Origin of the sequence: Pseudomonas triticifolii (assembly GCF_014358015.1) — a bacterium.
GTDB lineage: Bacteria > Pseudomonadota > Gammaproteobacteria > Pseudomonadales > Pseudomonadaceae > Aquipseudomonas > Aquipseudomonas triticifolii.
This window is the reverse complement of the sequence record NZ_JACONV010000008.1, coordinates 56,524-114,194: the sequence shown is the minus strand read 5'-3', so window position 1 is coordinate 114,194 and position 57,671 is coordinate 56,524. Positions and strand designations below refer to the sequence as shown.

Below are 57,671 nucleotides of genomic sequence, written 5' to 3'. Positions count from 1 at the left end.
CCCGGCTGACGCCGGGCTCCGCGCGTTTCGTCCCTGTCTCTGGCACGCGGCTTGTACGCAGAAAACACAAGACTTCGCGAGCAAGCCCGCTCCCACGACTTCTTGTCTGCTGCGAGACCGCGTTGTGTCATCGATAAACAGGCAACCCACGCCGAGTGTTTGTATGTCGCCGCACGTCAGCCAACGCCATTTCATCCCACCGCTACGGCGCGGGACAGGTGGCCCATGCTCGCCGACATGGCCTGCGAAATGTCATCCAGCGCATGCACGCTCTCGGCAAATGGCTCAAACGACAGGTAGCCGGTATAACCGCCACCCAGCAGACGCTCAATCTGAGCAGCGTTGCCGAGAATGTCAGCGTCGCCCACCAGTACCCGATGCCCGTCGCGGATGCTGTTGAGCGGTGCCTCTGCATCTTCGACGCCGGAAATATGCACCAGCCCGGTGAGTTCGGGAAACACTTCGACCTCACCCGCCAGATGGTGATGGAAGGTGTCGTGAACCAGACGAAACACGTCCAGTGCGCCGACGCTTTTAATCGCCTCGACCGCCTGACGTTTGAGACGCAACGAGCACTCCTCAAAACCCAGCGGTTCGACGAAGCCCAGCAGACCGTGTTCACGCAGGATCGGCGCCAGTGCGCCCAATGCCGTACGCAAAGCAGCGGCGCGCTGGGCGGCTGTGCGTGAATCCTCGCGGTCGTTGAGTGGGCACAGGACCAGACCTTCTGCGCCGCACTCACGGGCGTACCGGGAAAGCTTCGTCGCCTGAACGCAGCGCTCGTCGTTCCAGACATCGAACGGGTACAACGCGTTGATCGACAGAACGCGTACGCCCTTGGCAGCGCACTGCTCACGGACAACCTGCGGCGGCGTACCGTCCTCGATCTCGATCCCTTTGAGGTCATTGCGGATCTCGATGGCATCCGTCCCCAGACTCACGGCGAGGTCCAGGAAGTCAGCCAGTGACAGGCGCGGCGCGACCATTCGGTTGAGGGCAAAACGCAGGGGTTGACTCATTATTTTTATTCTCCATGTCCCGATGAAAAAGCTTACTTGGCAGTCGGCATGCTGAATTCAGGGCCCTTGGCGATACTGTCGGGCCAGCGTTGCATGACGCTCTTGTAGCGGCTGTAAAAGCGCAGGCCTTCTTCGCCGTAGGCATGGTGATCGCCAAACAGCGAGCGCTTCCAGCCCCCAAACGAATGCCAGGCCATGGGTACCGGGATGGGCACGTTGATGCCGACCATACCGACCTTGATGGAGCGGGCGAAGGCGCGAGCCACCCCGCCGTCACTGGTGAAGCACGACACGCCGTTGCCAAACTCATGGGCGTTGATCAGCTCGACAGCACTGGCAAAATCCGGCACATGCACGATGCCCAGCACCGGGCCGAAAATCTCCTCCTTATAGATCTGCATGTCTGGCGTGACGTTGTCGAACAGGGTCGCGCCGACAAAGAAACCTTGCTCGGCACCCGGCACCTTGAAATTGCGCCCGTCGACTATCAGCTTCGCGCCTTCCTTGACGCCTTGGGCGATGTAACCTTCCACTTTGGCCTTGTGCACGGCAGTGACCAAAGGCCCCATGTCCGAGTCGGCGTTCATGCCGTTGCCGACCTTGAGCTGATCGATGCGCGGCAACAGCTTTTCGATCAACGCCTGACCGACGTCGCCGACGACTACGGCGATGGAAATCGCCATGCAGCGCTCACCGGCCGAGCCGAATGCCGCACCGATCAACGCATCAGCCGCCTGCTCCAGATCGGCATCGGGCATTACGATCATGTGGTTCTTGGCCCCGCCCAGCGCCTGCACACGCTTGCCATGCGCGGTGCCCTGCTGATGGATGTACTCGGCAATCGGCGTCGAACCGACAAAGGACACGGCTTCGATATCAGGATGTTGCAGCAATGCATCGACAGCGACCTTGTCACCCTGCACGACGTTAAAGACGCCATCGGGCAGACCGGCTTCCTTCAACAGGCGCGCCATCAACAGGCTGGCCGAAGGATCGCGCTCCGAGGGTTTGAGAATGAAGCAGTTGCCGGTGACCAACGCCATGGGAATCATCCACAGCGGCACCATGACCGGGAAGTTGAACGGCGTGACGCCAGCACAGACACCCAGCGGCTGGCGCAGATTCCAGTTGTCGATGCCCCCGCCGATGTTGTCGCTGAAATCGCTCTTGAGCAGGCTTGGCGCACCGCAGGCGAATTCGACAATCTCGATCCCACGTACCACTTCACCGCGCGCGTCGGACAACACTTTGCCGTGCTCACGACAGATGATCTGCGCCAGTTCCTCATGATGACGGTCGAGCAATTCCTTGAACTTGAACATGACCCGCGCACGGCGCAGCGATGATTGATCGGCCCAGGCCGGGAAGGCTGCCTTGGCCGCTGCGACCGCTTCATCGACGGTCTTGAGGCTGGCCAACGCCACACGGGCCTGAACACTGCCCAATGCCGGATTGAAAACGTCGCTGTAGCGCTCGCCATCGCCGTTGTGCAATTGCCCGTTGATGTAGTGGCCGATCACCGGTGACTCGCTCATCTGACTGACTCCAGTAAAAAAGGGGAATTAAAGCTCCAGCAGCCAACTGTGCTGCGGATCGTTATGGAACTGCCACGCGCGGGTCGGACCGGCCATCACGTTGAGGTAGTAGGACTCGTAGCCATAAGGCACGGTGACCGGGTGATAGCCCTTGGGCACGACGACCAGATCGCTGTTTTCCACGGCCATGGCCTGATCGATACTGCGGTCATCGGTGTAGACGCGCTGGAACACGAACCCCTGAGGCGGGTTGACCTGGTGGTAATAGGTTTCTTCGAGAAAGCTCTCGTGAGGCAGATTGTCCAGATCGTGCTTGTGCGGCGGGTAGCTGGAGGAGTGACCCGACGGTGTACGCACCTCCACCACCAGCAGCGAGTGCGCAGCTTCGGTGTCCGGCAGGATGTCGCACACGTAACGCGTGTTGGCATTTTTGCCGCGCACGCTGCGCTTCATGCTGTCGGGGGTGATCAAGCGCGCCGGGACGCGCTTTGTGCTGTCGCCGGGGGCCGCACAGACCGCCAGATGAGCGGGCCCCAGCGCGGTAAAGTGCGCCTGGCTGTGAGGCGGCAGATAGACTGCAAACGGCGATTTCTCCTCGAACACCGAATGTCGGTCGCCAATGTTTTCCCAGTTGAAAGCGCCCTGCCCCGGTGCCTCGCCACTCACGCTGGCGTGGCCGGTGAGTAGCACCACGCACAGTTCATTGTCTGCGGCACTCAGCGGCAAACGTTCCCCGGCTTCAAGGCGGTACGCAGTAAAGCCCACGTACTCGAGCGCGCCTTCTGGCAACGCGACGATGTCTCGACCCTGAGCCTTGCTTTTGATCAACAAATTCATTGTCCAGTCCTCCTTATCGAGCGTCGGCCAGCAGTTGGCGCAGCGTGTCGTAGCCTTTTTTGGCGTAGACATAGCTCGGCGCGACTGCTGGATCCTGTTCGGCCTCGACAACCAGCCAGCCGGTGTAGTCGGCCTGCAACAACACGTTGAGCAACGCCGAAAAATCAATATCACCATCGCCCGGAACCGTAAAAGTGCCGTTGATGATGCAGTCTGGAAAACTCCAGAGGTTGTTGCGCGCCAGTTGCACGACCGGATTGCGCACGTCTTTGAAGTGCACATGACACACACGATCGATGTGCCGACTCAACACCTCCAGCGGCTCGCCACCGCCCATATAGCAATGGCCCGAATCGAACAGCAGCCCGACCTCACTGCCGGTCATTGCCATCAGGCGATCAATGTCCTGTGGCGACTCGATGTACGCGCCCATGTGATGGTGATACGCCAGACGTACGCCATGCGACAGGGTGAAGCGGGCCAGCTCAGTGAGCTTGTCGGCGTATTCGCGCCACGCCTCATCGGTATGAAAACGTGGTCGTTCGACCAGAGGAACACGCTGCCCCTGAATCGAATCGGCCACTTCGCCATACACCAGTACCGAAGCGCCATTCTCGGCGAGCAGTTGCACGTGAGAAGCGATGGCTTCGATCTCTTCGGCTACCGAACGTCGTGCCAGCCGACTGGAATACCAGCCGGACACCAATGCGAGGTCGTAAGGGCGCAAGACATCGCCGACACCCTTGGCGTCCTTCGGAAACTTGCCGTTGAGTTCGAATCCTTCGTAGCCGATGGCCTTGCCTTCGCTCAGTGCGGTACTGAGCGGGGTTTCGCCACCCAGCGCAGGCAGGTCGTCGTTGCTCCAGGAAATCGGGTTGATGCCGATGCGGATAGTGGGTACGGAAACAGGCATGGCTGGACCTTTTTTGTAGTGATCACGGCGTCAGTGACGATTGGCTTCACGCCCGGCTTTCGCGCCAGGACTCGATCAGCCAGTTGAACGTGCCCTGCACTCTGGCAACCAGCGCGGCATCGTCGATCTCACCGGCCATCCAGGCTCGGCTCGGTTCGCGAAAGATCGTCCGACCGACGGCGAATCCCTGGCAGGTACGACTGTTGCGCGCGGCGGCAAACCCTTCGGCCAGATGTTCCACAGGCGCATTCAGCCCCAACAGCACAACGCCGCGGCAATACGGATCACGTTCCTGAATCAACGCGTCCAGTTGCTTCCAGACCTCGGCGGTCTGCGCTTCTATCTTCCACCAGGCAGGATAGATGCCCAGGTTGTACAGGCGCTTGAACGCACGCAGCATGACGTCGGGATACGTCGAAGGATGGTCTTTGGGCGGAATGATTTCCAGCAACAGCTCATGCCCGCTGACCTTGGAGGCATCATAAAGGGCCTTGATCTGCGCTTCCTGCTCAAGGCGCAGCATGGGCTCGTCATCGGGGTGGTATTGCACCAGGCACTTGATGATCTGCTCCTGCGGCCAGTTGATCAGGTTGCTGCCTATCGAACGGCCGTGCTCGAACGCCAGGGGTCTGGAACCCTGAACTTCCACCGGACGGGCCACCCACCATCCGCGACCGGTAGCTGCGTTGAGCGCATCCTGTCCGAACCGTTGATCGGCCAGCAACCCAACATCGCCCTCGATACCCCGGCTGCGCAGATCATGCTCGACCCGCTCTACCGCTTGCACGAACAGCTGCTTGAGCTGACCGATGCTGCTCAGGTCGCGACCGGCCTGCTGCGCGAGCTCGACCAGTTGACCGCGATGATCGAAGGCAAAGATAAACAGTTGCCGCCACTGCCTGCGCGGGGTGCTGACCTGATGCAGACGTTGCAGGCCCACATCCTGATCCGGCCGGGTGACAGGTTCCGGGCTATTGAACAGGTACTCCAGTTCTGCGGGCGTCGGCATGGCCGGAGCACAGGCGTGCCGTGACACGACCAGCCCACCACAGGCGTTTGCCAACTGACAGCAACGCTCGTCGCTCGCATCCTTGAGCCAGCCGCTGAGGAACCCCGACATGAAGGCATCGCCTGCGCCCAGTACGTTGAGCACCTCAACCCGCACACCGGGATAGATCGCGCCATCTTCGAGACGCGCAGGGATCGCACCGTGAATGACCGTGCAGCCTTGCGGACCGAGCTTGACCACCAGCGTGGCAGCAGTCAGCCCGCGTACAATACGCAAGGCGCTGAGCAGATCGGTTGCACCGCCGGCAATCAGAAACTCTTCTTCAGTCCCGACGATCAGGTCGAAACGCGGCAGGATGCGCTGAACATGCTGGCTGACCTTCTGATCGGCGACAAAACGTGTTTCGCCATCGGCTTTGCTCGCCAGCCCCCAGAGCACAGGTCGGTAATCGATATCCAGTACGCGGTGAACCTGATGCTTCTCCGCGTAATCGAGCGCCTGGATGCTGGCCTTGAACACCTGATCAGTGGAAAAGTGTGTGCCGGTAATGAGCAGCGCCTTGCTGGAGGCAATCTGCTGTTCGTCGATGTCCTCGGCGCGCAGGGCCATGTCGGCGCAGTTTTCGCGGTAGAACACCAACGGAAACGTTTCTCGATCCTTCAGACCCAGCAGCACCATGGCGGTGAGACGCTCAGGATCGCGCTTGATGGCGCTGACGTCGCAGCCTTCGCGGGCCAGCGATTCAACCAGAAAACGCCCCATGTGGTCATCGCCCACGCGGCTGAGCATGGCCGACCGCAGGCCAAGCCGGGCGGTACCGAAAGCGATGTTAGCGGACGATCCGCCCAGGTACTTGGCAAAACTCGAAACATCTTCCAACCGGGCGCCTACCTGCTGCGCGTAGAGGTCGACGCCCAGTCGTCCGAGGCAAATCAGATCCAACGGACGCCCGGAGGCAAAGCGTGTCTGGCCCATGGTGGCTCCTGTTATTTTTATCAGCCTGCAGTGCATGCTTCAGGGGCACGACTGCTTTGTGATGCAGCCTAAAACGTCCCGGCGCATCAATCAATATTTATTCTATAATTTTTTTACGTGGAATATTTTTTCCATACCCCTCATGAAGTGCTGGCACAATGGGCTGGCAGGTGCGATATAGTTCGCGATCATGCGACGCGCAGTGCTTATTCTCCGGGCACCCCAATACCCTGTTGCCCTGAAAAGAAAACAGTAAAAGGATTGAACATGAACAACCCCGATCAGCCGTCTCTGCCAGACACGAACGTCGACATGCCACCGACCAGTGCCGATGGATTGCTGCGGCTGATCACCGAGGAATACGACACCCTGCCCCGCCAGCTCAAGCGCATTGCCAGCTATATGAGCCAGCAAAGCGACCGGATCATGGTCGACCGCATCAGCGATATCGCCCGAGAGTGCGAAGTACACCCCTCCGCCATCGTGCGCTTCTCGCAACGCTTCGGCTTCAGCGGTTTCAGTGAAATGCAGGCTTTGTTTCGCGAGGCTTACACGCACAAGACCACGCCAGTGCAGAACTATCAGCAGCGCATTCGCAGCATGATCGCCAACAAGTCACACAAGGCCAGCGGTGCAGACCTGGCTCGAGAGTGCGTGAATGCGACCTTGTCCGGGCTGGAACGCCTGGGCTCGGAGCTGGATGACGAGGAGTTCGAAAAAGCCGTGGACCTGGTGGTCAACGCCGACAACATCTATGTGGTGGGCGTGCGTCGCTCGTTTGCAGTCGCCGATTACCTGGTCTACAACCTGCAGCACACCAACAAGCGTATCCACCTGATTTCAGGACTGGGCGGCAGTTACCGCGAACAGATGCGCAGTGTGCGGGCCAACGATCTGGTAATAGCCATCAGCTTCACACCGTATGGCAAGGAAACCCAGCATTGCCTGCGTATCGCCCAGCACCATCAGGCCAAGACGCTGATCATTACCGACAGCAATCTGTCGCCACTGGCAAAACGCGCCAATTCGGTGTTGCTGGTCAATGAAGGCAGCTCCTTCGCCTTTCGCTCACTCAGCGCAACCCTGTGCCTGTGCCAGGCGCTGTTCATCGCCGTGGCCTACCGTCTGGAGCTGAAAGTGGACGAGATACACGAGCAGGTCGGTTTCGACGATTGATCGGGGAAGCGCCGCGGGAAAGTGAAGTTCGTCTGCACAGCCCTCCACTTCCCCGTCACGCTCAGGATTCGGCCTGATCCCCCATGCGCTGCTGGTTTTTCGCATTCATCTTTTTGGCGCGCTTCTCCAGCACCAGGTAAACCACGACCGCCAGCACCAGCGGTAGCAGGAAGTAGATGGCGCGGTAGCCAATCAACGCGGCCAACAGGCTGCCTTTGGAAAACTGATGCGACAGTAACGTGATGAACACCGTCTCTAGCACGCCAAGCCCCGCCGGAATGTGGGTAATGACACCTGCAATACTGCTGATCAGCAGCACGCCCAGGATCGCGGGATAAAACGCCTTTTCCGGCAATAGCGTGAAAATCACTGCCGCCATCAACGACCAGTTCAGCGCGCCGAGACTGGCTTGCATCAGGGCCTGCTTGAGGGACGGCAGATTGAATTCCTGATCGCGAATCTTCCACGAGCGTCGCCTGGAAAAGCGGCAGGCCAGCAGATAGGCGAAACACACGGCCAACAAACCGAAGCCGATCAGTTGCAGCGTGTCGGTGCCAATCGACCATTCCTTGGGCAGCGACAGAAACCGCATCGAAAACACAAAGCCTGCCAACAGCATGTAGCCGAGCCAGTTGGTGATCAGGCTCAGGCTCAGGATGCGCGTGATGGTCGACACCTCAAGCCCCAACCTCGAATACAGCCGGTAGCGCAATGCAATGCCGCCCACCCACGAACTCAGGTTGAGGTTGAAGGCATAGCAGACGAAGGTCACCGGCACGATCTGCTTAATCGACAGCTTGTGACCTGTGTAATAGCGGGCCAGGATATCGAACCCGCAGTAGGTCAGGTAACTGAGCAGTGCCACGAACGCCGCCATCAACAGTGTGCTGAGTTTGTACGACTGCAGCGCTTGCATGACCTCCTGCCAGTCCAGATTCTTCACCAGCAGAAACAGCAGCACCGGTACCGCGATGAAGAAAAACAGGTTGAACACCCGCTTGGCCCACTTCCACTTATCGCTTTTCTTGTCGCCCTTCGCGCTCTGCGAAGATGCACTGGCTGCCTGAGTCATGATGTTTTCTCCTGATCCAGTTCATGGTGCGCCTGTTGCTGGATCACTTTGGCCTCTGGCACGACATCACCTGCCCGCAAGGGCTTAAGGCGCATGCCATGTACAGGAAACAGGCCGGCAATGGCCGGAAAACGCCGCAGAAAGAAAAAGCTCAACACAATCATCGGCGCACGCCACCACTGGCCGCGCGCAGCGCCCTTCAGACTCATCTGCGTACTGTGTGCCGCTGCAAGCTCCATCAGATGCGTCTGCAGACGATCATTGAGCGAAGGATCACGAATGAACAGATTGGCTTCCAGGTTGAGCGCCAGACTCAAGGGGTCGAGGTTGCTGGAACCCACGGTGGACCAGTCCTGATCGATCAGCGCAACCTTGCCGTGCAAGGCACGCTGTTTGTATTCATGGATGATCACGCCATCACGCAGCAAATAGGTGTAGGTCAGTCGCGAGCAGACCCTGACGAATGGCATGTCTGGCTTGCCTTGCAGGATCAGGGTGACCTTGACGCCGCGCCGCGACGCATTGCGCAGCTCTCGCAGGAAGCGATAACTCGGGAAGAAATAGGCATTGGCCAAGGTAATGCGCTGCTTGGCGCCACGAATGGCTTCCAGGTATCGCTCCTCGATGTCGGTGGTGTGCTCGGCATTGTCGCGCTCGGCCAGCAGCATCCGGGCATTGCCTGCGGGTTCCAGATTCAGGGGGATAGGCGTCAGTTGGCCGCGTACTGCATCGCTGAGCATCTGCACTGCGCTGCGATGAATGTCTTCAATGATCGGGCCACGCACCCGCACAGCGTAATCCTGCTTGGCAGTCAGGCCGGTATCGGTCATGTGATCGACGCTGTAGTTGATACCGCCGATAAAGCCGGTTTCGCCGTCGATCACCACCACCTTGCGGTGCAGACGTCGAAACAGATTGGTGCGCATGCCCATGAACCGTGGACGCGGGTCGAACAGTTGAATCTGCACGCCCGCATCGATCATGGTTCTGACGAACGCAGAACTGAGGTCGGACGTACCGTAGTCATCCACCGTGATGACGACTTTGGCCCCATTATTTGCAGCTTCGATCACAGCCTGTTGCAGGCCGGTGCCGATCCGGTCTTCGAAAATAATGAAGGTCTCGATCAGGACTTCCTTTCGAGCCGTACGGATGCACTCGAACACCCGGGTGAAAAAGTCCTCACCGTTGATCAGCAGCTCTACCGAGTTGCCGTCGCGCCACTGTTGTTTGGTGCGGCCAGTCGTTTTGCTCATAAGGTTACTTCCACCGCCAGCGGTGCATGATCGGAAAGATGAGACCAGGGTCGATTGGAAAGCACCTTGGGCCTGTGGGTGGTGGCGTTGCGTACGTAGATTCGGTCCAGCCTCAGCAATGGCCAACGCGCCGGAAAACTCTTTGCCGGCGCGCCGAAGCGCTCGACGAAAACTTCATGCAATCCAGTGCCCTGCAACAAGGCGTCGGCGCGCTGACGCCAGTCATTGAAATCCCCGGCTACGATCACCGGCGCTTCAGCGGGCAAGCGGTGCATCAGTTCAGCAAGCAGTGTCAGCTGTTTGTGCCGATGACTCTCCCACAGCCCCAGATGCACACAGACCGCGTGCACATGACCCCGATTGGGCACATCGATAACGCAGTGCAGCAAACCGCGCTGCTCTGTTCCATCGATGGAGATGTCGAGATTCTCATGGCTCACGATCGGGTATTTGGAGAGCAGCGCGTTGCCGTGGTCGCCGTCTGGATAAACCGCGTTACGGCCATAGGCAAAATCGCTCCACATGCTGTCGGCCAGAAACTCGTACTGCGAAATGGTCGGCCAGTCTTTCACCGTCCGGGCATGGCTATGATGTTCGCCATGCACTTCCTGCAGGAACACCACATCAGCCGAGACGCTTCGCACCGCTTCGCGCAATTCGGGAAGAATGAAGCGACGGTTGAAGATGCCGAAGCCCATGTGCATGTTCATCGTCAGTACATTCAATGAAAGGCTGGCCGAGACCGGCGCAAGAGGGCCGATGGGCGTATTGGCAGTGGTCAAGAGAGGCTCCCGGGTGAATATTCACCTCATATGAAGCCTCGTGGTGGCACAGGTTCCATTGGTCATGGCAATGCTGCCTTCTTGCCATGAGTGTTCATTCATCGACTGGCCTTGCGCCAACGAAGGCAAGGGATGGACGCCACAAGAAACGCACACGCTACGCGCCTGTAAAAGCAGATTTCGCAGCACCGGGATTGCGCGTATCGTTATTCGAAAAACCTGAAACCCATGCACCGAGCCTGAAAACGTGACGAGGAACTCAACAGTGGATGTACCGTCGTTTCAACGCTACACCCGAAAGGCCCGCTGGTTTCACTGGCTCATGGCCGCTTTGATCGTGCTTGCCTACACACTGATCCTCAGCCGCAGCCAATTCGGAAAGGGATCCGAACTCCGGATGCTGGTCGTGCAGAGTCACTTCTGGGTCGGCATTCTGATTTTGGCGATGGCCTTCTTCCGAGTGGCTGAACGACGCCGTCATCAGCCGCCATCCATAACGCCCCCCCTGGAAGGCGCATTGCGCATTGCCTCAACCCTGACGCATTACGCGCTCTACGCCTTTCTGTTCATCCAGCCGGTACTGGGACTGCTGACCGTCATGGTGGAAAAAGGGGCGCTGCCCATTCCGCTCACTGACCTGCAGATACCCTGGCCTTTTGCGACGTCAGACCATCTCGCCGAAAACTTCGAAGACCTGCACAAGCTGCTGGGTTCGATCTTCTACTACGTCATTGGCCTGCACGTCATCGCTGCTCTCTGGCATCACGTCGTGCGCAAGGACAACACACTCAAACGAATGCTGTGACCGGGGCACCTCAAGGGCCGCTTAATGGCAGCCCTTGAGGTAAGGCTTGATTGAGACTACTGAGCCGACAATACGTGGGCCAGTGCAGCCTTCACCTTGCCCATCCCGTCATGCAGCGCCTGCTCGATCTCGGCCATGGTGATCACCGCCGACGATTTGCCTGCCGCCGGGTTGACCACCAGCGCCAGACAGGCGTAATCCAGTTCCAGTTCACGGGCCAGCGCCGCTTCAGGCATACCCGTCATGCCCACGATGTCACACCCGTCACGCTCCAGACGAATGATCTCTGCCACGGTTTCCAGACGCGGCCCCTGCGTACAGGCGTAGACACCGCGCTCACTGAACTCGCAACCGCCTGCCGCAAGCGCAGCAATCAGACGCGCACGCAGTGCTTCGCTGTAGGGATAGCTGAAATCAATGTGCGTCACCTGCTCAAGGTCGTCGGCGAAAAATGTATGCTGGCGACCGCTGGTGTAGTCGATAAGGTCGTGTGGCACGCAAAAATGTCCGGTGCCCATTGCCGGATGAATGCCACCCACCGCATTCACTGCCAGAATGGCCTCGGCACCGGCCTGCTTCAAGGCCCAGATATTGGCGCGGTAGTTGACCTGATGAGGCGGCAGGCGATGCGGATGACCATGACGCGCCAGGAACATCACTTCACGCCCGGCGTATTCGCCCATGTGGATATCGCCCGACGGCGCACCGTAAGGGGTATTCATAGGCAGCGACTGACGAATGTTCAGCCCTTCGAGCTGAGTCAGACCGGTGCCACCAATAATTGCGTAAACAGTCATTGCTAATCCTTAGTCGATCAATTGGGCGTTGCGCAGTGCCGCAAGCGCGGTCAACCAGCGAGGATGCTGTCGATAGTCAGTACTGGCAACGGCCTTGCCACGCATGCGCGCGATGCGTGCCGAAGGCGTGACCTTCATACGCTGCGCCGCACTGAGTGCCAGCTCTGCGGCCGCACGATCGTTGCACACCAGCCCCATGTCGCAACCGGCAGTCAGTGCCGCTTCGATGCGACTCGCCGCATCACCGACCACATGCGCGCCGGCCATCGACAGGTCATCGCTGAAGATAACGCCATCAAATTTCAGTTCGTCGCGCAGGATGCCCTGCAGCCAGCGTCGCGAAAAACCGGCCGGTTGCGAATCGACCTTCGGATAAATCACGTGAGCGGGCATGACCGCCGCCAGTTGCTGACTCAAGCGCGCGAACGGCACCAGATCATTGGCGCGAATTTGCTCAAGGCTGCGCTCATCGGTCGGGATGGCGACGTGGGAGTCGGCCTCCGCCCAGCCATGCCCCGGAAAATGCTTGCCAGTGGCGGCCATGCCTGCCGCGTTCATGCCGCGAATGAAAGCACCCGCCAGCCGTGCAGCACGCTCCGGATCGCCTTCGAAAGCCCGCGTGCCGACCACCGCGCTGCGCTGGTAATCCAGATCCAGGACCGGGGCGAAACTCAGGTCAAGTCCTACTGCCAGTACCTCGGTCGCCATCAGCCAGCCACAATGCTCGGCAAGTAGCTCGGCGTCAGGTTTGTCGGCGATGGCGCGCATCGCGGGCAGGCGCACGAAACCTTGACGCAACCGCTGGACTCGCCCGCCCTCCTGGTCCACCGCCAGGAGCAGATCAGGTCGAACGGCGCGAATGGCAGCGCTCAGCTCACGAACCTGGCGGGGATGCTCGATGTTTCGAGCGAAGATGATGAGACCGCCCACTTCGGGCTGACGCAGAAACTGACGGTCGTCGCTGGTCAGCCAGGTGCCGGCGACGTCGACCATCAGGGAGCCTTGCAGGCCTGAACTCATAGAAAAAAACCCTTATACACCAGTGCCCAATATCAATGCGGGCATGGTGCTTGATCCTGAAGCCCTGTGCAATGCGAAGGGGCTGGACGATGTTCAGGCCTGGGGGATTCTCAGACCTTGGCAGCGACAGGCGCAGCCGCGGGCGCGCTGCTGGTCTTGTTGCGAGGCTTGAGCTGGGCGGCAATCATTGCAGCGTCGGTCACACCGGTGTCGGCGCGCATGCCAGCCGCCAGGAAAGGCACCATCAAACGCATGACCTGCTCGATCGACGTATTGACGCCGAAATCGGTTTCGGCAATCGCACGCAGCGCCTTGATACCGGACATGCTGAAAGCGGCGGCTCCGAGCATGAAGTGCACGCGCCAGAACAGCTCGATGGGAGGAATACGCGGAGCCGCTTCGTTGACCAGCGTCATATAGCGGCGAAACACCTTGCCGTACATGTCTTCGAGATAACGTCGCAGGTGGCCTTGGCTCTGGCTGAAAGCCAGGCCCAGCAGGCGCATGAAAATGGAGAGGTCATTGCCGCTGCGCGGTTGTACAACCAGTGCCTGCTCAACGAGAATTTCAAGCAGCTCTTCAAGCGAGGGCTTGTGCTCGGGCCTGGCCTGACGGCGCTCCAGTTCACGATCCAGACTGATGCAAAAGGGGCCGAGAAAGCGCGAGAACACCGCCTGGATCAGGGCTTTCTTGGACCCGAAATGGTAGTTCACCGCAGCCAGATTGACGGAGGCCTTGCTGGTGATCAAACGCAATGAGGTTTCAGCAAAACCTTTTTCTGCGAACAACTGCTCCGCAGCGTCAAGAATGCGTTCAACGGTTTCCGACTGTGCCATGGCTCTCTGCCTAACAAACGAACGTTTGAAACATACGTATCAGGCCGCCCTGTTGTCAAGCAAACCCGTTCATTTTATGGCCAGACAGTCACGAATGCAGTCATGAATCGCTGAGTTACGTGCCTTGTTCAGTCTTTCATGGACGGGATCGACAGTCTTCGACAGCGCCGCCGGACGGTAAAAATGAAATGGACGATTGCCAAGCCGCCTTCACTGTATATAATCCCAGTCACTGTATAAAAAGACAGAGCGCTCAACATGATCAAACTGACGCCACGCCAGGCTGAAATCCTGGGCTTCATCAAACGCTGTCTTGAAGACAACGGCTTCCCCCCGACCCGAGCGGAAATCGCTCAGGAACTGGGCTTCAAATCGCCCAATGCCGCTGAAGAGCATCTCAAGGCGCTTGCCCGCAAGGGTGCCATTGAAATGACCCCAGGCGCTTCACGCGGCATTCGTATCCCGGGCTTTGAAGCGAAATCCGACGAAAGCAGCCTGCCGATCATTGGCCGTGTGGCTGCTGGCGCTCCCATTCTGGCGCAACAGCACATCGAAGAATCCTGCAACATCAATCCGACCTTTTTCCACCCAAGTGCCGATTACCTGTTGCGCGTGCATGGCATGAGCATGAAGGACATCGGCATTCTGGACGGCGATCTGCTGGCGGTGCACACCACCCGCGAGGCACGTAACGGCCAGATCGTCGTTGCCCGGATCGGCGACGAAGTCACGGTCAAACGCTTCAAGCGTGAAGGCAGCAAAGTGTGGCTGCTGGCTGAAAACCCGGAGTTCGCACCCATCGAGGTCGACCTCAAGGATCAGGATCTGGTGATCGAAGGTTTGAGCGTCGGCGTCATTCGCCGCTAAGGAGACGTTATGCAGTTCCATCAAGCACCGCATTCGCAACTGCCGCTGTTCGAGGCGTTCATGGCCCAGCCTATCGCCCCGATGCTGAAAGACGTCGTAGAATCGCCCTGGAGCAACGAGCCGGAGCCTTTCAGCGAATTGTCCTTACGTGGTGCCGCCGGGAACTGCCTGAACCTGCTTGCTCCTATTCTTCGCGAATTGAGCCAGGAAGCCGATGCACGCTGGCTGACGCTCATTGCACCACCCTCAAGCCTTACTCAGACATGGCTGCGTGATGCGGGACTGAACCGGGAGCGGATTCTTCTGCTTCAGCCACGCGGCACTCAAAGCGCACTGGAGCTGACTCGCGAAGCGCTGAGGCTGGGCCGTAGTCACACAGTGGTGAGCTGGATCAGTCCACTCGGCACAGCGGCGCGCCAGCAGTTGATCAGTGCAGCGAGGGTCGGGGAAGCGCAAAGCCTGAATATTCGACTGGGCTGAACACCCGGTCGCTGGACGACGCTGCGATCAGTGCAGAATGCGCGGCCCGTCTTCCTTTTCGATCTCGCCTTCTGCCAGGCGACCGGCCATTTGCACGCCTACGCTCAACATGGCCTTGGCAACTTCGACATGCTGCCCCTGCATGAACGCCTTGGCGTCTGCCGAGAAATCCAGCGTAACCAGCGAGCCCTCGTCATCGGCACGGCGCAGCTCGATGCGGCCATCAGGCAGTTCGACAATTTCAAGAAAAGAGGTAGGCATTGGTACAGTTACTCCGCAATAGGCTGGCATTGTAACAGCCTGCCAGCCCATCAATCATTGCTTTTCAGCACTCGCTCAAGCCTTCACGAAAGCGAATGGCCAGACTTTTAAGCTGTTGACGCCAGCTTTCCAGCTCCTCACGCGTCAGCTCCGGCGCTTGCTCGTTATCCAGATTCACCGCCACGATCAGGGGCTGAGTCACGTCGCCTTTGGGTTTCGCAGGAGCGCGTGGCGGCTGGAATAAAGCGTTATACGCAGCCAGCAGCCTGGCCAGCCAGGTCTCGCGATGATGAGCCAGCTCGACCAGCTCAGCCATTTCCGGAATTGCAATGGCGTCCAGTACTTCTTGAGTCAGCAATAGCTCTGCACGAGGCGCGCCCGCCTGAGGCAGACGATAGAAACCGGCAATCTCGTGGCAAAGCCCGAGCAGCGCGCCATACAAATGAAACAGCACGGACTCTCGCTCGGCCTGCTGCAACGCTTGCGCATTAATGACCTGGCCGTTTTCGGCCTTGCCCAGCGCCTCAAGTGCAAGCCCTGCAAAATAGATCTTCTGGTTGGTGCGGGTATAGAGTTCATGAGCCATGGCAACACTCTCCATCACAATCGAATAAGACCAGCTTAGCCTGACCGCATACAGTCAGACCGGCGTCCGACACCCAAGTGCCGGACGCCTGCCCGTCAACGCTTGTCTTCGACCTTCCAGGCGCTGCCATCATAGAACGCGCGCCAGCCGGTAGGCTTGCCTTCGACCTCGGTCTGCACGTACTGCTCCTTGGTCTTGCGGCTGTAACGGATCACCGACGGACGGCCATCCGGGTCCTTCTTCGGCGCTTCGCAGAGGAAGTGATACTTGGGATCAATCTCGTCCTTGTGCGGTGCAATCTCGATGACCAACGGTGCGCGGGTTTCACGGTTTTTCGGGAACTGGCTGGCGGCCAGGAACAGCCCCGAAGCACCGTCACGCAGAATATAGGTGTCATCGACCTTGTCGCACTTGAGTTCCGGCATCTTGACCGGATCCATCTTCGGCGGCGCCGCATCGCCGCTCTTGAGCAGCTTGCGGGTATTCTTGCAGTCAGAATTGGTGCAACCGAAGAACTTGCCGAAACGGCCGGTCTTGAGCTGCATTTCGCTGCCGCACTTATCGCACTCCAGACTCGGACCTTCGTAGCCCTTGATCCGGTAGGTGCCCTTCTCGATCTCGTAACCTGTGCAATCCGGGTTGTTACCGCAGATATGCAGCTTGTGGTTCTCGTCGAGCAGATAAGCGTCCATGGCCGTGCTGCAGATCGGGCAGCGATGCTTGCCACGCAGAACCCTGGACTCCGATTCACCCTCGTCATCTTCGGCAATCTCGTCGCCAGGCGTGAGGTTGACGGTCGCCTTGCAGCGCTCCTTGGGCGGCAGGCTGTAGCCGGAGCAGCCCAGGAACACACCTGTCGAGGCGGTACGGATCTGCATCGGACGCCCGCAGACCTTGCACGGGATATCGGTCATGACCGGCTGATTGGCACGCATGCCGCCGTCAGGCGCTTCGGCCACTTCCAGCTTCTTGCGGAAATCGCCGTAGAACTCGTCCAGCACGTTTTTCCAGTCGCGCTGGCCCTGGGCGACGTCGTCGAGGTTTTCTTCCATGCCGGCGGTAAAGCCGTAGTCCATCAGGTTGGCAAAGCTCTCCGACAGACGTCCTGTGACGATGTCACCCATCTTTTCAGAGTAGAAGCGGCGGTTATGCAGCGCTACATAGCCACGATCCTGGATGGTCGAAATAATCGCCGCGTAAGTCGACGGACGACCGATACCGCGCTTTTCCATTTCCTTGACCAGGCTCGCTTCGGAGTAACGCGCAGGCGGCTTGGTGAAGTGCTGGGTCGGATCGAGCTTGTTAAGCTTCAGGGTTTCACCCTGCGCCATGTCCGGTAGCACGTCATCATCGCCAGGCTTGGCCATCTGCGGCAGTACACGGGTGTAACCGTCAAATTTGAGGATGCGGCCCTTGGCGCGCAGCTCGAAATCGCTCGCTGCAACGCTGACAGTGGTCGACAGGTATTGCGCAGGCGGCATCTGGCAAGCGACGAACTGACGCCAGATCAGCTCATAAAGGCGCTCGGCGTCGCGCTCCATGCCCGAAAGCTTGGAGGGATGCATGTTGACGTCGGAAGGACGAATCGCTTCGTGCGCCTCCTGTGCGCCTTCCTTGCTGCTGTACACGTTCGGCGATTCCGGCAGGTACTTCTTGCCGAACTCGGTTTCGATGTAATCGCGCGCCATGCTTACCGCGTCAGCCGACAGGTTGGTCGAGTCGGTACGCATATAGGTGATATAGCCAGCCTCGTACAAGCGCTGAGCCATCATCATGGTCTTCTTCACACCGAAGCCCAGGCGGTTGCTCGCGGCCTGCTGCAGGGTCGACGTAATAAAGGGCGCGGACGGCTTGCTGCTGGTCGGCTTGTCTTCGCGCTTGACGATGCTGTAGCTGGAAGCCTTTAGCTTTTCCAGTGCCGCCATAGCCTGCGCTTCGTTCAGCGGCTTGAAGGCCTCACCGTTTTCACGGGCGACTTCGAAACGCACGTTGGCGCCTTTGGCAGTGCCCAGGTCAGCGTGGATTTCCCAATACTCTTCGGGATTGAAAGCACGAATCTCGCGCTCACGCTCCACCACCAGTTTCACGGCAACCGACTGCACACGACCTGCCGACAGGCCACGCGCAACCTTCTGCCACAACAATGGAGAGACCATGTAACCGACGACGCGGTCCAGGAAGCGACGCGCCTGCTGGGCGTTGACCCGGGCAATATCCAGCTCGCCGGGCCTGGAGAAAGCCTCTTGAATGGCTTTCTTGGTGATTTCATTGAACACCACGCGTTTGTAGCGGCTGTCATCGCCACCGATGGCTTCGCGCAGGTGCCAGGCAATGGCTTCCCCTTCGCGGTCCAAGTCCGTCGCGAGATAGATGGTGTCAGCATCCTTGGCGAGCTTGCGCAGCTCTTCGATCACCTTCTCCTTGCCGGGAAGGATTTCGTACTTGGCTTTCCAGCCATGCTCCGGATCGACGCCCATGCGCGATACCAGCTGGCGCTGCGCCTTTTCTTTCGGCGTCAGTACCGGGCCCTCGCCAGCGGCGGCCTTGCCACGCTTGGCGGCAGGCTCTTTGGCAGCACTGGCCGAACCGCTGGTGGGCAGGTCTCGGATATGGCCGATACTCGACTTCACCACGTACTGGTTGCCCAAATACTTGTTGATGGTCTTGGCCTTAGCCGGGGATTCCACGATGACCAGCGATTTGCCCATGGATCAGAAAATTCCTGAATACTAGATGAAAGACAATGACGAGCTTGTAAAGGCCACGCTATATATAGTGGCTACAAGGTGAGGTCAAGCACAGCCTGTTGTGAATTGCCGAGTCACGATCCGGAAAACAGGCTTGGTTCCGCGTGGACCAAAGCAAAGCGCGGGACTTGCTCGCCGTCAACCTCGACGACCTCCAGAAACATTTCCAGAGGACGAACCCACATGCCGAAATCGCCGTAGAGCGCCTGGTAGAACACCACGTCCTCTTCGGTTTCGGAATGCTTCGCCACGCTGAAAACGCGATATTGCGGCCCTTTGTAATGGCGATAGAGCCCTGGTTGCAGTTGCATGTGCAGCCCTCGTGAAACAGGTTCAAAACAGAAAAAAAAGCCAAAACATTCGGCAAAAAACTGCTTTTTCAAAAATACAAAAGCCGGGGCATCAAGCCCCGGCTTGCATCACGCCAGGCAATCAGACGCGTTCGAAGACGGTCGCGATGCCCTGACCCAGTCCGATGCACATGGTGGAAACCCCAAGGTTGCCGCCATTCTGCTTCATGACATTGAGCAAGGTGCCGGAGATACGCGCACCGGAACATCCAAATGGATGGCCCAGAGCGATGGCGCCGCCATGCAGGTTAACCTTCTCGTTCATCTTGTCGAGCACTTTCAAATCTTTCAACACTGGCAAGGCCTGTGCAGCGAAAGCTTCGTTGAGCTCGAAGAAGTCGATATCCGAGATACTCAAGCCGGCACGCTTGAGTGCTTTCTGAGTAGCAGGTACCGGGCCATAGCCCATGATTGCGGGGTCTACGCCGGCAACAGCCATGGAACGGATCACTGCCATCGGTTGAATGCCGAGGTCTTTGGCACGCTGCGCGGACATCACGATCATGCACGAAGCGCCGTCGGTAATTTGCGAAGACGTGCCCGCCGTCACAGTACCGCCCTTGGGATTGAACGCCGGCTTGAGCGCCGCCAGACTTTCCAGGGTGGTATCGGGACGAATGGTTTCATCGTAGTCGAAGACCTTGAGGAAGCCGTTTTCGTCATATCCCTGCATAGGGATGATCTCGTCCTTGAACTTGCCTTCCAGCGTCGCCTTATGAGCCAGTTGGTGAGAGCGCAGGCCGAAAGCATCCTGTTGCTCGCGGGTGATACCGTGCATCTTGCCCAGCATTTCGGCAGTCAGGCCCATCATGCCCGATGCCTTGGCGGCGTACAGCGACATGTGCGGGTTCGGATCAACGCCGTGCATCATGCTGACATGGCCCATGTGCTCAACACCACCGATCACGAACACATCACCGTTACCGGTCATGATCGCCTGGGCAGCGGTATGCAGCGCGCTCATGGAAGAACCGCACAGGCGGCTCACGGTCTGCGCAGCGGAAGTATGCGGAATCTGGGTCAGCAACGACGCCATGCGGGCGATGTTCCAGCCCTGCTCCAGGGTCTGGTTGACGCAACCCCAGATCACGTCTTCGACTTCGGCCGGATCAATCTTGCTGTTTCGCTCCAGCAATTTGCTGATCAGGTGCGCGGACATGTCTTCAGCACGCGTGTTGCGATGCATGCCGCCCTTGGAACGGCCCATCGGGGTGCGACCGAAGTCGACAATCACGACGTCTCTTGGATTCAAGCTCATATGTTCATTCCTCAGAAAGGCGCTTAACCGAAGAAGCTCTGGCCGTTCTTGGCCATCTCACGCAGCTTCGCGGTCGGTTGATACAAGGCACCCAGCTCGGCATATTGGTCAGCGAGGGCAACGAATTCGGCAACACCGATCGAGTCGATGTAACGCAGCGCACCACCACGGAATGGAGGGAAACCAATACCGTAGATCAGGCCCATATCGGCCTCAGCGGCGGTTTCAACGATACCGTCTTCCAGGCAGCGTACGGTTTCCATGCATAGCGGGATCATCATCCAGTTGATGATGTCTTCGTCGGTCACTTCACGCTGCTCGAAAACGATTGGTTTGAGCACGTCCAGCACGGCCGGATCGTTGACCTTTTTCGGCTTGCCCTTCTTGTCCATCTCGTAGGCGTAGAAGCCTTTGCCGTTCTTCTGACCCAGACGCTTGGCTTCGTACAGCACGTCGACAGCCGAACGGCGATCGTCTTTCATGCGGTCCGGGAAGCCTTCTGCCATGACGTCACGACCATGGTGGCCGGTGTCGATACCGACCACGTCCATCAGGTAGGCAGGGCCCATTGGCCAGCCGAACTTCTCCATCACCTTGTCGATGCGCACGAAGTCGACGCCCGCGCTGACCAGCTTGGCAAAACCGCCGAAGTACGGGAACAGTACGCGGTTAACCAGAAAGCCAGGGCAGTCGTTGACCACGATCGGGTTCTTGCCCATCTTCTTGGCGTAAGCGACGGTAGTCGCCACGGCCTCTTCGCTGGACTTCTCACCGCGAATCACTTCCACCAGCGGCATCATGTGCACCGGATTGAAGAAGTGCATGCCCACGAAGTTTTCCGGGCGCTTGAGCGCCTGAGCCAGCAGACTGATGGAGATAGTCGAAGTGTTGGAGGCCAGGATGGTGTGTTCGCCCACCTGCGCTTCGACTTCGGCCAGCACCGACTGCTTGACCTTGGGGTTCTCGACCACGGCTTCGACGACCAGATCGACATTACCGAAGTCACCGTAGGACAGCGTAGGACGAATCGCGTTAAGCGCTTCGGCCATCTTCGCAGGCGTCAGACGGCCTTTCTCGACGCGGTTGCCCAACAGTTTGGACGCTTCGTTCAGGCCCAATTGAATGGCCTCCTCACGAATGTCCTTCATCAGGATCGGCGTACCCTTGACCGCTGACTGGTAAGCGATGCCGCCGCCCATGATGCCGGCACCGAGCACGGCGGCCTGCTTCACGTCCTTGGCGACTTCGTCGTAGCCCTTGGCTTTCTTTTTCAGCTCCTGATCGTTCAGGAACAGGCCGATCAGACTCTGCGCAGCAGAAGTCTTGGCCATTTTGACGAAACCGGCAGCCTCAATTTCCAGCGCCTTGTCACGACCGAAGTTCGCGGCTTTCTGGATGGTCTTGATCGCTTCGACCGGTGCCGGGTAGTTAGGACCGGCCTGACCGGCAACAAAACCCTTGGCCGTTTCAAACGCCATCATCTGCTCGATGGCGTTGAGTTTGAGCTTGTCCAGTTTAGGCTGACGTTTGGCTTTGAAATCGAACTCGCCGGAGATGGCGCGCTTGATCAGGTCTAGCGCTGCGGCCTGAAGCTTTTCAGGCGCGACAACGGCATCCACAGCGCCCACTTTCAGGGCATCTTCAGCCGCGTTTTCCTTGCCGGATGCAATCCACTCGATGGCGTTGTCGGCACCGATAATACGAGGCAGACGAACCGTACCACCGAAGCCCGGGTACAGACCCAGCTTGACTTCCGGCAGGCCGATCTTCGCACTGCTCGACATGACGCGGTAATCGGCCGCCAGACACATCTCCAGACCGCCGCCCAGCGCAATGCCGTTGATGGCGACGACTGTCGGCACGCCAAGGTCTTCGAAATCGCTGAAGATCCGGTTGGCTTCCAGGTTGCCGGCGACCAGTTCGGCTTCGGGCAACTTGAAGTTGTCGACAAACTCGGTGATGTCAGCGCCGACGATGAATGCGTCTTTGCCGCTGGTGACGATCACACCTTTAACCGACGCGTCAGCCTTGAGGGCATCCACTGCCTGACGCAGCTCGTTGAGGGTGAGGCGGTTGAACTTGTTGACGGACTCACCCTTGAGGTCGAAATTCAATTCGACGATGCCACTTTCAAGAGCCTTAACCGTGATGGCTTTACCTTCGTAAATCATCAACTGATCTCCACAATATGGAAGCTGAACAATACTCGCTGAACATTAACGTTCAGCGAGACTACGACGTCGCCGTCGATGAACACGCCAAATCACACGTACATCCGCTGCGACGCGGTAGCCAGGATTCTGTCAGAGCCGTCTGACGAACAAACGCTCATTTCATACGCCCGTTTGATTTGGGTACGCACACCATCAGGCAAAAGCGGATAATTGTCAATTCGCCAAAACGTCAATAAAAACGGCCGATTGCAAAAGGCACAAGCGATTCCTGACCGGCCAACTGATGTTTGATTTGCCATCATTCAAGGAATTGATAACGCGCAGATCAGGCTAAAGCCTGCAGATTCTGCACCGTTGAGGCTCATTTGCGGGAAGTGTCGAGAAAAACGCGACAAAAGAGAGCAGAAGGTCTACAGTCAGCGCACTGCGCCACAAGAGGCCTGCGATGCAATTGATGGCGGGTGCGCAGCGGTGATAACCGGCATTCAGCGATCTGGGTGCCGGCATACCAGGAATTATCGGCCTGCCTGGCCAACCCCGGCCCGATGTTGTTATCGGGCTTTTTATTGCCTGCGATTCAGCCAGGGCTCAGGCGAGCGCCTTGAGCACTGCATTAATACGCTGCAACACTTCTGCTTCGCCGCGTTCCGACCAGTACACCGCAATCATCTGTGCATCCGCCTCGACCTTGAAGACATCAGCCGGCAGCGTGCTGAAGTGGGCGAGCAAAGCGGCGTCCTCACAAGGCTCACGCCAGCGGTTGACCCAGGTCCCTGGCTCACGCTGCCAGTACACCCAGACATCCGGTTTCGAGCTTCGGCGTGGACGGTGGTATTGCGCACACGGGCTGGGAGGCTCCTTGGCGAGCCAGTGCGGCCACTCCTGAGGAGCCAGTTGCATGGCCATGCCGATACGCCGCGCCTCCATGCGCAACGCCATCCTGCCACTCTGATGGCGCGAGGGGCGCAACCAGACAAGCGGACTCAACATCACACAAATGATTGACAGGACTATCCAGACCGTCATATTTCTTGCCCCCGCCCGACTCAGGCTAAAAACAACAATTTGAAAACAGTGGCTTGCACGGGGTCTGCCCAGATGCGAACGAAAGCGCCATACTCACACCATTGCCACCCTCTCGGAGGACACCCTCATGTCGTATCAACATATTCTGGTTGCCATTGACCTCACCGACGAATGCGACCCGGTCATTCGTCGCGCCCGAGAACTGGCAGAAGCCAGCGGCGCGACGCTGTCGATGGTGCACATCGTGGAGCCGATGGCGATGGCCTTCGGAGGCGACGTTCCGATGGACCTGTCACAACTGCAACAACAGCAGTTCGACCAGGCCAAGGAGAAGCTGCAGAAACTGAAGATCAAATACCCGCAGATGAAAGCAGGCGAAAGCCACCTGGTCTACGGCCAGCCGCGCCAGGAAATCCATCAACTGGCCAAGAATCAGAACTGCGACCTGATTGTCGTTGGCAGCCACGGCCGTCATGGCCTGGCCTTGCTATTGGGCTCGACCGCCAATGACGTGCTGCACGGCGCACCTTGCGATGTACTGGCTGTACGCCTCAAGAAACCGGAATAAGCTCGGGGTAACACCTAAAAAGCCCGGACATGATCCGGGCTTTTTATTGCCTGACGAGTCAGACGATCACTCGTCCAGTTCGGCCCAGCGCTCCAGCAACGCATCCAGCTCGCCCTGCAGACTTTCCATCTGAGCCAGTGCCGCAGTGGTCTGCTCGGCTGGCTGCTGATAGAAACCCGGCGCAGCCATTTCAGCCGTCAGAGCCGCCATCTTGCCTTCAACTTCGTCGATCTGACCCGGCAAGGCTTCCAGCTCACGCTGGTGCTTGTAACTGAGTTTCTTCTTGGCAACCGGCATGTCCTGAGCGGCTACCGGAGCAGCCTGGACGACAGCACTGGCCAGCTCGGCCTTGCCTGACTTGGTATCAGCCACACCCAGCAGGCGCGGAGAACCGCCCTGACGCAGCCAGTCCTGATAACCCCCCACATACTCGCGCACCTTGCCCTCGCCTTCGAATACCAGCGTGCTGGTGACGACGTTGTCGAGGAATGCCCGGTCGTGACTGACCATCAGTACCGTGCCCTTGAAGGTCAACAGCACTTCTTCAAGCAGCTCAAGGGTCTCAACGTCCAGGTCGTTGGTCGGTTCGTCAAGGACCAGCAGGTTCGCCGGCTTGCTGAACAACTTCGCCAGCAACAGACGGGCCCGCTCGCCACCGGACAGCGCCTTGACCGGCGTGCGTGCGCGCTGCGGACTGAACAGGAAGTCACCCAGGTAGCTCAGTACGTGACGGCTCTGCCCATCGATATCGATGAAGTCGCGGCCTTCGGCCACGTTGTCGATCACGGTCTTTTCCAGATCGAGCTGGTGACGCAACTGGTCGAAGTAGGCAACGTCCAGACGCGTACCCACTTCCACCTTGCCGCCGGTTGGCTGCAGGTTGTCCAGCATCAGTTTGAGCAGCGTGGTCTTGCCGGTACCGTTGGCACCCAACAGACCGATACGGTCTTCGCGCTGCAGGACCATGGAGAAGTCCTTGATGAGCATCGGGCCGCCCGGGTGTGCGAAACTGACGTTGTCCAGCACCATGACCTGCTTGCCGGATTTCTCGGCCGTGTCGAGCTGGATGTTGGCCTTGCCGGTTCGTTCGCGGCGCTCGCTGCGCTCAACGCGTAGCTCTTTCAGGGCGCGCACACGGCCTTCATTACGGGTACGACGGGCCTTGATGCCCTGGCGAATCCAGACTTCTTCCTGGGCCAGACGCTTGTCGAACAGTGCGTTGGCGGTCTCTTCGGCCGCCAAAGCCGCTTCCTTGTGCACGAGGAAGCTGGCGTAGTCGCCGTCCCAATCGATCAGGCCGCCACGATCCAGTTCCAGAATACGGGTCGCCAGGTTCTGCAGGAATGCACGGTCGTGCGTAATGAACAACACGGCACCCTGGAAATCCTTGAGGGCTTCTTCAAGCCAGGCGATTGCACCGATGTCCAGGTGGTTGGTCGGTTCGTCGAGCAGCAGCAGATCAGGTTCTGAAACCAGTGCCTGAGCCAGCAGAACACGGCGACGCCAGCCGCCGGACAGCTCGGCCAGGGTCTTGTCGGCAGGCAACTGCAGACGACTGAGGGTGCTTTCGACCAATTGCTGCAAGCGCCAGCCATCGCGGGCTTCGAGGTCCTGCTGCACATGCATGAGCTTGTTGAGGTCTTCCTCGGTCACGCAGTTCTGAGCCAGATGGTGGTATTCGGCGAGCAATGCGCCAACGCCGTCCAGGCCCTCGGCCACCACGTCGAACACCGTCCGTCCGTCGGCAACCGGTAATTCCTGGGGCAATTCGCCAATCTTGAGGCCCGGAGCGCGCCAGACAGCGCCTTCATCGGGCTTCTGAACGCCTTTGACCAGCTTCAGCATGCTGGATTTGCCAGTGCCGTTGCGGCCAATGATGCACACCCGCTCACCACGGGCGATCTGCCAGGACACCTTGTCCAATAACGGCATGGCGCCGAAAGCAAGGGACACATCGCTGAATTTGAGCAGGGTCATGAGCTTCTCCAAAAACCGGGCGCGCATTCTACCTGAGATAGCCGGTGGATGTCGGGATTCGTCGCAGGGGCCGTCAGCATCGCCCTCTCTTTATAACGGCTAATTATTTCTACATGAGACAACGTCGTCGGGAGTGCTTTCACCATGAGCTGGCAAAAGGCTAAGCTAGCCGCACTTTTCACGACTCATCTGCTCGGAAGTCTCATGCGCAGTCGTTTGTTCAGCTTTTTATCGTGCCTGCTCCTCTCCGCTACCGCCGTCCAGTCTGCTCATGCGGTCGATATCACCCAACAACGCAAATACTACGACGAGGCAAAACGCGCACTGGCCAAGGGCGACTCCGGCCCCTATCAGATGTACAGCTCTGCCCTCGCCGACTACCCGCTGGAGCCATATCTGGAGTACGACGAGCTGACCGCGCGTCTGAAAACCGCCAGCAATGCCGAGATCGAGAAATTTCTCGCCGAGCACGGCGACCTTCCCCAGGCCAACTGGATGAAGTTGCGTTGGTTGCGCTGGCTGGCCGAGCGCGGCGACTGGCAACCGTTCGTGAAGTACTACGATCCCAAGATGAATTTTGTCGAACTGGACTGCCTGTACGGCCAGTACCTGCTGAACAACAACAAGCGCGCCGAAGGTTACGCCAGTGCCGAGAAGCTCTGGATGACCAGCAAGACCTTGCCGGGGGCCTGCGACGGGTTCTTCGCTCAATGGGCTGCGGCCGGCCAGTTGACCGAACAGAAACGTTGGCAGCGAGCCAAGCTGGCGGCTCAGGCTCGTAACTACAGCCTGGCCAATACACTGGTCAACAGCCTCAACTCGCTGGCACCGCAAGGCAAACTGCTGGTCGCGGTTGCGCAAAAACCAGAAATGATCAACAACCCCGGACAGTTCGTGCCCGTGGATGAAGCGATGTCCGACGTGGTGGGCCTCGGCCTGCGTCGACTGGCGCGCCAGGACCCGCAGAAAGCCTTGGCGATGCTGGACAGCTACGCGATCACCATGCATTTCTCCCGCGAAGAGCAGGTGGAAATCGCCAAGGAGATCGGCCTGACGCTGGCGCGTCGCTACGATGATCGCGCACTGGAGGTCATGACCAAATATGACCCTGATCTGCGCGACGATACCGTGACTGAATGGCGCATGCGCCTGTTGCTGCGCCTGGGTCGCTGGGAAGATGCCTACGAACTGGCGCGCCGCCTGCCCAAGGATCTGGCCAGCACCAACCGCTGGCGTTACTGGGAAGCCCGAGCGCTTGAACTGGCCCAACCCAACAGCCCACTTATTGCGGCGCTTTACAAGGACGTGGCCAAAGAGCGCGATTTCTACGGTTTTCTGGCTGCCGACCGCACCCAGAGCCCTTATCAGTTGAACAACAAGCCGCTGGTACTGAGTCAGGCGTTGATCAACAAGGTTCGCAATACACCGGGTGTACGCCGCGCGCTGGAATTTCATGACCGTGGCGAGATCGTCGATGGCCGACGCGAGTGGTACCACGTCAGCCGCCTGTTCAACCGCGATGAAATGGTCGCCCAGGCCAAGCTGGCCTACGACCTGAAATGGTATTTCCCGGCGATCCGCACCATCAGCCAGGCGCAGTACTGGGACGACCTGGATATCCGTTTCCCGATGGCGCACCGCGACACACTGGTCCGCGAAGCCAAGATCCGCGGCCTGCATTCCAGCTGGGTATTCGCGATCACCCGCCAGGAAAGTGCCTTCATGGACGATGCACGCTCAGGCGTCGGCGCCAGCGGCCTGATGCAGTTGATGCCCGCGACTGCCAAGGAAACCGCTCGCAAGTTCAGTATCCCGCTGGCCTCACCGCAGCAGGTGCTCGACCCGGACACCAACATCCAGCTTGGCGCCGCCTACCTGAGTTCGGTGCACGGTCAGTTCAATGGTAATCGCGTGCTCGCCTCCGCCGCCTACAACGCCGGTCCAGGCCGCGTACGCCAATGGCTCAAGGGCGCCAACCACCTGGCCTTCGATGTGTGGGTGGAGAGCATCCCGTTCGACGAAACCCGTCAGTACGTACAGAACGTGCTGTCTTACTCAGTGATTTACGGCCAGAAACTCAACTCCCCCCAGCCGCTGGTGGACTGGCATGAGCGGTTTTTTGACGATCTCTGAAGCGGACTGAGCTTCTACGCTCATCGCCCTGCGCCCGTCACTGCAAGCGCGTACCCTGCATGGGTACGCGCTTGAGGATCATCTATACCGATACCGTCGTTGAGTCACGTCAGGGATGCCATAAACGGCGTATCCGGTAATTATTCCAGCACTTCCACGTCCATGCCCACCTCAAGCTCACCTGGCCCGACATTGACCATGTTCTGGCCGAACATGACGTTGCCCTCGACCTCGCGGTACGTCTTGAGGGTGGCGAAAGGTTCGCGGTCGGGACTGCGCTCGCCGGTGGCAGGGTCTATGGTGGTGAGAATGCAGCGCGCACAGGGCTTGAGCAACTGGAACTCCATCGCGCCAATGCGGATGCGCTTCCAGTTGTCCTCGGCGAACGCCTCGGCGCCTTCGATCACCAGATTGGGCCTGAAGCGCAGCATTTCCACATCCCTGCCAAGCCTGGCAGACAGATCGTCGAGCGAACCCTGACCAATGAGCAGTAGCGGAAAGCCGTCGGCAAAATTGACCCGGTTATCGCTGGAACCGTAGCCGCCGGGCAGCCAGCGGGCGCGTTCAACCGGCATGTAGACCATGCGCGTCGGCTTGCCGATAAAGCGGCTGACCCACTCGGCCGCCTCTTCACCCGCATCGGGCACCTGCAGCGAATCTCGCCAGACAGTCACGCCGCGCAGATTATCCGGAACATCAGCCGGCACGGCGACATCAAGCGGCGCGAAGCCAGGCGCACTGAGCGTCACACCGCTGCTGGCGTTCCAGAGCACCGACAGTTGCGACATGTGAGCGACTGCGCGCTGGGTCAGGAAACGGCCAGTGCTCTCCTCAACCAGCATCCAGCGCCGGTCACCAGACAGTCCAAGTCCGTCGAACGACGCTCGCTGCAGGATTTCCGACTTGCAGGATTTGAGAGGATAACGATAGAGGGCGCGCAGACGCAGCATGACCTGATCCTTGGGTGGCTCGATAAGCTTTGACGTGAGCGGCAAAGCTTATACGAACAACCACCCGACAGGCAGCCTGGATCTATAGACGAACAGGTCGTCAGCTGTTGGCGAGCATCACCAAACGCTCACGCACGACCTCAACCAGCTTGTCGGGCTGGAATTTGGACAGGAAGTTGTCACAACCGACCTTTTTCACCATCGATTCGTTGAAGCTTCCTGACAGCGAGGTGTGCAGGACGATGTACAAGGCGCGCAAACGGGGGTCGTTGCGAATCTCGGTGGTCAGACGATAGCCGTCCATTTCTGGCATTTCAGCGTCGGTGAACACCATCAGCAGTTTCTTATGCACGTCCTCGCCGGCGTCAGCCCAGCCCTTGAGCATGTTCAAGGCCTTGAGGCCATCGCTGGCCACGTGTAGCTTCAGGCCGAGTTGCGAAAGCGTGTCACGCAACTGGGACAAGGCGACCTTGGAGTCGTCGACCAGCAGAATCTCCCGACCGCGTGCATCTTCGAGCACAGGGTCTTCCAGCTTCTCGCGGGACACCTTGGCGTTGTAAGGCACGATTTCGGCCAGGACCTTCTCGACGTCGATGATTTCTACCAACTGGTCATCAACCTTGCTGATGGCGGTCAGGTAGTGCTGACGGCCGGCACTGGCAGGCGGTGGCATGATCGCGTCCCAGTTCATGTTGACGATACGGTCCACGCCGCCGACCAGGAATGCCTGAACGGAGCGGTTGTACTCCGTCACGATGATGGTGCTGCCTGGCCCCGGTACCAGCGGACGCATGCCGATGGCCTGAGACAGGTCGATCACCGGCAGGGTCTGGCCACGCAGGTTGACGACTCCGCATACGAAAGAGTGTCGTTGCGGCATAAGCGTCAGCTTGGGGAGCTGCAGCACTTCCTGGACCTTGAACACGTTGATCGCGAATAACTGCCGACCGGCAAGGCGAAACATGAGGATTTCCAGGCGATTCTCGCCCACCAGCTGTGTGCGTTGATCTACTGTGTCGAGAATGCCTGCCATTTTAGCTCCTGAAGCGTTGGTCACGATGAGTCTGCTAAACGTGTATCGGCTGAAACGAGCCGGACCTTAATGGCGATGAAAGGCTATTCGCGACCATTGATGTCACATTACCATCATGCTTTACTGATGTCGCAGTCAAGAGGTGCCTCGCGATGACAAAATCACTCATCACCGCCTCCCCGCAAAGCAAGATTCCTCTGTTGCGTACTAGGGGTGAGCCCTAATGTCTATCAGGGACATCCTGATATGATCGGTATCCTATTGCCACTATTGTGACGCCATTCTCATTGCATGAATGGAGTCAGGCTTTTGTCAGCGTTCCAGCCCTCGCATTCGGCCAACCCGGCAGCTATCGTTATTTCAGATATTCGGGACGTCGTTGCACACCACATACTGCGTGATTCAATCACGGGTACGGGGGTGGAATTCTCCGAAGCGACACTCGATGAACATCAATACGACATCATCGAGATACATTCGGAAAAGGCCTACAGACTTTCAGATGAAATCGACATTTACTGTCAGCCATTCGCCGCGGACGGACGTTCGCTATCCATGATGTGTGGAGTTAAAGGATGCTGAGCAGCAACGATTGGCACCAGAAACATGATCAGTTTCTGATCGAGTCCCAGGCTCTTCTCTACAAATCGGAAGAGTGTCTTTCACACCTTGAATTGATTGGTCATGACGAAGACGCCATCGATTGCCTGCTGAGATCATTGCGTCTGCTGGCTGAAAAGGCCGATACCGCCTCGGTGCAGTGCATCGCCGACTTCTCTCGCCAGTTGCGCAGCCTGCTCGACGACACGGGCTGTTCAGAGGGTCTGTCACTGGAAACACTGAGCACGTTGAAAAGCTGTCTCTCGCTGATTTCCTGGCAACTGGAACTTCTTGATCCCCGGACCGGCGAGCTGATCATGGATAACGAGGAACAGCAGATGTTACTGCATCGCCTTGCCAGTCTTTCCGCTCAACCTCCCGCCACTCCGGATCACACACGGGGTTAGGCCGGTATTCCCGCTCGTTCCGACAACCGTAATGCCTCACTCATTTGCCGGGAGAGATGCCTGTTATCTTGTGCAATGCCACTGATCGAAAGTGACTGTAAAGAGTGAAGGTGCCGTATCCCCATGCTTTGAATATACTTGAACAGTTATTCACTCGTTATCCGATAGCACTGTGATATCAATTCATACAGCTATCGGTCATGAATCTTTACGGCGCCATCTGTCATGCATGCCAGTTCCAGGTACCTACCGCTCAAGCCTTCGCGCTCCAGAATCATTGCGTGGGCTACGGGCGTGCTGTGCATGGTGGCCGCTTTCGCCAATATCGCGCTGTACATAAATGCCTATGAACTTTCAGCCAGTCTTCTAGGGCTCAATCTGATCACGTTCGTGACGGTCTGGCTGTACCAATGGCGATCCAGCCAGCTGATTCAATTGCAGCCTCGCGAACTGGCCGAACGAATGCTTGAAGTGCAGGAAACAGAGCGTCATCGACTCAGCCGGGAGCTTCATGATGATATCGGCCAGATGCTGACGGCCGCACAGTTGCAATGCGCCTGGTTGCAACGTCGACTGCCTGCCGAACTTCATCCCCCTGCCGAACAGCTCACTGGCACGCTTGTAGAGACACTGGAAAAGGTGCGCGACCTGTCTGCAATCCTCAACCCGCGTCAGCTGTCGAGCCTGGGGCTGGAAGCGGGCTTGCGCGCTCATCTGGTGTCAGTTCTGGCCAACAGCCACATCAGCTGGAGCCTGGAATGCAAACAGCGGTTGACGGGCATTCCCGAAGAAATGGCCATGGCAGCTTACCGCGTCACTCAGGAAGCGGTGACCAACATACTTCGACACGCCCATGCGAAAAATCTGCTCGTACGCATTCAACGACTGCCCGCCGGGTTGTCGCTGTTGATTACTGATGACGGCACAGGCTTCGACCCTGCGACCCGGCTTGCACAGCAAGGCCAAAGTGGACTGTCAGGCATGCGTGAGCGCGTGCTTCTGCTGGACGGGTCCTGGTCGCTGTACAGCAGCCCCGGATCAGGCACCCGGATCGACGTATTGTTTCCCTGGGCTCCTCGCACAGATAATCGAGCTCACTCACACAAGAAGCGACAATGACCTGCACTCTGTTACTGGTCGATGACCACTCACTGATCAGAGCCGGCGTCCGCGCGCTGGTGTCAGACATTCCCGGCTACACCATCGTCGGTGAAGCGGCCGACGGCGTGCACCTCTCGGATCTGGCGCAGCGCCTGAAGCCCGACATCATCCTGCTGGACATTTTCATGAAGGAGGTCGACGGACTCGACGCCCTTGAGCAGTTGCTCAAGGTACAGCCCGATTGCAAGGTGCTGATCCTGTCAATGCATACCGAGCCGGACATGATCATGCGCGCCCTGGAGCAAGGCGCCCACGGCTACCTGCTCAAGGATGCTACAGCGACCGAGCTGGAGCAGGCACTGGAAGCGTTGCGCAACGGTGAACGCTACCTCAGCCCGGCCATCGCTCACACCGTCATCAACCGCGCCCTGCAGGGTCCGCGCCCAGACAAACCCGCCACGACGCAGCAGAAGCACAACCTCACCGCACGCCAGCTGGAAATTCTGAGGCTAATCGTGCGCGGCAAATCCACGCGGGAAATCGCCGCAGGGCTGGACCTGAGCATCAAGACTGTCGAGACCCATCGCTCGCAGATCATGAAGCGCCTGCAGATCTTCGACGTCGCCGGTCTGGTGCTGTTTTGCGTGCGTGAGCAGATTATCAGTCTGGACGACTAAGCAACGCCGACGACTGGCTCAGCACCGGCGAACCATCCGGCAGATGCACCTTGAGCGCCCCCGGCCGGGCCACGAAACGAAGGGCTTCGCCAGACAGGGGTTCGCCGTCCAGATTGATGTCCAGACCCTGTGCAGACTTAAGCTCCACCCAGGGCAGCCGTGCACGGATGAACATGTTGTCGAAACCAAGCCCTCCTTCAAGCAGACTCCTGAGCGTACTGACCACTTCCTGAGGCGCAGGCAGAATACTGATGTCCAGCAACCCGTCATCGGCCAGCGCCGTAGGGCATAGCACGTGGCCACCGCCCGCCTGCCGCCCGTTACCAATACCCAGCGCGAGCAGGTCGCCCCGCCAATGGAAATCCGGACCGGTCAGCTCTCCATGCGCAGCGTGCAGCTCACCGAAGCGCGTCAGGCCGGTGAACAGATAAGCTGCACCGCCCAACACTTTCTTGAGGTCCTCTGAGGTATTGGCCGTGACCTGGCTGCCAAACCCCCCGGTGGCCATGTTCAGGAACAGCTTGCCGCCCACTTCACCCAGATCCACTGGACGTGGCGCGACCTCCATGAGCTCGAGCGCCTGAGCCACTTCCAGTGGTACGCCCGCAGCCCTGGCAAAATCGTTGGCGGTCCCCAGCGGAAGAATGGTCAGGCTGGCGCCCGAATCCGCTGCCAGCGCCAACGCCTCGGCGATATCGCGCAAGGTGCCATCCCCTCCCCCGGCCACGATATGACGATGCCCCGCAGCCAGCGCCTCGTGGACCAGACGTTGCGCGTCACCGGCTTCCCAGGTCAGACGAACATCCAGCTCCCAACCCTGCCGGCGCTTTTCAGCGACACCGTTGCGAACGTCTTCATTGAGCGCCTGTTTGCCGTGAAGAATGAGCATTGCCCTGCGTTGTGTCATGAAACCCCCTCTGGTGACCTGTACGAGTACCGCCTGTGAGTGACGCTTGTTTGCCAGCGCCTGACTGCATTTGGCACAGCGCAAGGATGTGACCCCGTAGCGATCAAAAAAGCCCCTTGATCCGGATAATTTTTTTCAGTCGCAAACGCAGTGGTTTTCTCCCGTATTTACTGGCCTTTGGCCGCTGGATGGATGTGCTGGCCAAGGACCTGTACCCGAAAATGAATATTTCCCCCTTCCGCTTTGCGTTACATGGGCTTTACTAAGGCCATATCAGTCAATCGGGAGTTGTCACTCACAAATGACTGAAAAGCCTTACATTAAATCCAAAAACCGCCGACATACAGAAAGTGATGTTCACAACCAGTCCAGCTGAAAAGCCGTCAATTCGACAACTAATTGGCCACCCTTCAGAACAACCTGAGTAAAGATGTTTTTTTGACTCGCTCTTGCAGCGACCGGATCAAGTCACAAACAGGCAGCGTAGACAGGCAATGAGACCCTTTCTACACGCCAGGGAGTTTTATGAGGTTGCAACCGGTAGACAGTCTATCGCTGACTCGCACCAGCCTGGTGGAGTACTTCCTGCTTGGCATTCGCCTGGCGCACGCCTTTGCCTGCATCCTGCCTGGGCTGTTGATCGGGGTGTTCATGCAGCAAGGCATCGAGCAGGAAGTGCAGAACCATTTGGCGATTCAGGTCTTTTTCGGGGTCGTTGTGGTCTTGATTTTTCAGGCCATGGGGGTCTACTCAGAAGCCTTGTTCAGCAATGCGTTGCGGCTGCGCGTGATCATCATTGCCTGGTCAGCTGCATTCGGCCTGTTGCTGTTCATGCAACGCACGTTGGGGCTGTTCGCAAGTTTCACCAACGAGCAGTTGCTGATCTGGTATCTGGCCAGCTTGACGCTGTTCTGCGTCATTCGCCTGCTGTTACTCATGGTGTTCCGGCATCAGATGCACAAAGGTGTGTTTCTGCAGAACTCAGTGATTCTGGGGGCAACGGAAAACGGCCTGCGCCTGGCTGAATACCTGCTTCGGCATCAAGATATTCGTTCCGGGGTCATGGGGTTCATCGACGATCGTATCGGCCGCATGCCCAAGACCGTCGCCAACCTTCCGCTGCTGGGCAATACCAGTGACCTGGAGCGCCTGATTCGCGAAGAGAAAGTGACCCAGGTGCTGGTAGCTCTGCCGTGGACGGCTGAAAACCGCATGGATCACATCATTCACGAGCTGCGTCGTCTGCCGGTCAATGTGTTGCTGGTGCCGGACATGGTCGCGTTTCGTCACAGCCATAACCGCATCACCGAAGTCGCCAGCCTGCCTATGTTCAATGCCTCGGACGTACCGCTCAACGGCTGGTCGCCGTTCATCAAGCGCGCCGAAGACATCGTGCTGTCCTCGCTGGCGGTGCTGGCGCTTTCCCCGGTGATGCTGCTGGTTGCACTGGCGATCAAGCTCGATTCAAAAGGGCCGGTGTTCTTCCGTCAAAAGCGCTACGGCTACAACAACCGGCTGATCGAGGTTTTCAAGTTTCGCTCCATGCATCAGCACCAGGCCGATGCCACAGCGGAAAAACAGACCACTCGCGGCGATGCCAGGATCACCCGAGTGGGACGCTTCATCCGCAAGACCAGCCTGGATGAACTGCCACAACTGTTCAATGTGGTAGCGGGCAGCATGTCGATGGTGGGTCCGCGCCCCCATGCGACGGCAACCAAAGCAGCAGGCATTCTTTTCGAGCAGGCGGTGAAGGAGTACACGTCGCGACATCGAGTCAAACCCGGGATCACCGGTCTGGCTCAGATCAACGGCTATCGTGGTGAAACAGACACCGTGGAAAAAATCGAAAAGCGCGTCGAATTCGATCTTGAGTACATAGAAAACTGGTCCGTCTGGTTTGACCTGTACATCCTAATGCGCACTGTTCCGGCAGTGATTTTCACCCGTGAGGTTTACTGATGAGCACCCTCATTCCTTGCATCATCGCAGGCGGCTCCGGCACTCGCTTGTGGCCCGTCTCCCGGGAAGCCATGCCCAAGCCGTTCATGCGCCTTCCCGATGATGAAAGCCTGCTGCAGAAAACATTCGTGCGCGCCACCAGCCTGCCCCAGGTAGAGCGCCTGCTGACGGTGACCAATCGGGAAGTGTATTTCCGTACCGTGGATGACTATCGGCAGCTAAACAAAGGCAAGGTCAGACTGGACTTTATACTGGAGCCCTTCGGGCGCAATACCGCAGCGGCCGTGGCCGCCGCTGCCCTCCACGTCACTCGCCTGTACGGCGGCGACGCTCAGTTGCTGGTGTTGCCGGCCGATCATTTGATCACCGATGTCGAGGCTTTTTCGCGCGCCGTGTCCGCTGCCCGGGAGCTGGCCGAACAAGGCTGGCTGGTGACATTCGGCATAGTGCCGACCAAAGCGGAAACCGGTTTCGGCTACATCGAAAAAGGCCAGTCACTCAACGCCGATGCGTATCAGGTGGCACGGTTCGTCGAGAAGCCCGATGCACTGACGGCGCAGGGTTACCTGGATGGCGGCCTGCATCTCTGGAATGCCGGAATGTTTTGCATGCGGGCCGATGCCGTGCTGCACGAACTGGAAATCCATGCCCCCGGTGTCTTGAGCGCAGTGCGCACGTGTCTGGAGTCGAGCACGAGCAAGGAAGGGAATCGCGAATTGCAGGTGGAGCTGGACAGCGAGTCGTTCGGTCTGACACCTGACATTTCCATCGACTACGCGCTGATGGAGCGCTCCAACCAAGTGGCAGTCGTCCCATGCCAGCTGGGTTGGAGCGACATCGGTTCATGGGAAGCGGTGCGCGAGCTTACCGGTGTCGACGCGCAGGGCAATCAGTGCAACGGGCAGACCGTGCTGCACGATGTGACCAACTGCTACATCGACTCGCCCAAGCGACTGGTGGGTGCCATCGGCCTGGACAACCTGATCATCATCGATACGCCCGACGCACTGCTGGTCGCTGACGGCGCGCGCAGTCAGGACGTGAAGATCATCGCGCAGGAGCTCAAGCGTCAGGGTCACGACGCCTACCGTCTGCACCGTACCGTGACACGCCCGTGGGGCACCTACACCGTCCTTGAGGAAGGCAAGCGCTTCAAGATCAAACGCATTGTGGTGCGCCCGCAAGCCTCACTCTCCCTGCAGATGCACCACCACCGCAGCGAACACTGGATCGTGGTCAGCGGTATGGCGCGCGTGACCAACGGGGAGCGCGAATTCATGCTCGACACCAACGAATCGACGTTCATCAAGCCTGGCTTCACACACCGCCTGGTTAACCCCGGTGTAATTGACCTGGTCATGATCGAGGTACAGAGCGGTGAATACCTGGGCGAGGACGACATCGTACGTTTCACCGACATCTATGGGCGTGTACCCGAGGCTGCAGTGAAAAGCTGAAACACCGCGAGGCAAGTTCGTTGATCAGGCCCTGCCCCGGGTGGTGAACCACGACCGCAGTACCTGGCAGTCACTGCCAACATGATTTTATTACCCGAAAGGGCGTCGTATTCATGCATGACAGGAGTTCAGGATAAATGAAAAGCATGATGCTGATTGTCGGCGTATTGCTGCTGAGCGGGTGCAATACCCCCTCTCGGGTCGGTTTGCCCGAAGACCGGGCGCTGGTAGAAGCCAGCCAGGCCGCCGGCCGGGCCCTGGCAGGCAAACCGCTGCCGGCGGAAAGAATCCGTGCCGGCGATGTCCTTCGTATCGTACGCAACACAGGGGAGTCGCCGTCCATTTCGGCCTTCACCGCCAACTCGATTTACGAACTGACCCTGTTTCAGGTGCTCAACGACGGCACCTTTTCCTACCCCTACATCGGTACCGTCAAGGCGGCCGGTCTGACGCTGCAGCAGCTCAATGACTCGCTGGAAAGCAAGCTGCAGAACGTCTATCGCGAGACAGCACTGACCATCAACATTTCCCAGTCGCCCGGCAACACGGTGTTCGTCGGCGGGGCGGTGCGCAACTCGGTCACCCTGCCTGCCAACGTCGCGACCAACCTCGAGCAGGCCATCATCGGGGCCGGTGGCGTCGCGCTGGATGGCGATGCCGCTCAGGTGGCGCTGCTGCGCCAGGAAGAAGACGGCCTTTATAAAACCTACCTGTTCGACTACAGCAAGTTTCTCTGGGCAGGCACAGCGGGCGGGCCCACGGCTCCGGTGCTGCTCAAGCGTGGCGACGTCGTGTTCGTTCCCAAATCATCGGTGGGAAACAGAGTTGATGGCGTCAGCCTGTATTTCAACCAGTTGATCCCCTTCGCGAAGTCGATCGGCCTGGGCTTGAACTACGAGCTGCGCAGCAACAATTAATTGTCAGGGAACCAGACATGATCAATATCCGCTCATTTCGCGACCTCTTGCGCCTGTTTTTCATCTTCAAGCGCGAAGTCAAAATCACGGTACTGGCAACGTTCGTCATTGTGTTGCTGGGCGCCTTGCTGCTGCCCAACCGTTACGAGTCCACAGCACGGTTGCTGGTCAAGCCTGGGCGCGACACCAGCACCGTGCCCATCGAGCTGTCCAACCGCCAGTCCATAGCGGTACCCAGCGCTCTGCGCGACCCGCTGCTCGACGAAGAACGCATGCTGACCGGTCGCCCCATCATGCGCAAGGTGTCCGAGAAGTACCTGGCCGACCTGTCAAAAGTCGAACCGCAGGCAGGGTTTCTCGGGTCCGTGAAAAGTGCACTCAAGGGTGCCATCGATTCGGTGGTGGACATCGGCCGTGGCGCTCTGCAATTCATCGGGCTGGCCGAAAAACGCACCCCGGCCGAGCGGATGGCCGAGGATCTGGAGAAGAACTTCAAGGTCCGCCATGAACCGGGCTCCTCGGTGATGGAACTGACATTCACCTGGAACGACCCGACCACCGCGCAGACCGTGCTCAAGACCTGGATCGAAGAGTACCAGGTGCAACGCACCAAAACGCTGGGTCGTGTCAGCCTCTATGCCTTCTATGAATCGGAAGTCAAATCGACAGGCGACAACATCTTCTCCTACAAGAAACAGATCCAGACCTACCTGAACCAGTTGGGCGCGGTGAGCATCGCTCAGCGCCTGGCCGACATCTCCCAAGGCCTGAACGATCTTCGCACCGAGCGTAACAACACCACACGCGCCATTGCCTCAACCAAGGCGGGACTGGATCTGCTCAAGAAACAACTGGCCGAACAACCCAAGACGGTTTCAGCCGGACGCGAGCTGTCACTCAATCCCAACCGCCAGGACATGCAGAACCGCATCAACGGCAAGGAAGTCGAGCGTCAGGAACTGTTGCGCTCATTCAAGGAACAGGCGCCCCCGATCCGTGCCGTGAACGAGGAAATCTCCAACCTCAAGAAACTGCTCAACGAGCAGGACGCGACGATCCAGCGCTCTGAAAGCATCACGCCCAACCCGATCTACAACCGTATGCAAAACGTGTATGCCGACCAGCAGACCAGCTATGCCCGCCTGCAGACTCAGCTCGCCCAGCAAAACGCGCAGATCGCGCAACTGGAAGCCGATCGGCAACTGGCGCTGAATCTGGAACCTGACCTGTCACGTCTGCAGAACGAGCTGGACGCCGCTGAGAAAAGCTATGCGCTGTACACCGAAAGCCTGGAAAAGGCGCGTATCGACCGCGAGCTGGACAACAGCCAGATCAGCAACATCGCGACCATCGAAGACGCCACCTTCAACCCCAGCCGAGTGTTCCCGAAAAGCCTGATGATGGTCTTGCTGGCCTTCCCGATAAGCGTGGTGGTTGGCGCTCTGGCGCTGTACTTCTTCTATCTGCTGGACCAACGCATCCACGACGGCGACAAGATCGAGAGCAGCTTCGGTGTGCCGGTCTGGACCAGTCTTCCGGATCTGGAGCAGGCCCAGGAGCGCAGCGCAGCGCTCACCTCCAACCTGCACAGGGTGTACGGCATCCTGCCGCTGGATCAGGTGGACGAGAAAGGCCTCACCCTGGGCTTCACGTCGGTCAAGTCCGGTGCCGGTGTGAGCTTCGTGATCTCGCGACTCGCCGCGCTGCTGGTCGAGCAAGGCCACCTGGTTCGCACCGAGAGTCGCGCGCCGGCAAGACCGGGCGAGATCGTGTTGATCAACGCCTCAGGCGTTTCCACCAACCAGGAAGCTTTTGTGCTGCTGCGCAGTGCCGACCTGATTTTGCTGGTGGTCCGCGCCGAAGAAACCACCGTGCCGATGCTGGAAGACACCCTGCAAAACCTCAATACCGCGTTCAAGAAAGTCGACGGTGTGATCTTCAACCGTCGTCGCTTCGAAGTGCCGGAGCAGGTTCTCAAGTTCCTGAAACGAATAGGGAGCCGTGGCTGATGCGCATCGCCCTGCTTGCCCCACTGCCACCGGAGCAGAACGGCATCGCTGACTATGCCGGTCACCTCAGGCACGCTCTGGAGGGGCTGGGCCTGGAAATCAGTACACCGTTACAAGGCGTGGGCAATGACCCGCAAGCGGCTATCGAGCGCGTAAAGCAAGCCGACTGGAACGGCATTGATCTGGTGCATGCCGAACTGGGTGGCGGACGACTGGCCGAGTTCGAAGCGTTGCGTGCCCTGCGCCGTCGCTTCCCGGCGCTGCCATTGACTGCCACTGTGCATGACCCGGAGCGGCTGGTATGGCGCCGAGAAAGGCTGCCCTGGCCGCTGTCGATGGCCAGTGGCATGCGCTCTCCCTTGCCGGAAATAGCCACCGTGCTGGCTGATCCGTTGTGTCTGCATGAAGAACGGCAACTGGCGCGGCAGATGACCCGCCTGGTGACGCTAACCCAGGCAGGCAGCCAGAGCCTGCGTCAACGCATGGGGCTCAAGCCTGCGCAGATGGAGGTCATCAGCCATGGCAACCTGGCCATCACCCCCGTTGCGCTGCCTGCGCTGCAACCGATACGCCTGCTGTACTTCGGCTTCATCTACCGTGGCAAAGGCATCGAGGATTTGCTCGACGCATTGGCAGACCTGTTCACCGCCAAGCCTGCCTTGCGCTCAAGTGTTCGCCTGACCCTTGCCGGAGGCAGCGAGCCGGAGATGGCGTTCGGTCCGTCGGGCAGCTATCTCGATCAGTTGCGCCTGCGCATCCGGCAACTGGGGCTGGTCGACCTGATCGACTGGCAACTGGACCTGCCTGCCGAACAGATTCCTCAAGTCATTCAGGCTCACCATGTGATGGTTCTGCCGTACCGCGAATCCAGCAAGCTGAAAATCCTCGGCAAGCTGCGCGGCACCAGCGGCGCATTATCCTGGGCCGTGGCCTGCGGGCGCGGCGTGATCACCTCGGATGCCCGCTCGTTTGCCGAGGAGGTGTCGCATGGCAACGGAATGATCTACCCACAAGGTGATGTCCAGGCACTTTCGGCCGCGCTGAACAGCGTGTGCTCCGATCCGCAACGAGTGACCCAATGGGCCGAGAAGGCTGCGGTGATGGGCAAGACCCGAGTCTGGAGCCATACCGCCGAACGCTTCAGGGACATGTTCCGTACCGCCTGCGAGGTGAACTGAAATGGGATGTCGATCTTTCGCGTGGTCATGCACCACTGCGGCACTGCTCAGCCTGACGCTGACCGGCGCGGCCCAGTCTGCCACCGTACTGAAGGCTCCGCGAGCAGTGGTGTGGCAGGACTTTCTGGGCGTCAACGTGCAGTTCCAGTATTTTGCACCGCAGGTGTACGAACAGCAGATGGCGCGGCTTGATGAGCTGGGTTTGAACTGGGTCCGTCTGACTGTTCACTGGCCGGTGATCGAGCCACAGAAGGACAAACTGGTCTTGACCGAGCTGGATGCAGCGATGGCTGCGATCAAGGCGCACCGCTACAACACCCTCGCCTACCTGGTCGGCTCTGCGCCCTTTGCCAGCACGGCACCACCCAACGCACCCGGGCGTGATCAGTATCCCCCCAAGGACTTTGCCACGTTCGCTGCGCGCATGACCGATCTGGCCCAACGCTATCCGCAGGTTGCCAACTGGCAGGTGTGGAATGAACCGAACATCGTCTGGCTGCCCAAGGAAGATCCGGCAGCCTATGGGCGACTGCTGACCACGACCGCCGATGCCATTCGCGCCGTTCTCCCGGACAAGACCATCGTCACCGCAGGCATGGCGTATTACAGCCAGATGCACAGCACACCCGGCTACATGCTGCAGACCCTGCTCGACAATGGCCTGGGTACCCAGAATATCGTGGCCGCCTACCACCCCTACTCCGAGTACCCGGAAGGCGACTCGGTCGCGGACCGGGATTTTCTGGTCCGTACCAACGCCATGAACCAATTGCTGCACAACAATGGCGTCAGCCAGGTCTGGGCCACCGAATGGGGCTGGTCCAGTTACGACGGCCCGGTGGAGATGCAGCAACTGATCGGAACCTACGGTCAGGCGGACTACACGCTGCGGCGTCTTGCTCTGATGAGCGCTCTGGATTTTCAGCGCATCTTTTTGTTCAACCTCAGCGACCTCGACGAGCGCGCCACGGCCCGGGATCAGGGCTATGGCCTGCTCGACCTGCAGGCCAACCCCAAACCGGTGTATACCGCGCTCAAGCATTTCCTGAACACGACCGGGCCGCGCCTGACACCGGCAGATCCGCCGGCGGTGAGCCAGGTGCCCGAGGACCTGTACGCAGTGACCTGGAGCCGCGACGACGGCAGCCGTTTGCTGATGTTCTGGAGCGCCAAAGGCGTAACGCTCAACTTCCCGGCCATCAACGATGCGGTATTACATGATCCGCTGACCGGCAGCCGCATACCGTTGTCCGGCACCCGGGGCATTACCCTGGCGCTCAAGCCGACCCTGCAGATTCTGGAATGGAAGCCTTGACCATGCGGATACTGTGGACACTCCCGTACCTGCCCTGGCCCACCACCAGCGGCGGCAAGACGCGCGAATACCACTTGCTGCGCAACCTGGCGGCACGCGGCCACCGCATCACCTTGCTGGTGCAGTCCAAGACCGCGCTGGACGACAGTTGCCGCTCGGCACTGGAGCCCTGGCTGGAACGGCTGGTCGTGATTGACCGACGTCCGCTGTTCAGCCTCAAGACCTTGCTGGCAGTCGCCTTTGCGCCGCCGCCCATGCTGGCCAGCGTCAACGGCTACTCCTCGTCGCTCGAAAAGGCCTTCGAACAATTGCTCGAAGAAGACTGGGACGTGATCCAGTTACAACATACCTACGCCTTTCAACCGTTCGAGCGCGCACTGCAACGCTCGGGCAAGCCGTTCCTCCTGACCGAGCACAACGTTGAGTCCGACCTGGGTTCGGCGAGTTATGAACGCCTGCCGCGCTGGGCCAACGCGTTTGCTGTCTACGACCGCTGGCGTTATCGGCGCTGGGAGATGCGCGTTTTCCAGCAGGCAGACGAGCTGGTTGCCGTCACCGAAGACGACGCCAAGGCGTTGTCACGACTGAGTGGCAGAGCCACCTCGTACGTGGTCAACAGCGTGGATTGCGGCTATTACGCCAGCGTCCATGCCGACCGCACCAGCCAGCGGCTGCTGTTTATCGGCAACTACGAATACGGTCCCAACATCGACGCCATCGAATGGGCGCTGGATGAAATCCTTCCGCAGGTCTGGGCCTTATCGCCCAACGTGCGCTTCGCCATCGGCGGCTTCGCCATGCCTCAGAGCTGGCGCGAGCGCTGGCCCGATCCGCGTATCGAATGGCTGGGCTTTGTACCCGACCTGCGTGCGCTGCAAGCGACAGCGGCGATCTTTTTTGCCCCGCTGCGCCAAGGTGGCGGCTCGAAGCTCAAGACCCTGGAAGCCATGGCGGCCGGTCTTGCGATCGTAACCACGGGACAGGGTGTATCGGGCCTCGCCGTGACCAACGGCGAGCAGTATCTGGGCAGTGAAGATACCGCCGGGCTGGCGCGACTGATTACGGACAACCTCGACAACCCGGCGCGCCTGGAACGGATCGGCGAAGCTGGGCGCGTTTATGCGCGCGCCCGGCATGACTGGTCCGTGTCGGCCGCACAGCTGGAAGTCATCTACACCCGACTTACGCTCCCAAGCAAGGATCGCGCTCATGCGTATAGGACTTGATTACCGCGCAGCAGCCGGTTATCCCACAAGCGGCATCGGGCGCCAGAATTTCGCGCTGGAAACCGCATTTCGCGCCCATCCCGACGTTCAGTTGCAACTGTTCGGCGTGGCACCCTACAACCACCCGATTCGACGCCTGATTCATGTGCCCAGGTGGGCTATCCCCCTGGATTCGGTGCACCGTCTACCCAACCGGCTACGTTTTGAAGGCGTCTACCTGCCCAAGGCGTTACGCGATGCAGACATCCAGATCTATTTCACCAATATCAACATGGGCCTGCCACTGGGGCGCAAACCGGCGGGCGTGCGCTACGTGTTGCAGTTGCACGACCTGTTTCAGATCACACAACAGAACAAACACGGCTCTCGCCTCAAGGCGAGTCTCTACCGGCTGACCGATTACCTCTCGATCGCCCATTCGATCCGGGTCGCCGATCAGGTCTGGCTGCCTTCGCAGTACACAGCGGGCGAAGTGTTACGTCTGTTTCCCAAGGCGCGGGACAAGATCCGCATCGTGCCGCTGCTGGTCGAAGGGTTTAATGGCGAAGCGGCCGACATCAGTCAGCTGCAACTGCCTGAGCGCTACTGGCTATGCGTAGGCACCCGTGAGCCACGCAAGAACATCAAATGGTTCGTCGATGCCTGGCAGACCGCGCGCATGCAGTTTGTCGACACGCCCGACCTGGTGCTGGTCGGCGGCGATGATCCGTTGACCGACGCCCAACGCCAGTTGCCCGGCCTGCACGTACTGAGCGGGCTGACCGATGCCGAACTGCATACGGTGTATCGCGATGCCGACCGGCTGTGGCAGCCCTCGCGATGCGAAGGCTTTGGCCTGCCGGTGATCGAAGCCCTGAGTGTCGGCACGCGGGTCGCAGTAGCGACCGGCTCGTCGCTGGATGAAATCGCACCGCCGGACAGCCCGCACTTCTCGCCCACGGACAGCGGCTATCTGATCCGGCTGATGGGCACGCTGTCGAATGCTCCCGCTGAAGACCCTGCGCTGGCCAGGCAATGGGCCGCACGCTACAACCTGGACGCGTTCTGCAAACACGTGCATGCCACGCTCGAGGAGTTGCGCTGATGTCGCTGGCCATGCCAATAGGATTGTTTTTCAGTCTGCTGTTCGGCGTGATGATGTGGCTGTTGCCGATGCCTGTGGTGTTGCTGGCAATCGTCGGTACCGCCTCGATCATCACCGTGATCCGGCGGCCGGTGCGCGGCCTGTTGCTGTTCTGCGTCATCGGCACCTTCATTCCGTACTCAACGGTGCAGATCGGCATTCGTACCACGGTGTCCGAAGCACTGATCATGTTGACCTGGGCCAGCTACCTGTTTCAGGCCATGGTTCAACATCAGACCCGGGTGCCGAACATGCTGCGTACCGAGCGGCTGCTGGTGGCGCTGATGATGTTCAGTGCCTTCCCGTTTTTGATCGGTCAGTTGACCATCGTGGCTGAAGGCAATGGCCCCATCAACTGGGTACGCTGGCTGTTCAATCTGTCGATTCTGTTTCTGGTGCCGCGTCTGCTGACGGATCTGCGCACCCTTGAACACCTGATCATCGCTCTGCTTGGCGGCACACTGATGATGCTGCTGCTGTCGATACCGGTGTATCTGTTCAGCGGCACAGCACTGACGATCACGCCGATTCTCAGGGTCATGGGCTACAGCGGTGCCGATGTACTTGGCCAAACGCTGTTGTCATTTTCCAGTCGCATGGGCTCACCCTGGATGCACCCCAACGTCGCGGGTGGCGCATTGGCGATGCTGCTGCCGCTGGCGTTCTGCTTCGGCATGACACGCACAGGGTCCGTGCGCGCGCTGGGTCTGACGGTCGCGGCGCTGGGCGCCATCGGGCTATTGCTGACCGGCTCGCGGGGCGCATTGCTGAGCCTGGTAGCGATCATGCTGTGGATGACGCGTCGGCGTATTCCGCACCTGGGACATATGCTGATGGCGGGCGGGGCGATGGGCCTGGTGTTTTTGATGTTCTACCCGCCCCTGCAGGATCGCATCATGGGGCTGTTCTCCGACGACGACACCAGTACCGCGATTCGCTTCCTGGAATACAGTCACTTCCCCGCTGCCATGGCCACCTTTCCCTTCGGGATCGGCTTTAAGGTCGACCCGCCGGTTCCTGGCTATACCGATTTCGGGATTTCCAACCTGTGGCTCAATTTCGTCTACAAGATGGGACTGCCCGGTATGCTGCTGTTCATTGCGGTGACGATCAGCTGGTGGAAAGAAGTGCGCCCCGCTGCGGGCAGGATTGTCCTGACGCCGGAAAACGCCATCAGCCTGGGCTGCATGACTGGAGTGCTGTCTGCTCTGTTCAGCGGTCTCTTCGACCACTATTTCAGTTTCACCAACGTACTGGTCGCGCTGTTCTGGCTGTTTGTGGGCATCAGCCTGCATGAAAGCAGGCGTTTGCGCCTGACTGCGCCAAGACCGCTCCAATCCACCACTGCCTTACCCGAGCAGGGAGCCCTCAAATGAAACATCGCATGATGCATTCTCATAACCTGCGAGAGGCATTGCCCGACTACGCGCGCAAGATGGCGGTCCCGCTGGAAGAGCTGGAGGCGACCTATCAGTGGATGCTGGACAACGAGGTCTGCTTCGAGACCCGCATCAAGGACACCACCCTGTCGTTCATCTGCTACCTGAACATCGAGCCCCGGATCGAGCCGCCACTGGCGAGGCGCTTCTACCGATTGCTGGCCAGCGAAACAATTGGCGCGTTGATCCCGCTGTACGGTATCAACTGGCCGACCTTGCGCGACCGCATGCTGCGCACCTGGGAGCAGCTGTACAACATGATCATCTGCAAGATCCCCAGCCATACTTTCCGCCTGCTCTGGTTGCGTATGGGCGGCGCGAAAATCGGCAAAGGCTCGACCGTGTGGCGCAATACCGAAGTACTGGGCGTGGACAGCCTGCGCATCGGCAACGACAGCACGGTGGGCTGGCATTGTCAGCTGGACGCACGAGGCGGACTGGTGATTGGTGATCACGTGACCATCGCCTCCCACGTGTTGATCATTGCGGGTGGACACGATTTGAACGAACCGGAGTTCTGGGCCGTCGGCGGGCCGGTCTTCATCGGCGACTACGCCTGGATCTGCAGCAGGGCGCTGCTTTCGTTCGGTGCCAACATTGGCGAAGGCGCGGTGGTCGGCGGCAATAGCGTGGTGTCAAAGCCCGTGCCGCCCTACGCCATCGTCAGCGGCCCCAATGCTGAAATCAAAGGCGAGCGCGCCCGTCATCTCAAATACAAGGTGGGCGGCAAAGGCCTGTTCACCCTGTTTCACTGACAGACACGACGACGATGCTGGGTTCGACACTGTGGCTGACCCTGGCCACCCTCACCGGGCTGGCTGCAGGCTTCGCCCGCGAATGGCTGCTGGTCGCCGCCTGGGGCGCAGGCAGCCAGAGCGACGCCTTTCTGGTTTCGATGTTTCTGCCCGAAGCCCTGCGCATGTCGCTGGCCGCCGGATTGCTCAGCGCTGCCGCCCTGCCGCTGTACAAGCAACGCACGGCCGAAGACCAACAACGTTGGCTGGGCGCAATGACCCCGAGGCTGGCCTTTGTCGGTGTACTCGTCAGCATTGTGCTCGCACTGGCTGCCGATCTGCTGGTGCGCCTGATCGGTCCCGGGCTGGATGCAGACGGCTACGCACAGGCCGGCAGCGGCCTGCGTTGGCTGGCCTGGTGCGCGCCGGGTTTTGTGCTGCACGGATTGTTCTGTGTGCCATTGCAGGCGCGTTCACGCTTTGTATTGGCCGGGCTGGGGTCGTTATTGTTTAACCTGCCGCCCGTGATCTATCTCGCCACCCTGAACCACGCGGCCACGCCTGCGGGTCTGGCCGGCGCTTGTGTACTGGGCAGCGTGCTGATGCCGGTCGTGCTGCTGCCGAGCCTGTATCGCTCAGGCTGGCGGCCCTGGCAATGGCAGGCAGAAGCCGGCGTCGTGCGTGAACTGCTGGAGCGCATCGGACCGCTGCTGAGCAGTAACCTGGCCAGTCAGGGCCTGGCACTGCTGGAGCGGATGGTTGCCTCGCTGCTGGGCGAAGGCGCAGTGACCTGGGTCAATCTGGCGCGCAAGCTGATCAACCTGCCGCTGATCGCCTTGATGAGCCTGAATCAGGTGCTGCTCGGATTGATGAGCGGGAGCGCGGGCGATCAACGTTTGAACCTGCTGAAACGAGGCCTGGGCAGCGCCACGCTGCTGACCCTTCCGGCTGTGACCGGTCTGATCGGTGCGGCCGGAGCCCTGGCGGTCCTGTTGCTGCCCAACCAGACACACGAGGGTCCGCTGCCGGGGTTACTGGCCTGGTTCGCCGTACCACTGATGTTCGGTGCCTGGAATGCCCTGTTGGCACGGTACGCCTATGCAGCCGGAGATACCCGTCTGCCGCTCAACTGCGAACTGATCGGCAGTCTGTGCAATGCCGTACTGCTTGCCCTCCTGCCCTTCGTGTTCGGGCTGACCGGCGTCGCCCTCGCCGCGCTGGGTGGCGCACTGGTGACCGGCGTATTGCTGATGCGCCGCCAATCGCTGCTGAACGTACTGCCGTGGCGCAGCCACTGGCTGATGGCGGCCGGACTGATGACATTTGCTGCGATGGTGCTGCATCCATTGCAGAACACCTGGCTGCAACTGGGGCTCAGTTGTGCGTATGGCGCGTTGTTGATGGTGGGCCTGGCGCTGTGGCTGAAGCCGTGGCGAACCATGAGCGTATCGTGATCTTTCTCGCCTGCGTCTGTGCCCTTGAATCCCGCCAGCAGCACCGGACGCAGAAAAAGCGCCAACTCGGCAGGCTGGATTTATTGGGTGAGCGACAGTACGTTTTCCTGCGATCACGCCCCGCTTGCCGACGCTCTGCACTGCTCACTGAACCGCTGCAGACTCGTCGAGACAAACTTGTCGCGGTGGCGGATCAGAAAAAACCGGCGGGTCAGCGGTGGCAAGGGGCTGTTAAGCATCTGCAACTCCCCGCTCGCCAACAGATCGGCGACCACCCGGCGAGACAGGCAACTGATGCCGATGCCCTGCGCCAACGTGCGTTTGATCGCTTCGGAACTGCCCATCTGGCGCATGTCTTCCAGGTCATGAAGGTGCCTGAGCAGCAAGTGCTCGACCTCTTCGCGAGTCCCGGAACCCGGTTCGCGCAGCAGCCATTCGGCGTGTTGCAGATCGCTCAGCGACACCTGCTCCTGCGCAGCCAGCGGATGATCGCGCCCGGCAACGATGAGCATTTCATCCACCAGCCAGGGCTCTGCGATCAGCTCGGGCAGATGACAGGGCGCTTCGATCAGCCCCATGTCGATCTCGAATTGCGCGACCTTGCGTGCAATCAGGGCGCTGTTGCCGATGTCCATGTCCACCCGCAACGAGGGCGCCGAGGTCCGCAACGCTGCGACGATCTGCGGCAATACGTAGTTGCCGATGGTGCTGCTGCAGCCAATGCGCAAACGCGTATCCAGACCCGCATCGGGCAATAGAAAACTGTCTTCGATCTGCTGGGCGCTTTCCAGCAGTTGCCGGGCTTTTGGCAGCAGCGCATGCCCGTTGTCGTTGAGGACCAGCCGCTTGCCGACGCGATCGAACAAGCGAGTGCCCAAAGCGCTTTCCAACTCGTTCAAGGCAGCGCTGGTTGCCGACTGAGAAAGCGCAACGGCAAGTCCCGCGCCCACGGTGCTGCCGTGTTGAGTGACGGCGCAGAATATCTGCAACTGACGCAGGTTGAGTTTCAAACCATGACTCCCAAAGACCTATTTACCTGAATAACAGGTAACTGGAATCGAGATTAACCGTTTAGAGAATTATACGCACCTCCTTACACTGACCTCATTCACCAGAACCGTCAGCAGGAGAACGCAATGAGCAGGCTTACAACCGTGATCGAAGGCATGGCACCCCTCGCCTCGTTATCGAGCCCGCGTGAAGCGATTCGCCAGTTCACGCCTAACTGGTTCGCGGTGACCATGGGCACCGGCGTCCTGTCCCTGGCCCTTGCGCAACTGCCGGGCAACATCGCCCTGCTGCGCAACGTGGGCGAGGCGCTGTGGTTCTTCAGCGTCGTCCTGTTTGTACTGTTCAGTGTGATGTACGCCAGCCGCTGGCTGATGTTTTTCGACGAGGCGCGGCAGGTGTTCGGGCATTCGACGGTCTCGATGTTCTTCGGCACGATCCCCATGGGCCTGGCCACGATCATTAATGGCCTGTTGGTGTTCGGACCCGAGCGCTGGGGCGATGGCGTGATTGCCGTGGCTGAAGCGCTGTGGTGGCTGGACGTGGCGCTGGCAATGGCATACGGCGTGCTGATCCCGTTCATGATGTTCACGCGCCAGGAGCACAGTATCGAGAAAATGACGGCCGTCTGGTTGCTGCCCGTCGTGGCAGCAGAAGTCGCCGCCGCCTGCGGAGGCTCGCTGACGCCGCACCTGACCGACAGCGCATCACAGTTCACGGTTCTCATCACCAGCTACGTGCTGTGGGCCTATTCCGTGCCGGTGGCGCTGAGCATTCTGGTGATCCTGTTGCTGCGCCTGGCGCTGCACAAACTGCCTCATGAGAGCATGGCTGCCTCCAGTTGGCTGGCGCTGGGTCCAATTGGCACAGGTGCTTTGGGCATGCTGGTGATGGGCAGCGACGCGCCTCGGGTATTCGCCGCGCACGGCCTGGCGTCTATCGGCGACGTGGCTGCAGGTGTCGGCGTGATCGTCGGCCTGCTGTTCTGGGGGCTGGGCCTGTGGTGGATGGCGCTGGCGGCGCTGATTACGCTGCGCTATTTCAAGGCCGGTATCGAGTTCAATCTGGGCTGGTGGGCCTTTACCTTTCCTCTGGGTGTGTACGCGCTCGCTACGTTGAAGCTGGGGACGACCTTGCAGCTGGGCTTTTTCGACAGCGTCGGCATTGCGCTGGTCGCTCTGCTGGTGATGATGTGGACACTGGTTGCGACCAGGACGGTCGCAGGCGCATGGCGCGGCCATCTGTTTGTTTCACCGTGCATTGCCACCTGCCCGAACGGGGGACGTTAGGCCTATACGAAAAGTCGGCGAGCGCGACCACTTTTCGTACAGAGCCTAGAGTTTCATTTGCCGGGGCACTGAACAGACCTGCTTGAGCGTCTGCCGCAGCCAGCGGTGCGCAGGGTCATTGTCGACGCGTGGGTGCCAGGCCTGATTGACCGATACGCCTTCCAGCGCCAGCGGAATCGCAAAGGCACGCATCTTCAGACCCATTTTTTTCAGGCCCCAGAGCACGGGCTCAGGCAAGGACAGGATCAGGTCAGACTCGGCAACACCAAAAATCGCCGAGTGAAAATGCGGCGTGATCAGTGCGATGCGCCGCTCCAGCCCGAATTCTGCCAGGGCTGGATCAATCGGTCCTCGGGCAAGGCCTCTGCGCGACACGCTGACGTGATCGAATGCGGCGAATCGCTCGGGCGTGATCGGCCCGTCGAAAATCGGGTGCCCCTCCCGTGCCAGCCCGCAGAAGCGCGTATTGAATAGATTCTGAATCTTGATCTCTGGACCGAAATTGAGCCGTGACGAGATGTACAGATCGATCCTGCCTTCACGCAATGCGTCATCATCGCCAGCGCCTTCGGGTACAAAACGCAGGGTGCAGCCGGGCGCACCGACACGGATCGCCTCCAGCACCCGCGCCCCGAAAGAGCCGAAAAACACGTCGTTGGAGCGCACATTGAAGCAGCGCTCCAAGCTGGTCATGTCCACGTCGTCACGCGCCTGAAACACCTACGCAGCCTGCTCGACCAGCTCACGGACCTGCGCCTGCATGGCCAACGCACGGGGCGTCGGCACAAGACCGCGCCCGGCACGCACCAGCACCGGATCGCCGGTGGCTTCGCGAATGCGCGTCAGCGTGCGACTCATGGCTGCCGGGCTCAGGTGCATGCGCCGCGCTGCGCCCACCACGCTGCCTTCGTCGAGCAAGGCATCCAGAGCGATCAACAGGTTCAGGTCAGGCAACTGCATGGGGCTATCCGCTGGAAAGGTCGCGGTGATGATAACGCGACTGACACACCGCGGCAGGCCTGCGTGTCATGCCCCGTCGGGCATATTCCTTGAACTTAACCTGCGACGTGAACGCCTGACTCAGACACCTCCAGCAGAGAGAGAGCCCTCATGCTCACATCACACTTCGGCGACAACCACGGTGCGCGCGATCAGCGCATCGTCATCAACACGTACACCACCGTACTGCGCAGACCCGGCGTTCCACACGAACTGTTCGCCACTTACTGGCGCGATGTTCACGGCCCGTTGTGCGCCCGTCTGGACGGACTGGGCTGGTACGTGCAACACCATTTATCGCGCGAGCAGGACGCCCACTTGTGGCCCATCATCGAAGACGTCAAACCACTGCAAGGCTACGTACTGGACGGTGGCGTGGAGATCGGCTTTCTGTCTGCCGAGGACCAGCAGCGCTTTCAGAAGGCCAGCGCCATTCTGTTTTCCGATGAGCAGAACATGTTCGAGGAAACCCTGGCCTACGATGTGCCGGACGGTTCCAGCACGCTGATGGATCGCCTGCCCGATCCGGCGCCCAATGAAACCTCGACACTGGATCGTCTGCACCTGCACTTGCATCTGAAGCCTGGCAACCTTGCCGCCGCACGTCAGGCCATCGACACGCTGGCCCGTGACCTGGCCGGTCTGGACGAAGTGCTCAAGCTACGCCTGCACCTTGCCGAACCCTACGACAACGAACAGCCCGCGCCACCTGCCCCGGACGTCGCTCATTACGCCAGCGAACCGCGCCTGAACATCGTGTTCATGGAACTGACCTTCGAGTCAGCCTGGACCCGACGCACGTGCTACGCCAGCGAACGCTTCAAGACGATCACCCATGGCATCAGCGCCCACGTTACCCACATCACGCCATTCGGCGTCAGCGGCGTCTACACCTACGTGCGCGACGGGGCGATGACCACCGCAGGGGTTCGCGGCAGCCGCCAGGCTGAACTGATTCGGCAGTTGGGCGCGATCAACCAGACACAGCCCGACGTCGAGACGCTCTTTGGAGCAACGACCGTCGATGAAAAGCCAGTCAAGTGACAACAGGGCGAGCGGCTTTTATGCTGAGCGCCCTATTCAGCCTGATTACACACGCCCATGACAGCTGACCCCACCTTGAGCGCCCGCGAGGTTTATCAACGTTTGAAAGAGGCAGCGCTGGGCGTGCGCTCGCTGCGCTGCCTGGGTCATCGCGAGTCGAACCTGATACAGGCCGACATCGAGGGCTGGCACCTGACGCTGGAAATGACAGGCAACCGGGTGATCCGATGCCTGCGTTGTGTGAATGAGCACGGCCAGCAAGGATCGGCCGAAGACTGGTCACGCACCGATCCGGTGAGCCTGCTCAGCGGATGGGAACAGGCACAGATCGAGCGATTGCTGGGTCACGAAACTGCCTGAGTTTGCACTCACGCCGCGCAACACTGGATCAGCAACCGGTGCGGGGTTTCTTCACGGCAGTCAAAGCGAACCGGCAGGAAACGCTCGATCACTGCGATATTGCTTCGCAGATGGTCCGTCATTCGCAGCGTGCTGAAACTGCCGCCGCCAGCCAGTGCCATCGGTAACAGCAACTGATCCGCCAGGTGCTCGGCCACGGCTGAATCGCTCTGCAACCATTCGACAGCCTTCATGATGACGCGGTCCGCCACGGCTTCTGCACGCAGGTTCGACTGACCAAACGCCGTAAAGACCTCGGTCACCTGCTCATAATCGAAGACCAGTGACAACGCATTGCCAGGCCCCTGCTCAGGGTCCAGCACAACCGTGTGCAATTGCTCAGGCAACATCGACAGGCGCTGACCGACGCGGGCCAGCTCACGCATCGCAACCTGTTCAGGCAGGCCAGCCGACAGCGCCACGGCATAACGCCCACGTTGCTCTCCGCGATCGCGCACATGCAGGGGCGTCAGCCGGGATGGCTTGATAACGGCCTGCACCTGCCCGCCTCCGGCAGGAACAAATCCGTGACGTAGCAGCTTCAGCTCGATATCCGCCCCCATACGTCGTAGCGGTGGCAGCCATGCCCGTTGCAGAAAGTCCACCGAAGGTGCCATCGGGTTGTGCGTCCCGCCACTGATCACGATCTGACTGGGTTCGCAGAGTTGCAGCAGCGCAGGCATCAGGGTCTGCAAAACCAGGGTGCAACTGCCTGCACTGCCAATCGCGAACTCGTACTGACCCGCCCGCACCGCTCCCGGCTCGAACCAGAGCGTCTGAGCGCCCAGCTCGGCACCGCTGACCTGCACCCCGCACACACTAGCGGCCGCCAGGACGGCCGTCAGGTGCTGACGCAACAAGCCAGGTCGGCTGCGCTGGCCGCGTATGTGATGAATATGCAGCGCACGGCCAGTCACCATGGACAGGCTCAAAGCGCTGCGCAGAACCTGGCCACCGCCTGTGGAGCCGTCCAGTTCGATGACGTCCCTGTTCATGTCTGGCTCCCTGCGTAACACGCGACAGTTTCCCTCAAGTAGCGATCAAGTAACGTGCTGTCGCCCTTGGTTCTCGGCAACGTGGGCACGCTACGTTCGAGCTCTGCTGCGATGAACGCGTGCAGCGCCGGACGTCTCGGTCCATAGGCAGCCTCATCGGCGCTGCGTTTGAGCACCAGCAGTTCAGACACTTCATCGAGCAGCAGCGTGTCATCGACCGTACTCAACAGTTCAGCGAAGGTCATCGGCGGTCTGCCTCGACCCTGGTCGATCCAGCGCACCGCCAGCAAAGGCCTCAGCACGTAGAAGTATTTCTTGAAGCGTACGCTTTCACCCTGCAGATAACCGCGGAAGTTTTTTCGGGCCATCGACAGGTAGTGATTACGCGCAGCCGGCGGACTGTAGAACGCTTCGGCCAATGCCCGCAGCCGTCCGGTTGCCTCGGTTTCGCTGCGATAGACCAGCGGCGAGTCGAGCCATTCGAGCAACGTCGGGTTGGACTTGCGCAACAACCCGAGGGTCTTGCGCAGCTCCCAGCCACTCACATCCAGCTCGTCATCGAGCGGACGTTCGATGACATCGCGACCCGGGTCGACCTGAACGAACCATTCAGGCTTTTCCACATAGACGAAGCGCACATCGTAGTCGCTGTCGGTGGAGGCGAACCCCCAGGCACGACTGCCCGACTCGCAGGCGTACAACACCGTGACATTGCGCTCACGCTCGATGCGTGCAAGCTCATTCAGGACCCGCGCACGCATGGCGTCGTCAAGCGGATGAGACTCGGTAGATTCCCTTTTCATTTTCCTTCATTCCTTACCAGACGAAGCACCCTGTGCCCCATCTACGATTTAACCTTTCACACACACCACCTGCCGCAGGGTGTGCATCACTTCCACCAGTTCACGCTGCGCATGCATGACCTTGTCGATGTCCTTGTAGGCCATCGGGATTTCATCAATGACGGCAGCATCCTTGCGGCACTCCACGTGCGCTGTGGCCAGGATCTGGTCCTCGACCGTGAACGTGCTCTTGGCTTTGGTCCGGCTCATGGTGCGACCGGCACCGTGGCTGCAGGAGCAAAATGATTCCTCGTTGCCCAGTCCGCGCACGATGAAGCTTTTCGCGCCCATGGAACCCGGAATAATCCCCAGCTCACCCTTCCTGGCCGACACTGCACCTTTGCGGGTGACCAGCACGTCTTCGCCGAAATGCCGCTCTTTCTGCACATAGTTGTGGTGACAGTTCACCGCTTCCAGCGCCACCTCAAAGGGCTTGCTGATGATCTTGCGGGTGGCCTGAATCACGGCCTGCATCATCAATTCGCGGTTCTGCCGGGCGAAATCCTGAGCCCAGCCGACCGCCTGCACGTAATCATCGAAGTGTTGACTGCCCTCTTCGAAGTACGCCAGGTCGCGGTCCGGAAGGTTGGCGATGTGCTGACGCATATCGGCCTGTGCCATCTGGATGAACAGCGTACCGATCGCATTGCCCACGCCCCGCGAGCCGCTGTGCAACATGAACCAGACCCGGTCGGCTTCATCCAGGCAGACCTCGATGAAATGGTTGCCCGAGCCCAGCGTACCCAGATGCTGACGGTTGTTGCTTTTGGCCAGCTGCGGGTACTTGTCCGTCAGCGCCTTGAAGCCTGGCGCCAACGCCTCCCACACCTGATCGGCCTGCTGTGGAATATCGCCCCACGCGCCCTTGTCCCGACCGCCACGTGTCGAGGTCCGGCCATGAGGCACAGCCTGCTCGATGGCGCTACGAAGACCGAACAGGTTGTCCGGCAGGTCGTTTGCCGTGAGTGACGTACGCGCAGCGATCATCCCGCAACCGATATCCACCCCGACCGCAGCCGGAATGATTGCCCCCACGGTGGGGATCACGCTGCCAATGGTCGATCCCTTGCCCAGATGGACATCAGGCATGACTGCCAGGTGCTTGAAGATGAATGGCATGCTGGCCGTATTCATCAGCTGCTGACGCGCCTCGCTTTCCACGGGAACGCCTTGGGTCCACATCTTGATGGGCTTGCCGTTTGCGACTTCCAGCAATTGGTAAGTGGTCTTTTCCATGTTTTCTACTCTCTTCATGCCGAGGGTTCGGCGCACTGACTGACCGGCGCTCGTATCGTAAAGCCGGCGATTTCCATGGATAAGGTTTTGCAGCGGCCGTGCCAGCTTTCCGGCAATCCGAATCTTTATCATCAACCCATTGTTTTTAAAGGATTAAAAAATCAACAAGCTCTTAATATCGTGAATACCCGAGACAGAATCGCGTTAAAAACCTATTATTTTTTATCGCTTTTTATTCCAGGGTATAAATATGCCGTCCAGACGCACGGTTGCTATCGGCTTTATCGGCGCGACCCTTGATCGCGTGGGCAAAGGTGCTAACCGCTGGAATCACTGGCGCCCCAGCGTCAGCCTGTGTCAGCAGGACGACGTGCTGATTCATCGCCTGGAACTGATCCACGGGATTGACGCCCGAGACGTCAGCCTGGCACAGCGCGTGGCCGACGATATCCGGCAAATTTCGCCGGAAACCGAGGTACGCCTGCACCCCATGCTGCTGAAAAATCCGTGGGATTTCGAAGAGGTCTATGGTGCTCTGCACGACTTCACCACGGCCTATACCTTCGACACCGAACGCGAAGATTATCTGGTGCATATCACCACAGGTACTCACGTCGCCCAGATCTGCTGGTTTCTGCTGACAGAAGCCCGCTACGTGCCTGCCCGCCTGATTCAGACATCACCGTCAAAACGTACCGATCCCCACCAACCCGCCACTGGCAAACACACACTCATCGACCTGGACCTGTCTCGCTATGACCGCATCGCATCGCGGTTTGCCAGCAAGCGCCTGGAAGGTCTGGCGTTCCTGAAGTCGGGCATCGCCACGCGCAATCCGGCCTTCAACCGCTCCATTGAACAGATCGAGCGTGTGGCCGTGCGCTCGAAAGCTCCCATGTTGTTGATCGGAC

49 protein-coding genes and 2 pseudogenes (1 of these 51 running past the window's edge) are annotated in these 57,671 nt (G+C 59.4%); 24 read left to right on the top strand and 27 right to left on the bottom strand.

Annotated features, from left to right (window positions below):
* Positions 1-191 precede the first annotated feature (191 nt).
* The 5 genes from H8S56_RS13510 to H8S56_RS13490 are packed head-to-tail and all read right to left on the bottom strand — an operon-like array spanning position 192 to position 6,288.
* Positions 192-1,019 (bottom strand): TIM barrel protein, encoded by an 828-nt coding sequence (locus H8S56_RS13510; RefSeq protein WP_187518921.1) that lies wholly within the window; start codon positions 1,017-1,019, stop codon positions 192-194.
* A gap of 32 nt (positions 1,020-1,051) precedes the next feature.
* Complete coding sequence (locus tag H8S56_RS13505) at positions 1,052-2,554, bottom strand: CoA-acylating methylmalonate-semialdehyde dehydrogenase (RefSeq protein ID WP_187518920.1); 1,503 nt, start codon at positions 2,552-2,554, stop codon at positions 1,052-1,054.
* Between the two features lie 27 nt (positions 2,555-2,581).
* Positions 2,582-3,391: a 5-deoxy-glucuronate isomerase gene (gene iolB, locus H8S56_RS13500; RefSeq protein WP_024689259.1), complete on the bottom strand. Its 810-nt coding sequence runs from the start codon at positions 3,389-3,391 to the stop codon at positions 2,582-2,584.
* Positions 3,392-3,404: 13 nt separating this feature from the next.
* Positions 3,405-4,304, bottom strand: coding sequence for a myo-inosose-2 dehydratase (gene iolE / locus H8S56_RS13495; protein WP_187518919.1), 900 nt, complete (start codon positions 4,302-4,304; stop codon positions 3,405-3,407).
* Between the two features lie 46 nt (positions 4,305-4,350).
* A complete protein-coding gene (locus H8S56_RS13490) occupies positions 4,351-6,288 on the bottom strand; it encodes a bifunctional 5-dehydro-2-deoxygluconokinase/5-dehydro-2-deoxyphosphogluconate aldolase (RefSeq protein ID WP_187518918.1) in 1,938 nt (645 codons plus the stop codon).
* Between the two features lie 267 nt (positions 6,289-6,555).
* Here H8S56_RS13490 and H8S56_RS13485 point away from each other — a divergent pair, with 267 nt between their 5' ends.
* On the top strand, positions 6,556-7,464 hold the full coding sequence (locus H8S56_RS13485; RefSeq protein ID WP_024689263.1) for a MurR/RpiR family transcriptional regulator: 909 nt from the start codon (positions 6,556-6,558) through the stop codon (positions 7,462-7,464).
* A 61-nt stretch (positions 7,465-7,525) separates the two neighbouring features.
* Here the strand turns inward: H8S56_RS13485 and H8S56_RS13480 are convergent, their stop codons facing one another.
* Genes H8S56_RS13480 through H8S56_RS13470 form a run of 3 tightly spaced genes read right to left on the bottom strand, consistent with a single transcriptional unit; the run spans position 7,526 to position 10,574 of the window.
* Positions 7,526-8,536 (bottom strand): lysylphosphatidylglycerol synthase domain-containing protein, encoded by a 1,011-nt coding sequence (locus H8S56_RS13480; protein WP_024689264.1) that lies wholly within the window; start codon positions 8,534-8,536, stop codon positions 7,526-7,528.
* The gene (gene clsB / locus H8S56_RS13475; RefSeq protein WP_024689265.1) at positions 8,533-9,792 is read right to left on the bottom strand and encodes a cardiolipin synthase ClsB; all 1,260 of its coding nucleotides are present in this window, start codon (positions 9,790-9,792) and stop codon (positions 8,533-8,535) included. Before clsB ends, H8S56_RS13480 begins: the two co-directional genes overlap by 4 nt.
* Positions 9,789-10,574, bottom strand: a complete 786-nt coding sequence (locus H8S56_RS13470; protein ID WP_187518917.1) for an endonuclease/exonuclease/phosphatase family protein — start codon at positions 10,572-10,574, stop codon at positions 9,789-9,791. The genes clsB and H8S56_RS13470 overlap by 4 nt, the downstream gene beginning before the upstream one ends.
* A gap of 265 nt (positions 10,575-10,839) precedes the next feature.
* Between H8S56_RS13470 and H8S56_RS13465 the strand changes: the two genes are divergently transcribed.
* Positions 10,840-11,379, top strand: a complete 540-nt coding sequence (locus tag H8S56_RS13465) for a cytochrome b (RefSeq protein WP_187518916.1) — start codon at positions 10,840-10,842, stop codon at positions 11,377-11,379.
* Between the two features lie 56 nt (positions 11,380-11,435).
* On the opposite strand, the gene H8S56_RS13460 is transcribed toward H8S56_RS13465, so the two are convergent.
* From H8S56_RS13460 to psrA, 3 genes are all read right to left on the bottom strand, one after another.
* Entirely contained in the window at positions 11,436-12,176 is a 741-nt protein-coding gene (locus tag H8S56_RS13460; RefSeq protein ID WP_024689268.1) for an S-methyl-5'-thioinosine phosphorylase, read from the bottom strand.
* A 9-nt stretch (positions 12,177-12,185) separates the two neighbouring features.
* Complete coding sequence (gene nagZ / locus H8S56_RS13455; RefSeq protein ID WP_187518955.1) at positions 12,186-13,184, bottom strand: beta-N-acetylhexosaminidase; 999 nt, start codon at positions 13,182-13,184, stop codon at positions 12,186-12,188.
* 122 nt (positions 13,185-13,306) lie between these two features.
* Positions 13,307-14,032 (bottom strand): transcriptional regulator PsrA, encoded by a 726-nt coding sequence (psrA, locus tag H8S56_RS13450; RefSeq protein WP_024689270.1) that lies wholly within the window; start codon positions 14,030-14,032, stop codon positions 13,307-13,309.
* 258 nt (positions 14,033-14,290) lie between these two features.
* Between psrA and lexA the strand changes: the two genes are divergently transcribed.
* Positions 14,291-14,899: a transcriptional repressor LexA gene (lexA, locus tag H8S56_RS13445; RefSeq protein WP_024689271.1), complete on the top strand. Its 609-nt coding sequence runs from the start codon at positions 14,291-14,293 to the stop codon at positions 14,897-14,899.
* Positions 14,900-14,908: 9 nt separating this feature from the next.
* On the top strand, positions 14,909-15,379 hold the full coding sequence (sulA, locus tag H8S56_RS13440) for an SOS-induced cell division inhibitor SulA (RefSeq protein ID WP_024695595.1): 471 nt from the start codon (positions 14,909-14,911) through the stop codon (positions 15,377-15,379).
* Between the two features lie 27 nt (positions 15,380-15,406).
* Here the strand turns inward: sulA and H8S56_RS13435 are convergent, their stop codons facing one another.
* The 7 genes from H8S56_RS13435 to H8S56_RS13405 form a co-directional block, all read right to left on the bottom strand.
* Positions 15,407-15,640 carry a hypothetical protein gene (locus H8S56_RS13435; RefSeq protein ID WP_024689273.1) on the bottom strand — a complete coding sequence of 78 codons (234 nt, stop codon included), beginning with the start codon at positions 15,638-15,640 and terminating at the stop codon, positions 15,407-15,409.
* A gap of 64 nt (positions 15,641-15,704) precedes the next feature.
* Positions 15,705-16,226: a DUF6586 family protein gene (locus tag H8S56_RS13430; RefSeq protein ID WP_024689274.1), complete on the bottom strand. Its 522-nt coding sequence runs from the start codon at positions 16,224-16,226 to the stop codon at positions 15,705-15,707.
* Between the two features lie 95 nt (positions 16,227-16,321).
* Positions 16,322-18,934 carry a type I DNA topoisomerase gene (topA, locus tag H8S56_RS13425; protein WP_024689275.1) on the bottom strand — a complete coding sequence of 871 codons (2,613 nt, stop codon included), beginning with the start codon at positions 18,932-18,934 and terminating at the stop codon, positions 16,322-16,324.
* Positions 18,935-19,047: 113 nt separating this feature from the next.
* On the bottom strand, positions 19,048-19,284 hold the full coding sequence (locus H8S56_RS13420; RefSeq protein ID WP_187518915.1) for a DUF1653 domain-containing protein: 237 nt from the start codon (positions 19,282-19,284) through the stop codon (positions 19,048-19,050).
* Between the two features lie 121 nt (positions 19,285-19,405).
* On the bottom strand, positions 19,406-20,581 hold the full coding sequence (gene fadA, locus H8S56_RS13415; RefSeq protein ID WP_024689277.1) for an acetyl-CoA C-acyltransferase FadA: 1,176 nt from the start codon (positions 20,579-20,581) through the stop codon (positions 19,406-19,408).
* Positions 20,582-20,604: 23 nt separating this feature from the next.
* A complete protein-coding gene (gene fadB / locus H8S56_RS13410) occupies positions 20,605-22,752 on the bottom strand; it encodes a fatty acid oxidation complex subunit alpha FadB (protein ID WP_024689278.1) in 2,148 nt (715 codons plus the stop codon).
* A 591-nt stretch (positions 22,753-23,343) separates the two neighbouring features.
* On the bottom strand, positions 23,344-23,781 hold the full coding sequence (locus H8S56_RS13405) for a hypothetical protein (RefSeq protein ID WP_024689279.1): 438 nt from the start codon (positions 23,779-23,781) through the stop codon (positions 23,344-23,346).
* A 127-nt stretch (positions 23,782-23,908) separates the two neighbouring features.
* Here H8S56_RS13405 and H8S56_RS13400 point away from each other — a divergent pair, with 127 nt between their 5' ends.
* A complete protein-coding gene (locus tag H8S56_RS13400) occupies positions 23,909-24,349 on the top strand; it encodes a universal stress protein (RefSeq protein WP_024689280.1) in 441 nt (146 codons plus the stop codon).
* Between the two features lie 66 nt (positions 24,350-24,415).
* On the opposite strand, the gene H8S56_RS13395 is transcribed toward H8S56_RS13400, so the two are convergent.
* Positions 24,416-26,326 (bottom strand): ATP-binding cassette domain-containing protein, encoded by a 1,911-nt coding sequence (locus H8S56_RS13395; protein WP_024689281.1) that lies wholly within the window; start codon positions 26,324-26,326, stop codon positions 24,416-24,418.
* A 204-nt stretch (positions 26,327-26,530) separates the two neighbouring features.
* Between H8S56_RS13395 and H8S56_RS13390 the strand changes: the two genes are divergently transcribed.
* On the top strand, positions 26,531-28,459 hold the full coding sequence (locus H8S56_RS13390) for a transglycosylase SLT domain-containing protein (RefSeq protein WP_187518914.1): 1,929 nt from the start codon (positions 26,531-26,533) through the stop codon (positions 28,457-28,459).
* Positions 28,460-28,599: 140 nt separating this feature from the next.
* Here the strand turns inward: H8S56_RS13390 and H8S56_RS13385 are convergent, their stop codons facing one another.
* Together H8S56_RS13385 and H8S56_RS13380 are read right to left on the bottom strand one after the other, a co-directional pair.
* On the bottom strand, positions 28,600-29,409 hold the full coding sequence (locus H8S56_RS13385) for an MOSC domain-containing protein (RefSeq protein ID WP_187518913.1): 810 nt from the start codon (positions 29,407-29,409) through the stop codon (positions 28,600-28,602).
* A gap of 100 nt (positions 29,410-29,509) precedes the next feature.
* Positions 29,510-30,442 (bottom strand): chemotaxis protein CheV, encoded by a 933-nt coding sequence (locus H8S56_RS13380; RefSeq protein WP_024689284.1) that lies wholly within the window; start codon positions 30,440-30,442, stop codon positions 29,510-29,512.
* 575 nt (positions 30,443-31,017) lie between these two features.
* Here H8S56_RS13380 and H8S56_RS13375 point away from each other — a divergent pair.
* The 3 genes from H8S56_RS13375 (at position 31,018) to H8S56_RS13365 (ending at position 33,227) form a co-directional block, all read left to right on the top strand.
* The gene (locus H8S56_RS13375) at positions 31,018-31,449 is read left to right on the top strand and encodes a hypothetical protein (RefSeq protein WP_073165354.1); all 432 of its coding nucleotides are present in this window, start codon (positions 31,018-31,020) and stop codon (positions 31,447-31,449) included.
* 225 nt (positions 31,450-31,674) lie between these two features.
* Positions 31,675-32,568: a sensor histidine kinase gene (locus H8S56_RS13370; protein ID WP_187518912.1), complete on the top strand. Its 894-nt coding sequence runs from the start codon at positions 31,675-31,677 to the stop codon at positions 32,566-32,568.
* Positions 32,565-33,227, top strand: a complete 663-nt coding sequence (locus H8S56_RS13365) for a response regulator (RefSeq protein ID WP_187518911.1) — start codon at positions 32,565-32,567, stop codon at positions 33,225-33,227. Before H8S56_RS13370 ends, H8S56_RS13365 begins: the two co-directional genes overlap by 4 nt.
* Here the strand turns inward: H8S56_RS13365 and yegS are convergent.
* Positions 33,211-34,134, bottom strand: a complete 924-nt coding sequence (gene yegS, locus H8S56_RS13360) for a lipid kinase YegS (RefSeq protein WP_187518910.1) — start codon at positions 34,132-34,134, stop codon at positions 33,211-33,213. The genes H8S56_RS13365 and yegS overlap by 17 nt on opposite strands.
* 525 nt (positions 34,135-34,659) lie before the next feature.
* On the opposite strand from yegS, the gene H8S56_RS13355 reads away from it, so the two are divergent.
* From H8S56_RS13355 to H8S56_RS13305, 11 genes and pseudogenes are all read left to right on the top strand, one after another.
* Positions 34,660-36,096 carry an undecaprenyl-phosphate glucose phosphotransferase gene (locus H8S56_RS13355; protein WP_187518909.1) on the top strand — a complete coding sequence of 479 codons (1,437 nt, stop codon included), beginning with the start codon at positions 34,660-34,662 and terminating at the stop codon, positions 36,094-36,096.
* A complete protein-coding gene (locus H8S56_RS13350) occupies positions 36,096-37,553 on the top strand; it encodes a mannose-1-phosphate guanylyltransferase/mannose-6-phosphate isomerase (protein ID WP_187518908.1) in 1,458 nt (485 codons plus the stop codon). The genes H8S56_RS13355 and H8S56_RS13350 overlap by 1 nt, the downstream gene beginning before the upstream one ends.
* A 137-nt stretch (positions 37,554-37,690) precedes the next feature.
* The gene (locus tag H8S56_RS13345; RefSeq protein WP_187518907.1) at positions 37,691-38,470 is read left to right on the top strand and encodes a polysaccharide biosynthesis/export family protein; all 780 of its coding nucleotides are present in this window, start codon (positions 37,691-37,693) and stop codon (positions 38,468-38,470) included.
* A gap of 17 nt (positions 38,471-38,487) precedes the next feature.
* The gene (locus H8S56_RS13340; protein ID WP_187518906.1) at positions 38,488-40,479 is read left to right on the top strand and encodes an exopolysaccharide transport family protein; all 1,992 of its coding nucleotides are present in this window, start codon (positions 38,488-38,490) and stop codon (positions 40,477-40,479) included.
* A complete protein-coding gene (locus H8S56_RS13335; RefSeq protein WP_187518905.1) occupies positions 40,479-41,657 on the top strand; it encodes a glycosyltransferase in 1,179 nt (392 codons plus the stop codon). The genes H8S56_RS13340 and H8S56_RS13335 overlap by 1 nt, the downstream gene beginning before the upstream one ends.
* A 1-nt stretch (position 41,658) precedes the next feature.
* Positions 41,659-42,972 (top strand): cellulase family glycosylhydrolase, encoded by a 1,314-nt coding sequence (locus tag H8S56_RS13330; protein WP_187518904.1) that lies wholly within the window; start codon positions 41,659-41,661, stop codon positions 42,970-42,972.
* Positions 42,973-42,974: 2 nt separating this feature from the next.
* A pseudogene (locus H8S56_RS13325) lies at positions 42,975-44,191 on the top strand (glycosyltransferase family 4 protein).
* Positions 44,182-45,282, top strand: coding sequence for a glycosyltransferase family 4 protein (locus H8S56_RS13320; protein ID WP_187518902.1), 1,101 nt, complete (start codon positions 44,182-44,184; stop codon positions 45,280-45,282). Before H8S56_RS13325 ends, H8S56_RS13320 begins: the two are co-directional and overlap by 10 nt.
* Positions 45,282-46,697 (top strand): O-antigen ligase family protein, encoded by a 1,416-nt coding sequence (locus H8S56_RS13315; protein ID WP_187518901.1) that lies wholly within the window; start codon positions 45,282-45,284, stop codon positions 46,695-46,697. The genes H8S56_RS13320 and H8S56_RS13315 overlap by 1 nt, the downstream gene beginning before the upstream one ends.
* A complete protein-coding gene (locus tag H8S56_RS13310) occupies positions 46,694-47,515 on the top strand; it encodes an acyltransferase (RefSeq protein ID WP_187518900.1) in 822 nt (273 codons plus the stop codon). The genes H8S56_RS13315 and H8S56_RS13310 overlap by 4 nt, the downstream gene beginning before the upstream one ends.
* Before the next feature lie 14 nt (positions 47,516-47,529).
* Positions 47,530-48,948: a lipid II flippase MurJ gene (locus tag H8S56_RS13305; protein WP_187518899.1), complete on the top strand. Its 1,419-nt coding sequence runs from the start codon at positions 47,530-47,532 to the stop codon at positions 48,946-48,948.
* A 113-nt stretch (positions 48,949-49,061) separates the two neighbouring features.
* Here the strand turns inward: H8S56_RS13305 and H8S56_RS13300 are convergent, their stop codons facing one another.
* Positions 49,062-49,958 carry a LysR family transcriptional regulator gene (locus H8S56_RS13300; protein ID WP_187518898.1) on the bottom strand — a complete coding sequence of 299 codons (897 nt, stop codon included), beginning with the start codon at positions 49,956-49,958 and terminating at the stop codon, positions 49,062-49,064.
* Positions 49,959-50,084: 126 nt separating this feature from the next.
* Here H8S56_RS13300 and H8S56_RS13295 point away from each other — a divergent pair, with 126 nt between their 5' ends.
* A complete protein-coding gene (locus tag H8S56_RS13295; protein ID WP_187518897.1) occupies positions 50,085-51,245 on the top strand; it encodes a TDT family transporter in 1,161 nt (386 codons plus the stop codon).
* 45 nt (positions 51,246-51,290) lie between these two features.
* Here the strand turns inward: H8S56_RS13295 and H8S56_RS13290 are convergent.
* Positions 51,291-52,205: pseudogene (locus H8S56_RS13290) on the bottom strand (LysR family transcriptional regulator).
* Positions 52,206-52,355: 150 nt separating this feature from the next.
* Between H8S56_RS13290 and H8S56_RS13285 the strand changes: the two are divergent.
* Both H8S56_RS13285 and H8S56_RS13280 read left to right on the top strand, forming a co-directional pair.
* Complete coding sequence (locus H8S56_RS13285; protein ID WP_187518896.1) at positions 52,356-53,288, top strand: hypothetical protein; 933 nt, start codon at positions 52,356-52,358, stop codon at positions 53,286-53,288.
* Between the two features lie 57 nt (positions 53,289-53,345).
* Positions 53,346-53,648, top strand: a complete 303-nt coding sequence (locus H8S56_RS13280) for a DUF7693 family protein (protein ID WP_187518895.1) — start codon at positions 53,346-53,348, stop codon at positions 53,646-53,648.
* Between the two features lie 8 nt (positions 53,649-53,656).
* Here the strand turns inward: H8S56_RS13280 and rtcA are convergent, their stop codons facing one another.
* The 3 genes from rtcA to H8S56_RS13265 are packed head-to-tail and all read right to left on the bottom strand — an operon-like array spanning position 53,657 to position 56,760.
* Entirely contained in the window at positions 53,657-54,682 is a 1,026-nt protein-coding gene (gene rtcA / locus H8S56_RS13275; RefSeq protein ID WP_187518894.1) for an RNA 3'-terminal phosphate cyclase, read from the bottom strand.
* A complete protein-coding gene (locus H8S56_RS13270; protein ID WP_187518893.1) occupies positions 54,679-55,485 on the bottom strand; it encodes a nucleotidyltransferase domain-containing protein in 807 nt (268 codons plus the stop codon). The genes rtcA and H8S56_RS13270 overlap by 4 nt, the downstream gene beginning before the upstream one ends.
* Before the next feature lie 48 nt (positions 55,486-55,533).
* The gene (locus H8S56_RS13265) at positions 55,534-56,760 is read right to left on the bottom strand and encodes an RtcB family protein (RefSeq protein WP_024689308.1); all 1,227 of its coding nucleotides are present in this window, start codon (positions 56,758-56,760) and stop codon (positions 55,534-55,536) included.
* Between the two features lie 250 nt (positions 56,761-57,010).
* On the opposite strand from H8S56_RS13265, the gene rtcR reads away from it, so the two are divergent.
* On the top strand, positions 57,011-57,671 hold the 5' portion of the coding sequence (gene rtcR / locus H8S56_RS13260) for an RNA repair transcriptional activator RtcR (protein ID WP_187518892.1). 959 nt of this gene lie beyond the right edge of the window; 661 of the gene's 1,620 nt are visible here — the first part of the coding sequence; it begins with the start codon at positions 57,011-57,013; its stop codon lies off the right edge, out of view.

Bases quoted from the DNA above. Each gene is read 5' to 3' on its own strand.
- fadB (WP_024689278.1), bottom strand. From the start codon at position 22,752: ATGATTTACGAAGGTAAAGCCATCACGGTTAAGGCTCTTGAAAGTGGC.
- H8S56_RS13420 (WP_187518915.1), bottom strand. From the start codon at position 19,284: ATGCAACTGCAACCAGGGCTCTATCGCCATTACAAAGGGCCGCAATAT.
- H8S56_RS13320 (WP_187518902.1), top strand. From the start codon at position 44,182: ATGCGTATAGGACTTGATTACCGCGCAGCAGCCGGTTATCCCACAAGC.
- H8S56_RS13380 (WP_024689284.1), bottom strand. From the start codon at position 30,442: ATGGCAGGCATTCTCGACACAGTAGATCAACGCACACAGCTGGTGGGC.
- H8S56_RS13285 (WP_187518896.1), top strand. From the start codon at position 52,356: ATGCTCACATCACACTTCGGCGACAACCACGGTGCGCGCGATCAGCGC.
- H8S56_RS13310 (WP_187518900.1), top strand. From the start codon at position 46,694: ATGAAACATCGCATGATGCATTCTCATAACCTGCGAGAGGCATTGCCC.
- H8S56_RS13405 (WP_024689279.1), bottom strand. From the start codon at position 23,781: ATGACGGTCTGGATAGTCCTGTCAATCATTTGTGTGATGTTGAGTCCG.
- rtcA (WP_187518894.1), bottom strand. From the start codon at position 54,682: ATGAACAGGGACGTCATCGAACTGGACGGCTCCACAGGCGGTGGCCAG.
- H8S56_RS13485 (WP_024689263.1), top strand. From the start codon at position 6,556: ATGAACAACCCCGATCAGCCGTCTCTGCCAGACACGAACGTCGACATG.
- H8S56_RS13265 (WP_024689308.1), bottom strand. From the start codon at position 56,760: ATGGAAAAGACCACTTACCAATTGCTGGAAGTCGCAAACGGCAAGCCC.
- topA (WP_024689275.1), bottom strand. From the start codon at position 18,934: ATGGGCAAATCGCTGGTCATCGTGGAATCCCCGGCTAAGGCCAAGACC.
- H8S56_RS13510 (WP_187518921.1), bottom strand. From the start codon at position 1,019: ATGAGTCAACCCCTGCGTTTTGCCCTCAACCGAATGGTCGCGCCGCGC.
- H8S56_RS13305 (WP_187518899.1), top strand. From the start codon at position 47,530: ATGCTGGGTTCGACACTGTGGCTGACCCTGGCCACCCTCACCGGGCTG.
- H8S56_RS13385 (WP_187518913.1), bottom strand. From the start codon at position 29,409: ATGCTGCGTCTGCGCGCCCTCTATCGTTATCCTCTCAAATCCTGCAAG.
- lexA (WP_024689271.1), top strand. From the start codon at position 14,291: ATGATCAAACTGACGCCACGCCAGGCTGAAATCCTGGGCTTCATCAAA.
- H8S56_RS13365 (WP_187518911.1), top strand. From the start codon at position 32,565: ATGACCTGCACTCTGTTACTGGTCGATGACCACTCACTGATCAGAGCC.
- H8S56_RS13460 (WP_024689268.1), bottom strand. From the start codon at position 12,176: ATGACTGTTTACGCAATTATTGGTGGCACCGGTCTGACTCAGCTCGAA.
- H8S56_RS13295 (WP_187518897.1), top strand. From the start codon at position 50,085: ATGAGCAGGCTTACAACCGTGATCGAAGGCATGGCACCCCTCGCCTCG.
- yegS (WP_187518910.1), bottom strand. From the start codon at position 34,134: ATGACACAACGCAGGGCAATGCTCATTCTTCACGGCAAACAGGCGCTC.
- H8S56_RS13480 (WP_024689264.1), bottom strand. From the start codon at position 8,536: ATGACTCAGGCAGCCAGTGCATCTTCGCAGAGCGCGAAGGGCGACAAG.
- H8S56_RS13315 (WP_187518901.1), top strand. From the start codon at position 45,282: ATGTCGCTGGCCATGCCAATAGGATTGTTTTTCAGTCTGCTGTTCGGC.
- H8S56_RS13345 (WP_187518907.1), top strand. From the start codon at position 37,691: ATGAAAAGCATGATGCTGATTGTCGGCGTATTGCTGCTGAGCGGGTGC.
- H8S56_RS13270 (WP_187518893.1), bottom strand. From the start codon at position 55,485: ATGAAAAGGGAATCTACCGAGTCTCATCCGCTTGACGACGCCATGCGT.
- H8S56_RS13330 (WP_187518904.1), top strand. From the start codon at position 41,659: ATGGGATGTCGATCTTTCGCGTGGTCATGCACCACTGCGGCACTGCTC.
- psrA (WP_024689270.1), bottom strand. From the start codon at position 14,032: ATGGCACAGTCGGAAACCGTTGAACGCATTCTTGACGCTGCGGAGCAG.
- H8S56_RS13280 (WP_187518895.1), top strand. From the start codon at position 53,346: ATGACAGCTGACCCCACCTTGAGCGCCCGCGAGGTTTATCAACGTTTG.
- H8S56_RS13375 (WP_073165354.1), top strand. From the start codon at position 31,018: ATGCTGAGCAGCAACGATTGGCACCAGAAACATGATCAGTTTCTGATC.
- H8S56_RS13355 (WP_187518909.1), top strand. From the start codon at position 34,660: ATGAGGTTGCAACCGGTAGACAGTCTATCGCTGACTCGCACCAGCCTG.
- H8S56_RS13490 (WP_187518918.1), bottom strand. From the start codon at position 6,288: ATGGGCCAGACACGCTTTGCCTCCGGGCGTCCGTTGGATCTGATTTGC.
- H8S56_RS13370 (WP_187518912.1), top strand. From the start codon at position 31,675: ATGCATGCCAGTTCCAGGTACCTACCGCTCAAGCCTTCGCGCTCCAGA.
- H8S56_RS13435 (WP_024689273.1), bottom strand. From the start codon at position 15,640: ATGCCTACCTCTTTTCTTGAAATTGTCGAACTGCCTGATGGCCGCATC.
- clsB (WP_024689265.1), bottom strand. From the start codon at position 9,792: ATGAGCAAAACGACTGGCCGCACCAAACAACAGTGGCGCGACGGCAAC.
- iolE (WP_187518919.1), bottom strand. From the start codon at position 4,304: ATGCCTGTTTCCGTACCCACTATCCGCATCGGCATCAACCCGATTTCC.
- iolB (WP_024689259.1), bottom strand. From the start codon at position 3,391: ATGAATTTGTTGATCAAAAGCAAGGCTCAGGGTCGAGACATCGTCGCG.
- H8S56_RS13400 (WP_024689280.1), top strand. From the start codon at position 23,909: ATGTCGTATCAACATATTCTGGTTGCCATTGACCTCACCGACGAATGC.
- H8S56_RS13395 (WP_024689281.1), bottom strand. From the start codon at position 26,326: ATGACCCTGCTCAAATTCAGCGATGTGTCCCTTGCTTTCGGCGCCATG.
- H8S56_RS13350 (WP_187518908.1), top strand. From the start codon at position 36,096: ATGAGCACCCTCATTCCTTGCATCATCGCAGGCGGCTCCGGCACTCGC.
- H8S56_RS13505 (WP_187518920.1), bottom strand. From the start codon at position 2,554: ATGAGCGAGTCACCGGTGATCGGCCACTACATCAACGGGCAATTGCAC.
- H8S56_RS13340 (WP_187518906.1), top strand. From the start codon at position 38,488: ATGATCAATATCCGCTCATTTCGCGACCTCTTGCGCCTGTTTTTCATC.
- H8S56_RS13430 (WP_024689274.1), bottom strand. From the start codon at position 16,226: ATGGCTCATGAACTCTATACCCGCACCAACCAGAAGATCTATTTTGCA.
- fadA (WP_024689277.1), bottom strand. From the start codon at position 20,581: ATGAGCTTGAATCCAAGAGACGTCGTGATTGTCGACTTCGGTCGCACC.
- H8S56_RS13335 (WP_187518905.1), top strand. From the start codon at position 40,479: ATGCGCATCGCCCTGCTTGCCCCACTGCCACCGGAGCAGAACGGCATC.
- H8S56_RS13390 (WP_187518914.1), top strand. From the start codon at position 26,531: ATGCGCAGTCGTTTGTTCAGCTTTTTATCGTGCCTGCTCCTCTCCGCT.
- sulA (WP_024695595.1), top strand. From the start codon at position 14,909: ATGCAGTTCCATCAAGCACCGCATTCGCAACTGCCGCTGTTCGAGGCG.